The sequence below is a fragment of the Halopenitus malekzadehii genome (assembly GCF_900108505.1).
GTDB lineage: Archaea > Halobacteriota > Halobacteria > Halobacteriales > Haloferacaceae > Halopenitus > Halopenitus malekzadehii.
The window spans coordinates 1-42,037 of sequence record NZ_FNWU01000013.1 but is presented as its reverse complement, the minus strand read 5'-3'; the positions used below and the strand labels follow the sequence as shown (position 1 = coordinate 42,037).

41 protein-coding genes, 1 tRNA gene and 4 pseudogenes are annotated in these 42,037 nt (G+C 64.4%); 27 read left to right on the top strand and 19 right to left on the bottom strand.

The window, feature by feature from the left end; genetic code table 11:
• Positions 1 to 410: 410 nt before the first annotated feature.
• Positions 411 to 692 (bottom strand): annotated as a pseudogene (locus tag BLW38_RS13180) (SDR family oxidoreductase); the annotation flags it as partial.
• Between BLW38_RS13180 and BLW38_RS16550 the strand changes: the two are divergent.
• The 3 genes and pseudogenes from BLW38_RS16550 to BLW38_RS13170 all read left to right on the top strand — a co-directional run.
• Positions 681 to 931, top strand: a pseudogene (locus BLW38_RS16550) (transposase); the annotation flags it as partial. The pseudogenes BLW38_RS13180 and BLW38_RS16550 overlap by 12 nt on opposite strands.
• Positions 932 to 1,032: 101 nt before the next feature.
• Positions 1,033 to 1,275, top strand: a pseudogene (locus tag BLW38_RS13175) (AbrB/MazE/SpoVT family DNA-binding domain-containing protein); the annotation flags it as partial.
• A 66-nt stretch (positions 1,276 to 1,341) separates the two neighbouring features.
• Positions 1,342 to 1,776, top strand: coding sequence for a PIN domain-containing protein (locus tag BLW38_RS13170; RefSeq protein WP_092817677.1), 435 nt, complete (start codon positions 1,342 to 1,344; stop codon positions 1,774 to 1,776).
• A gap of 134 nt (positions 1,777 to 1,910) precedes the next feature.
• On the opposite strand, the gene BLW38_RS13165 is transcribed toward BLW38_RS13170, so the two are convergent.
• A complete protein-coding gene (locus tag BLW38_RS13165) occupies positions 1,911 to 2,768 on the bottom strand; it encodes a DUF7847 domain-containing protein (protein WP_092817676.1) in 858 nt (285 codons plus the stop codon).
• 153 nt (positions 2,769 to 2,921) lie between these two features.
• Here BLW38_RS13165 and BLW38_RS13160 point away from each other — a divergent pair, with 153 nt between their 5' ends.
• The 5 genes from BLW38_RS13160 to BLW38_RS13140 all read left to right on the top strand — a co-directional run bounded on the left by BLW38_RS13160 (position 2,922) and on the right by BLW38_RS13140 (position 6,086).
• Positions 2,922 to 3,962 (top strand): zinc-binding dehydrogenase, encoded by a 1,041-nt coding sequence (locus BLW38_RS13160; protein ID WP_092817675.1) that lies wholly within the window; start codon positions 2,922 to 2,924, stop codon positions 3,960 to 3,962.
• Entirely contained in the window at positions 3,952 to 4,389 is a 438-nt protein-coding gene (locus tag BLW38_RS13155; protein WP_245710223.1) for a hypothetical protein, read from the top strand. The genes BLW38_RS13160 and BLW38_RS13155 overlap by 11 nt, the downstream gene beginning before the upstream one ends.
• Positions 4,390 to 4,471: 82 nt before the next feature.
• Complete coding sequence (locus tag BLW38_RS13150) at positions 4,472 to 4,915, top strand: CopG family ribbon-helix-helix protein (protein WP_092817673.1); 444 nt, start codon at positions 4,472 to 4,474, stop codon at positions 4,913 to 4,915.
• 76 nt (positions 4,916 to 4,991) lie between these two features.
• Entirely contained in the window at positions 4,992 to 5,483 is a 492-nt protein-coding gene (locus BLW38_RS13145) for a TRAM domain-containing protein (protein ID WP_092817672.1), read from the top strand.
• Between the two features lie 78 nt (positions 5,484 to 5,561).
• A complete protein-coding gene (locus tag BLW38_RS13140) occupies positions 5,562 to 6,086 on the top strand; it encodes a Tfx family DNA-binding protein (protein ID WP_092817671.1) in 525 nt (174 codons plus the stop codon).
• A gap of 22 nt (positions 6,087 to 6,108) precedes the next feature.
• On the opposite strand, the gene BLW38_RS13135 is transcribed toward BLW38_RS13140, so the two are convergent.
• Complete coding sequence (locus tag BLW38_RS13135; protein ID WP_092817670.1) at positions 6,109 to 7,413, bottom strand: 5'-deoxyadenosine deaminase; 1,305 nt, start codon at positions 7,411 to 7,413, stop codon at positions 6,109 to 6,111.
• 94 nt (positions 7,414 to 7,507) lie between these two features.
• On the opposite strand from BLW38_RS13135, the gene BLW38_RS13130 reads away from it, so the two are divergent.
• Complete coding sequence (locus BLW38_RS13130; RefSeq protein ID WP_092817669.1) at positions 7,508 to 8,065, top strand: peptidylprolyl isomerase; 558 nt, start codon at positions 7,508 to 7,510, stop codon at positions 8,063 to 8,065.
• Between the two features lie 44 nt (positions 8,066 to 8,109).
• Here BLW38_RS13130 and BLW38_RS13125 read toward each other — a convergent pair.
• Positions 8,110 to 8,472: pseudogene (locus tag BLW38_RS13125) on the bottom strand (hypothetical protein); the annotation flags it as partial.
• A 253-nt stretch (positions 8,473 to 8,725) separates the two neighbouring features.
• On the opposite strand from BLW38_RS13125, the gene BLW38_RS13120 reads away from it, so the two are divergent.
• Positions 8,726 to 9,820, top strand: coding sequence for an IS630 family transposase (locus BLW38_RS13120; protein WP_092817668.1), 1,095 nt, complete (start codon positions 8,726 to 8,728; stop codon positions 9,818 to 9,820).
• A gap of 82 nt (positions 9,821 to 9,902) precedes the next feature.
• On the opposite strand, the gene BLW38_RS13115 is transcribed toward BLW38_RS13120, so the two are convergent.
• A complete protein-coding gene (locus BLW38_RS13115) occupies positions 9,903 to 10,352 on the bottom strand; it encodes a universal stress protein (protein ID WP_092817667.1) in 450 nt (149 codons plus the stop codon).
• Positions 10,353 to 10,515: 163 nt separating this feature from the next.
• On the opposite strand from BLW38_RS13115, the gene BLW38_RS13110 reads away from it, so the two are divergent.
• The gene (locus tag BLW38_RS13110) at positions 10,516 to 10,860 is read left to right on the top strand and encodes a DUF5802 family protein (RefSeq protein ID WP_092817666.1); all 345 of its coding nucleotides are present in this window, start codon (positions 10,516 to 10,518) and stop codon (positions 10,858 to 10,860) included.
• A 1-nt stretch (position 10,861) separates the two neighbouring features.
• Here BLW38_RS13110 and BLW38_RS13105 read toward each other — a convergent pair whose 3' ends face one another.
• A complete protein-coding gene (locus BLW38_RS13105) occupies positions 10,862 to 11,674 on the bottom strand; it encodes a DICT sensory domain-containing protein (RefSeq protein ID WP_092817680.1) in 813 nt (270 codons plus the stop codon).
• Positions 11,675 to 12,114: 440 nt separating this feature from the next.
• Between BLW38_RS13105 and BLW38_RS13100 the strand changes: the two genes are divergently transcribed.
• Both BLW38_RS13100 and BLW38_RS13095 read left to right on the top strand, forming a co-directional pair.
• The gene (locus BLW38_RS13100; protein ID WP_092817665.1) at positions 12,115 to 14,046 is read left to right on the top strand and encodes an aldehyde ferredoxin oxidoreductase family protein; all 1,932 of its coding nucleotides are present in this window, start codon (positions 12,115 to 12,117) and stop codon (positions 14,044 to 14,046) included.
• An 83-nt stretch (positions 14,047 to 14,129) separates the two neighbouring features.
• Complete coding sequence (locus BLW38_RS13095; RefSeq protein ID WP_092817664.1) at positions 14,130 to 14,492, top strand: hypothetical protein; 363 nt, start codon at positions 14,130 to 14,132, stop codon at positions 14,490 to 14,492.
• Between the two features lie 50 nt (positions 14,493 to 14,542).
• Here the strand turns inward: BLW38_RS13095 and BLW38_RS13090 are convergent, their stop codons facing one another.
• The 5 genes from BLW38_RS13090 to BLW38_RS13070 form a co-directional block, all read right to left on the bottom strand.
• Positions 14,543 to 15,403 carry a mechanosensitive ion channel family protein gene (locus BLW38_RS13090; protein WP_092817663.1) on the bottom strand — a complete coding sequence of 287 codons (861 nt, stop codon included), beginning with the start codon at positions 15,401 to 15,403 and terminating at the stop codon, positions 14,543 to 14,545.
• 107 nt (positions 15,404 to 15,510) lie between these two features.
• The gene (gene cofG / locus BLW38_RS13085; RefSeq protein WP_092817679.1) at positions 15,511 to 16,755 is read right to left on the bottom strand and encodes a 7,8-didemethyl-8-hydroxy-5-deazariboflavin synthase subunit CofG; all 1,245 of its coding nucleotides are present in this window, start codon (positions 16,753 to 16,755) and stop codon (positions 15,511 to 15,513) included.
• A gap of 102 nt (positions 16,756 to 16,857) precedes the next feature.
• Positions 16,858 to 17,526 (bottom strand): 2-phospho-L-lactate guanylyltransferase, encoded by a 669-nt coding sequence (cofC, locus tag BLW38_RS13080; RefSeq protein ID WP_092817662.1) that lies wholly within the window; start codon positions 17,524 to 17,526, stop codon positions 16,858 to 16,860.
• 23 nt (positions 17,527 to 17,549) lie between these two features.
• Entirely contained in the window at positions 17,550 to 18,728 is a 1,179-nt protein-coding gene (locus BLW38_RS13075; protein WP_177167507.1) for a tubulin/FtsZ family protein, read from the bottom strand.
• A gap of 329 nt (positions 18,729 to 19,057) precedes the next feature.
• Entirely contained in the window at positions 19,058 to 19,963 is a 906-nt protein-coding gene (locus BLW38_RS13070; RefSeq protein WP_092817660.1) for a complex I NDUFA9 subunit family protein, read from the bottom strand.
• Between the two features lie 146 nt (positions 19,964 to 20,109).
• On the opposite strand from BLW38_RS13070, the gene tmk reads away from it, so the two are divergent.
• Entirely contained in the window at positions 20,110 to 20,742 is a 633-nt protein-coding gene (gene tmk, locus BLW38_RS13065) for a dTMP kinase (RefSeq protein ID WP_092817659.1), read from the top strand.
• A gap of 75 nt (positions 20,743 to 20,817) precedes the next feature.
• Here tmk and BLW38_RS13060 read toward each other — a convergent pair whose 3' ends face one another.
• A complete protein-coding gene (locus tag BLW38_RS13060) occupies positions 20,818 to 21,135 on the bottom strand; it encodes a hypothetical protein (RefSeq protein ID WP_092817658.1) in 318 nt (105 codons plus the stop codon).
• Positions 21,136 to 21,210: 75 nt separating this feature from the next.
• Positions 21,211 to 21,444, bottom strand: coding sequence for an Lrp/AsnC ligand binding domain-containing protein (locus tag BLW38_RS13055; protein ID WP_092817657.1), 234 nt, complete (start codon positions 21,442 to 21,444; stop codon positions 21,211 to 21,213).
• A 124-nt stretch (positions 21,445 to 21,568) separates the two neighbouring features.
• On the opposite strand from BLW38_RS13055, the gene BLW38_RS13050 reads away from it, so the two are divergent.
• Both BLW38_RS13050 and BLW38_RS13045 read left to right on the top strand, forming a co-directional pair.
• Positions 21,569 to 22,264 carry a potassium channel family protein gene (locus BLW38_RS13050; protein WP_092817656.1) on the top strand — a complete coding sequence of 232 codons (696 nt, stop codon included), beginning with the start codon at positions 21,569 to 21,571 and terminating at the stop codon, positions 22,262 to 22,264.
• Positions 22,261 to 22,494, top strand: a complete 234-nt coding sequence (locus BLW38_RS13045; RefSeq protein ID WP_092817655.1) for an Lrp/AsnC family transcriptional regulator — start codon at positions 22,261 to 22,263, stop codon at positions 22,492 to 22,494. Before BLW38_RS13050 ends, BLW38_RS13045 begins: the two co-directional genes overlap by 4 nt.
• Before the next feature lie 235 nt (positions 22,495 to 22,729).
• Here BLW38_RS13045 and BLW38_RS13040 read toward each other — a convergent pair whose 3' ends face one another.
• The gene (locus BLW38_RS13040) at positions 22,730 to 23,233 is read right to left on the bottom strand and encodes a DUF5813 family protein (protein WP_092817654.1); all 504 of its coding nucleotides are present in this window, start codon (positions 23,231 to 23,233) and stop codon (positions 22,730 to 22,732) included.
• Positions 23,234 to 23,391: 158 nt separating this feature from the next.
• Between BLW38_RS13040 and BLW38_RS13035 the strand changes: the two genes are divergently transcribed.
• The gene (locus tag BLW38_RS13035) at positions 23,392 to 24,636 is read left to right on the top strand and encodes a carboxylate--amine ligase (protein ID WP_092817653.1); all 1,245 of its coding nucleotides are present in this window, start codon (positions 23,392 to 23,394) and stop codon (positions 24,634 to 24,636) included.
• Positions 24,637 to 24,664: 28 nt separating this feature from the next.
• On the opposite strand, the gene BLW38_RS13030 is transcribed toward BLW38_RS13035, so the two are convergent.
• The 3 genes from BLW38_RS13030 to BLW38_RS13020 form a co-directional block, all read right to left on the bottom strand.
• Entirely contained in the window at positions 24,665 to 24,955 is a 291-nt protein-coding gene (locus BLW38_RS13030) for a DUF5808 domain-containing protein (RefSeq protein ID WP_092817652.1), read from the bottom strand.
• 137 nt (positions 24,956 to 25,092) lie between these two features.
• The gene (locus BLW38_RS13025; protein ID WP_092817651.1) at positions 25,093 to 26,730 is read right to left on the bottom strand and encodes a bifunctional N(6)-L-threonylcarbamoyladenine synthase/serine/threonine protein kinase; all 1,638 of its coding nucleotides are present in this window, start codon (positions 26,728 to 26,730) and stop codon (positions 25,093 to 25,095) included.
• A gap of 21 nt (positions 26,731 to 26,751) precedes the next feature.
• A complete protein-coding gene (locus BLW38_RS13020; RefSeq protein ID WP_092817650.1) occupies positions 26,752 to 27,072 on the bottom strand; it encodes a 30S ribosomal protein S24e in 321 nt (106 codons plus the stop codon).
• A 147-nt stretch (positions 27,073 to 27,219) separates the two neighbouring features.
• Here BLW38_RS13020 and BLW38_RS13015 point away from each other — a divergent pair, with 147 nt between their 5' ends.
• The 10 genes from BLW38_RS13015 to BLW38_RS12970 all read left to right on the top strand — a co-directional run bounded on the left by BLW38_RS13015 (position 27,220) and on the right by BLW38_RS12970 (position 38,295).
• The gene (locus BLW38_RS13015; protein WP_092817649.1) at positions 27,220 to 27,720 is read left to right on the top strand and encodes a DUF367 family protein; all 501 of its coding nucleotides are present in this window, start codon (positions 27,220 to 27,222) and stop codon (positions 27,718 to 27,720) included.
• A 297-nt stretch (positions 27,721 to 28,017) separates the two neighbouring features.
• Entirely contained in the window at positions 28,018 to 30,501 is a 2,484-nt protein-coding gene (locus tag BLW38_RS13010; RefSeq protein ID WP_245710220.1) for a heavy metal translocating P-type ATPase, read from the top strand.
• 65 nt (positions 30,502 to 30,566) lie between these two features.
• Complete coding sequence (locus BLW38_RS13005; protein ID WP_092817647.1) at positions 30,567 to 30,866, top strand: hypothetical protein; 300 nt, start codon at positions 30,567 to 30,569, stop codon at positions 30,864 to 30,866.
• Positions 30,867 to 31,016: 150 nt separating this feature from the next.
• The gene (locus tag BLW38_RS13000; protein WP_092817646.1) at positions 31,017 to 31,199 is read left to right on the top strand and encodes a hypothetical protein; all 183 of its coding nucleotides are present in this window, start codon (positions 31,017 to 31,019) and stop codon (positions 31,197 to 31,199) included.
• A 26-nt stretch (positions 31,200 to 31,225) separates the two neighbouring features.
• A complete protein-coding gene (locus BLW38_RS12995; protein ID WP_092817645.1) occupies positions 31,226 to 32,470 on the top strand; it encodes an MBL fold metallo-hydrolase in 1,245 nt (414 codons plus the stop codon).
• 106 nt (positions 32,471 to 32,576) lie between these two features.
• Positions 32,577 to 33,248, top strand: a complete 672-nt coding sequence (locus BLW38_RS12990) for a DUF7119 family protein (RefSeq protein WP_092817644.1) — start codon at positions 32,577 to 32,579, stop codon at positions 33,246 to 33,248.
• A 128-nt stretch (positions 33,249 to 33,376) separates the two neighbouring features.
• Entirely contained in the window at positions 33,377 to 34,015 is a 639-nt protein-coding gene (locus tag BLW38_RS12985; RefSeq protein WP_092817643.1) for a DUF7114 family protein, read from the top strand.
• 145 nt (positions 34,016 to 34,160) lie between these two features.
• Positions 34,161 to 34,232, top strand: a tRNA-Thr gene (locus tag BLW38_RS12980).
• A gap of 244 nt (positions 34,233 to 34,476) precedes the next feature.
• The gene (locus BLW38_RS12975; protein WP_143040895.1) at positions 34,477 to 36,471 is read left to right on the top strand and encodes a DUF7845 domain-containing protein; all 1,995 of its coding nucleotides are present in this window, start codon (positions 34,477 to 34,479) and stop codon (positions 36,469 to 36,471) included.
• 579 nt (positions 36,472 to 37,050) lie between these two features.
• Positions 37,051 to 38,295 carry a PKD domain-containing protein gene (locus tag BLW38_RS12970; protein ID WP_092817641.1) on the top strand — a complete coding sequence of 415 codons (1,245 nt, stop codon included), beginning with the start codon at positions 37,051 to 37,053 and terminating at the stop codon, positions 38,293 to 38,295.
• A gap of 117 nt (positions 38,296 to 38,412) precedes the next feature.
• Here BLW38_RS12970 and BLW38_RS12965 read toward each other — a convergent pair whose 3' ends face one another.
• Together BLW38_RS12965 and BLW38_RS12960 are read right to left on the bottom strand one after the other, a co-directional pair.
• Complete coding sequence (locus BLW38_RS12965) at positions 38,413 to 41,385, bottom strand: DEAD/DEAH box helicase (protein WP_092817640.1); 2,973 nt, start codon at positions 41,383 to 41,385, stop codon at positions 38,413 to 38,415.
• 341 nt (positions 41,386 to 41,726) lie between these two features.
• On the bottom strand, positions 41,727 to 42,037 hold a 311-nt coding region (locus BLW38_RS12960; RefSeq protein WP_177167506.1), incomplete at its 5' end, for a transposase.

Genomic DNA, 42,037 nt, shown 5'->3' with positions numbered 1-42,037 from the left:
TTTCAGACGAACCCTCGTGGGGTTGAAGCCGAGCGATTGACTCCGGTACCCACACGTCTTACAGTTTCAGACGAACCCTCGTGGGGTTGAAGCCCTATTCGGCACCGTGAGGCTAAGTTCGGCACCCGTGTTTCAGACGAATCCTCGTGGGGTTGAAGATCCCGGCTGATGGAGGCCCGGATGCGTCGGGGTCGAGCTTCAGACGACTCCTCGTGGGGATGAGGCAGAGACCCCGAGAAAACGTCGATCGAGGTCCTCACGATCGCTACGATCGTGATGGTCGGCGGGTTCCAATCCGACTCGGTTTCCTGACCGTCTCGATCACGCTCTCGGGTCGCCTGCACCTCACGATGACGGAACCGTGATCACCGTACAACTCCCCCGTCAAACCCGCTGGTCGTCCACCGTCGCTACTGACTGAGGTAGCCGCCGTCGACGTCGAGGGCCTCGCCGGTGACGAAGGACGCCTCGTCGCTCCAGAGCCAGGTCACGGCGGTTGCGACTTCCTCGGGCCTGCCGAGTCGATTCATCGCGTGTCGGCCCTCGATCTGCTTGCGGACCTCGGGATCGCTCGTGATGCCGCCTTCCTCGAGCAGCGGCGTCTCGATGAACCAGGGGCAGACGGCGTTCACGCGCACGTCGACGTCGGCGGTCTCGAGGGCGGCAGTCTTCGTCAGCCCGAGGACGCCGACTTGGACCCCGGAAACCGCCAGAAACCGGACGGCCACTACTTCCCCAAGGAGATCGCCAAATGCGACGACCCTGGTGGGACGGAAGCGGCTCGTCCGCACACAAAGTGGTCGGACGACGCACCCACGTTTTCCACTCATAAGCGACACACATCGTTGAACGGTGTGTTGAGAACGGCGTGTGCCGCATCAACGTCGGCGACCTCATTGGAGTCCGCGAGGACGAGAACGGCCCCCAGCGGCCGCAGAATGAGTCTATGTCCACTCCCAGAAGGTCTCTCCCGTTACAGTGGTAGTGTGACGGCACACTAGACTTTTCACGGCTGGTCACCTACCGGAAAATATGAGCAGCGATCGAATCGACGCCGAAAGCAAGGTGTCCGGGAATCAGGCAAACATTCCCGCCCACATCCGGCGTGAACTCGAGATCGACGACGGCGACCAGCTCCGCTGGCACCTCGAAGAGGATGGAAGCGTTCGGGTGGAAATCATCCAACAGCAAACGGGCACATTCGCCGACTTCGACGGCTACGCCGGTGCGGAGACGACCGATGTGACGAGTGACCACGACGCCTGGGGCGTCGACGAGAGCCGACGGCACTCGTCTGCCAACCAGAGCGCTTCGCGTTCTGGTGACGTCGACGTCGAGTAGATGTCCCGCACACTCATCGATACGTCGGTCCTGTTTGCGGCCGCGTACAGGCGGGATAGTTCACACGACGCTGCACTCCCGGTGCTCCACGGCATCGACGATGGAACGCTACCGGAGGCAGTCGTTCTCGACTACGTACTCGCCGAGACGCTCAACGGCCTCACGACCCATACAGGGCATAGCTCAGCCGTCGATCTCCTCGATCGCCTCGAAGAGAACGCCCGCTTCCACATCGACTCACTCACCGCCGACGCCCTCACAACGGGGAAAGCTCTCTTCCGTCAATATGAATCCCTCTCGTTCGTCGATGCCTGCATCATCGCGTATATGCAGACCGAAGGGCTCGGCTACCTATATGCGTTCGATGATGACTTCGACGCAGCTGAGGACGTCTATCGACTCGACACCGCGACGAATCCCTACGACCCAAACTGACGCCGATGGAGGAGACGATGACGGTGAAAGGTCGGGTCCAGGATGGATGATGTTTCGGTTAACTGAGAGGTTGTCCGGCCGCAGCCGGGACGGACCGTCGCGTGCCATAGTCGCGCCGGAACGACCGACGCCCGCTAGAGGCGACTCCCCGGGGTCCCGGCCCCGGCGGTACCGCCGACACCGCCGGCGACGCCTCCGGAGATCGATCGGTAGAACGCCACCGAGTAGGCCGCGTAGAACGCCCCACCCACGGCGATCGTGCCCACGTAGACGACGGCGGCCACGACCAGCAGCGGCAGGGAGGCCTCCGGCAGGGGGAGCGCGCTCGGTCCGGGCGACAGGAGGAGCGAGGCGACGCTGCTCACGCCGCCGATGACGAGGCTGCCGGCGATCAGGACCGCCGTGTAGCCGAGGACGCCCAGGAGGTTCCGGCGGACGAGACCGACGCTTCGCTTGAAGCCCGCGATGATATCGGCGTCGTCGAGGACGATCGCGTGGGCGTAAAACTGGATCGCGAAGTTGACGATCAGGTACACGAGCACGAACAGGAGCCCGACGATCGCGACGATCGCCAGCGTCGCAAGCCCCAGTTCGGGGCTCCCCGACGCGATGCCGGCACCGCCGAAGAGGACCAAGACGAATCCGGCGACGAACGCGACGAACCCGAAGACGAGGTTGATCGCGAAGACGGCGAGGTACGCCACCAGCAGGCTGACGTAGTTCGCCTTCCCGGCGGCGATGAAGGCGTCGAGGCCGGTCCGGCCCGCGAGCGCCTCGTCGGCCATCGAGATGATCCCGCCCTGGAAGAAGGGCACGAAGAGGATCAGCAGCCCGGTGAGCCCGAGCGAGACGGCCGCCGCGACGAGCGGCTGCGACTGCTGGAGGGCGAACTGGGGAAGCTGGACGAGTCCATAGAGCCCGACCAGAACGATCAGGATCGGATTGCGTGTGAGGGCACCGACGGCTGGACGGAGGGAGCGGAGGGCAGCCATACTCGGGGCATCACCACGGTACCTCCTAAACCTTAGCATTTCGACAGGTGGTTCACGATCGAGGGGTGGTATGAGGATCGACGGGAAACGGTGGAGCGAAGCCGACCGTACTCCACACGAACCGTTTAGTCCCTGGTCGACGACACGACGGATATGCACGCGGTTCAGTTCGCCGATCACGGCGATCGTGACGTGATCGAGTACGCCGAGGTTCCGGACCCGGAGCCGGCACGCGATGAAGTCCTGGTCGACGTGAAGGCGGGCGCGCTCAACCATCTCGACGTGTGGACGCGCCGAGGGCTCCCGGGGATCGACCTCGAACTGCCCCACACGCCCGGCAGTGACGCGGCCGGGGTCGTCGAGGCTGTCGGCGCGGACGTCGACCGCTTCGGGCCGGGCGACCGCGTGGCGGTCGCGTCGGGCGTCTCCTGCGGAACCTGCGAGTTCTGTCGCGACGGCGACCCGACGCTGTGCCCGCAGTTTGCGATCATCGGCGAACACCGGCCGGGCGTCCACGCCGAGCTGGCGGCGGTCCCTGCCGAGAACCTCGTGCCGGTGCCCGCGGGCGTCGACTGGCCGACCGCGGCGGCGGCCCCGCTCGTGTTCGGAACCGCCTGGCGAATGCTGCACACGCGCGCAGACGTCACGGCGGGTGAGCGCGTGCTCGTCCTCGGCGCCTCCGGCGGCGTCGGGCACGCGGCGGTCCAGATCGCCGCCCACGCCGGCTGCGAGGTGTTCGCCACCGCCTCGACCGAGGCGAAGCGCCGCCACGCGGCCGACTGCGGCGCCGACCACACGATCGACTACGAGGCGACCGACTTCGCCGACCGCGTCCGGGATCTCACCGACGGACGGGGCGTCGACGTCGTCGTCGACCACGTCGGCGCGGCCACCTATCCCGACTCCCTCGCCTCGCTCGCGAAGGGGGGCCGGCTCGTCATCTGCGGCGCGACGACCGGGCCGAACCCCGACGCCGGGCTCAACCGGATCTTCTGGAACCAGCTGTCCGTGATCGGATCGACGATGGCGACGCCCGGGGAGCTCGACGACGTCCTCGAACTCGTCTGGGACGGCACCTTCGAGCCGCGGATCCGCGAGACCCTCCCGATGAGCGAGACCGCCGCGGCCCACCGGCTGCTCGAGGACCGTGAGGGCTTTGGCAAGGTAGCCGTAATTCCCGACAGTGAACGATGACCGCGCTGCCGGGGACGACCGCGGGATGACCGACGACGGCACCAGCCGTGACGATGCGAGCGCCGGTACCCGGAGCCCCGACGCCGACGATCGAACCGTCCGCATCGACGGCACGGGGGCGGTCACCGACGCCGACACGTCGGCAGCTGCCGGCAGCGCCGGAGACGCACACGACGAGCCGGAACCGGAGCCGGACGGATTCGGCCGCGCGGGCTGGGCGCTCACGATCGCGTTGATCACCTGTACCCTCCTCATTCCGGGCGTCATCTACCTCTATCCATACGTTCTCGGTCGCTTCGAGCTCACCTTCTTCGGGACCTACCTCGCGCTCCCGATGATCCCGGCGGTGCTGCTCGGCGCCATCGCCGTGTGGTCGATGACGGCGGCGACGCCCGACGACGCCGACGGCGTCGACGACGGCGAGTGAGTGAGCGAGTTCGTCAGCCGGCCACACGACACCCACCGCGTATCCACTAATCCTTAACAACTCGCGGCGCCGTCGGTAACATATGACCGTCGTCAGCGTGTCGATGCCCGAGGAGCTGCTCGATCGGATCGATTCCTTCTCCGAGGACCACGGCTACACCGGACGCAGCGAGGTGATACGGGAGGCTTCCCGGAACCTGCTGGGGGAGTTCGAGGACGTCCGCCTCGAGGATCGAGACCTGATGGCCGTCGTTACGGTGCTTTTCAACTACGAGACGACGAGCGTCGAGGAGCGGATGATGCGGCTGCGCCACGAACACGAACACCTCGTGGCCTCCAACTTCCACAGCCACGTCGGCGCCCACTACTGTATGGAGCTGTTCGTGCTCGAGGGCGATCTCGAGTCGATCTCGACGTTCGTCGGCAAGATCCGCGCCACGACGGACACGCTTTCGGTGGACTACAGCGTGATGCCGGTCGACGAGTTCGGACCGGCCACGGCCGACGCCGGCGCCGACGACGCCTGATCCGGGAGGCGATGGCGATTCGCCGCTGGGGGACCCAGTCGGAACCATAAAGAGCGAACGCCGGCTACAGGCGGCTATGGCGGACTGTCCACTCGCCGACGACTGCCCCAGTTTCGAAGAACGGATCCAGGGAATGGGGTGTCAACACTACGGCAACCGCGGGGGAGCCGAGTGGTGTCAACACTACGATATGCCCATTCACGAGCTGAAGCGTCAGCCCGTTCAGCCCGGCGAGGAGGTCGTCGTCGAGGTCGACGACATCCACGAGAGCGGAGCCGGCGTCGGGCGGACCGACGACGGCTTCATCATCCTCGTCGACGGCGTGCTCCCGCCGGCCCGCGCGAAGGTGCGTATCCACCGCGTCCAGTCGAACCACGCCACCGCCAAGGAGGTCGTCGAGCGGCTGCCGGACGATCCCGACGAGGCTGACGGCGATCCCGACGAGGCTGACGGCGATCCCGACGAGGCTGACGGCGGGTCGGTGGACGATGAGGAGGACGACCGATCGCGCAACCAGGATCCCGCCCGCGAACGTCTCGGCAGTCGCGAGAACTTCTGGGGCCGATAAGGCCGCTGCAGTCCCCATATGGGGGCGCCGGACAGTCCGTACTGTACCTTTTTCCGGGTCGCCCGCCTTCGGTGAGTCATGACTCGAGACGACGCCGGCGAGACGGCCGGCGAGACGCCCGCGGACGCCGGCGGGGACGAGGACCCCACAGCCGTCGACATCGATGCGCTGCTCGACCGCGTCGGGTTCGACGCCGACGACGGCGTGCTCACCCGCCGGCAGGCGGAGGTACTCGTGTTGCGCGAACGCGGCCTGAAGCAGTCGGCGATCGCGAACCTGCTCGGAACCTCCCGCGCGAACGTCTCGAGCGTCGAGGCAAGCGCCCGCGAGAACGTCGACAAGGCCCGCGAGACGATCGCCTTCATCGAGGCGCTGTCGGCGCCGGTCCGCGTGGAGATTCCCGCCGGTACCGACCTCTATGACGTCCCAGGACGGGTCTATGACGCCTGCGACGAGGCGGGCGTGAAGGTCAACCGTACCGCGCCGGAGCTGATGAAGGTCGTCAGCGACGCGGCCGGAGATGCGGTCCACGGACGGGAGGTCCGACGCCGGCTCTTCGTCACGGTGAGCGGCGACGGAACGGTTCGCGTTCGGCATCCCTGAGGCCCGGGATCGCGATCCCGTCTCACGCCGACGACACGACGCGCTCGGCGTGGCGACGTGCACGCTCCCGGATCGCGGCGGCGTCGACGTCTACGTGCTCGCCGTCGGCGTAGCGAACCTCGCCGTCGATCACCGTCAGCGTCACGTCGTCGCCGTGGGCCGCGTAGACCAGGTGTGAGACCGGATCGTGGACGGGCGTCGCCCGCGTGGGTTCGGTCGTGAGCCCGATCACGTCGGCGCGGTATCCCTCCCGGAGCGCGCCGATCCGGTCGAAGCCGGCCGCTCGAGCGCCGGCCTCGGTGGCCATCCGGAGGACGGTCGCGGCGGGCAGTCGCGTCGGGTCGTGTGCGTCCACCTTCCCGAGGAGGCTCGCCTGCCGCATCTCGGTGAACGGGTCGAGCGTGTTGTTGCACGGCGGGCCGTCGTTGCCGAGCGCCACCGTGATCCCCCGGTCGAGGTAGTCGGCGATCGGCGCCACCCCGCTTGCCAGCTTCATGTTCGAGGAGGGACAGTGCGTGACCACGGTGTCCGTCTCCGCGAGGACCTCGCGCTCGGTCTCGTCGGTGTGGACGCAGTGGGCGAGCGTGACGTCCGGCCCGGTCAGCCCCACCTCGTCGAGCCAGTGGACGTTCCGCATTCCGGTCGCGCGCTCGACCGCGGCGATCTCGTCGCGGTTCTCGCTGGCGTGCGTGTGGATCCGGACGTCGTGATATCGATCCGCGAGATCCCGGCAGCCCCGCAAGCACGCCTCGGTACACGAGAGGGCGAACCGCGGCGTGATCGCATACTGAAGCCGGCCATCGGCGGTGCCGTGGTACTCGCGGATCAACGACTCCGTCTCCGCAAGCGCCGTCTCCGTGTCCTGTTCGAGCCCGTCCGGCGAGTCGGTGTCCATCAGGACCTTCCCGAGCCGACCCCGGATCCCCAGCTCGCGAGCCGCCTCGAAGGCGGCCGCCGAGTGGTCGACCGTCAGGTGATCGAGGACCGTCGTCGTGCCGGACTCGATGCACTCGAGATACCCCAGCTCGGCGGCGGTCCGGGTGGCGTCCGCGTCCATCGTCGCCTCCATCGGCAGCACGTGGTCGAAGAGCCACTCGAGCAGCGCCGCGTCGTCGGCGATCCCCCGGCCGAGCGACTGGACCGAGTGGACGTGCGCCCCGACGAGCCCCGGGGCGACGACGTCGACCGTTCGCCGTTCGTCGTCGGGGTAGCGGTCGACGAGCGATGCGCGCTCCCCGACGGCGTCGATCCGCGATCCCGAGACCCGGACCGCGCCGTCCTCGATGACCGTTTCGGCGTCCACGACGACCGTTCCCGTGATCAACATCCCTCAATGAGCAGGGGGTCGCGGCTTAAGAAGGTGGGCGATCGCCACGTCCCGAATGGGCAGCGTTTTCCGGCCGCCGCGCCGATCGGAACGTATGACGGCCGACGACAATCCGACGGCGACGCTGCACACCACGCACGGCGACATCGAGGTCGAGCTCTTCGCGGAGCGGGCACCCCGAACGGTCGAGAACTTCATCGGCCTCGCGGAGGGCGCGAACGACTACGAGAACACCGAGATCGCCCCCGGGACCGGCGCGTGGGAGGACCCCGACTCCGGCGAGAAGCGCATCGATCCCCTCTACAGCGACGTCGAGTTCCACCGGATCATCGGCGACTTTATGATCCAGGGCGGGGACCCGACCGGCACCGGCCGCGGCGGCCCCGGCTACCAGTTCGACGACGAGTTCCACGACGAGCTCACACACGACGGCGCGGGGATCCTCTCGATGGCCAACTCCGGCCCGAACACGAACGGCTCGCAGTTCTTCATCACCCTGGACGCCCAGCCGCACCTCGACGGCAAACACGCGGTCTTCGGCGAGGTCGTCGACGGGATGGACGTCGTCGAGGAAGTCGGCTCGCTCCCGACCGACCGCCAGGACGCGCCGATGACCGACGCCGCGATCGAGTCGGTCACGATCGAGCGGTAGAACCCCTGGAGACAAGGTCCCACTGGAAGGGCCTACGCTGGCCGTCACGGAAGGGATTCAGTCACCGCAATGAGGGTTTCTTCGGACTGCCAGCGATACAACCGTCCGTCCCGGTCGAACAGCTCGAAGACGCCGTCTTGCATCCAGCCGAACGGATGCCCCTCGTCGTCGTACACTCGTTTGAGAACGTGGGTCTTGGAGAAATACTCGGTCGTCCCGACGAGCAACCCCTGTTCGACGAGGAAGTCGCTCGGCTCCCGTTCGGCAACGCCGACGAGGGATGTCACGATGTCCGCGATCAGACAGAACTTCTGGATACTGTTGTCCCACTCTCCACGGACATCGACCATTCGAAAGGCGTACGCATCCCGTCGACTGTTCAGACGGTCGACGACCAGGTTTAACTGGAATTAGGCGCTAAGTCCCCTTCCTCAAGGAGTCGTTCGAGAGAGCTTCGCTCTCTCGTGATCACGAAAATCGAAGATTTTCGGACGACAACGCAGAGAGCGAAGCGACTGAGTAGCGTTAACGAGAGCGAAGCTCTCGTTCGCACATCAGAACGCTCCGCGTTCTGAGTAGCGCAGTAGGAAGGGGATACAGCGTTGACGAGACGCTTAATGAGTACGAAAACTTTTGTTAGTTAAGCTTGATAGATGAGTAATGGAGCGCTCACGTCGAAAGGAGATTGAGCATCACTTGACTGAGGAAGAAATCGATGAACTGCTACGTGAGGCTGAAGACGATCACCACGTCCGCCGTCTTGGGTTTTTGAAGAATCTCTACAAGGGCGACTCAATTCCGGAGGCCGCCGACCGCGAAGGTCGGTCGGCCGCCACCGGTGGTCGCTGGGCGGATGCTTGGAACGAGGACGGCTTAGAAGGGCTGATGCCGAGTTTCGGGGGCGGCCGGCCCCCGAAACTCGACGAGGATGAGCAAGACGAGCTGGTGGAAATGCTTCGTGACGGCCAACCGTGGAAATCACAGGAGATTCAGCATCTTCTTCAGGAGGAATTTGGCGTTTCCTACAGCCCAAACTACCTCGGTACCTTCCTTCGGGAACTCGGTCTCTCGTACGCGAAACCACGACCAAAGCGTCCACATCGGCCAGAGAATCCTGATGAAATCCTCGAAGAGCGCGTCGACGACGCGCTCGACGAGGACGACCAGCCACACAACAAACGTGAGGGAGAAGAGGAAGAAGGGTGGATTGTTGAGGATAATATTTGCACTGATGGCGGTACCGTCCTCGGGTTTTTTGATGCATCGAAGCCACAGCCGTACGATAATTCGCGACGTGTTTGGTACGTTGACGACCCCCACATCGAACGGGAGTTAGTCAAGACACACGATTCTGCGGTCGGATTCTACGCCCTCAACGGTGAGAGTCTGGTAACGTTCACTGAAAACGAAGAGAAAGAGCAGATTTGCGGGGTATTAGAGAAGATCCGCGAGCAGAATCCCGGCAAGCGGATTCTGCTCGTCTTGGACAAGCACGGTTCACATAGATGTGAATACACGCGCAAGCGTGCGCATCAACTCGGGATTGACCTGATTTTCATTCCATCAAGCTCACCGCACCTGGACCCAATCGAGCAAGTTTGGAAGTATCTCAAATGGACGATGGCACCAATCGTCGTTGAGAGCGAAGCGGAATTCAAAGACCTCGTTCAGGAAACTTTCGAGAAAATAACGAAACGCGTCAGCTTCGCAAAGAAGTGGTGCGAACAGTTCCTTGACTTTCAAATGTTATCTTAATCATTAAGCGTTCTGGTGACGCCCTGAAGGGCGAGGCTTTCGCCTCGAATTTTCCGTAACGACGGACAGACCCGCCCGAACCCTACTCGACGGTCGTTTTGACGATACTGACGGGCGTGCTCGAGCGCCGGGCAACGCGTTCGGTCACCGACCCGAGCAGCCGTCGGTACTCGCCGGGCCGGTCCGTCGTTCCCATCACGGTGAGATCGATGTCCTCCTCGTCGATGTACCGGAGGATCTCCTCGTGGGGCTCGCCGTGGGTCACGGACGTGACGACGTTCTGGAGGCCCGCGTCCGCGGCGGCCTCGCGCACCCGATCGACGGCTTCCTCGCCGACGTCCTCAAGCGTCTGCTCGATGCCCTCGAACTCGTGGACGAACTCGTCTCCCGGGTAGGCGTTGATGACGCTTTCGTCGACGACGAAGAGGACGTGTAGCTCGGCGTCGTACCGGTTGGCCGCGTCGATCGCGTGGGTGGTCGCGCGGTCGACGCCCTCGCTTCCGTCAGTCGGCAGCAGGATCCGATCGTACATCAGTTTGCCGTTCGGCCGGAGACCGCTTAAAATGTCACCCCGGATCCACCGTCTGGGAACGGCCGGCGAACGTATCCCACCGATCCGGGCCGCCGTATTGCGGTCCGCAAAAACGTTTCCGACAAAGCTTATTAGCTATCGCGTGTGAGAATAACACGCACAGATGTTCGAACGCTTCTCAAGCGGCTACTACCTCGGAACGCTGTACGTCGAGCCCCACGACGGCGACCGCGCGCTCATCCAGCGCGCCGACCACGAGCGCGTCAACGAACAGCTGTATGCGATCGGTGAGGGGGTTGAACGTCTCGATGCCCCGCTCGTGATGAAACTCGACACCGGTCACATCCCGGTCGACGGCGATGAGTCGGTCCCCAGCGGCACCCTCGTCGTTCCCGACGAGATCGCGGACGAAACGCTGCCCTCCGAACGGAACGTGCTGCTTGCCGACGCCGACCGGGCCGCCGACCTGCTCCAGTTGGAGGGGTGGCAGCCGGACGCCGGGGTGTGAGTCACAGCGCGCGCTGGAGGTAGTCGTCGATCTCCGCGACCACGGTCGGCCGATAGGTCCAGAACCCGTCCCACACGTTCCGTTCGTCCTCGAGCGCGACGAGCGCCGCGTGGCCGGAGTCAGTCGTACCGGCCTCGTCCATCGTCTCCGGGCGTTCGGCGGCGTCGGCGTCGTCCGGGCGGAAGACGACGAACCAGGACCGCCGATATTCCTCGGAGGTTCCGCCGTGAACGGTGACGGGCAGTTGTGTGGGGGGGTCCCAGTCGTCGACGCCGTAGACGTGCACGTCGGTACCGGTTCGCCCGACCGTCTCGTAGACCGTCCGCGTCCCGGCCTCGTCGTCGAGCCGCGAGAGGTACTGAAACGACGACCGGAGGGTACCCGAGCCGGCCTCGGCCGCGCGCCGTTCGATGACCCGGGAGACCGTTATCAATAGCAGCTTCTCCTTGTTCGATTCCGGATAGCCACGGAGCCGAAACGGCACGTCGGTCAGTCCGGCCAGTACTGCCGGGAGTTCGACGTCCTCGAGTCCACGACTACCGGTTTTATACAGGTCCGAGTTGACGAGGAGGATCGTCGAGAGCAGCTCATCCACGGTCGAGCGCTCGATGATCTCCCCGTCCTCGACGAGCGCCACGACGTCCGACTCGGTCTCCTCGCCGAGCCGATCGAGCTCGTCGATCGCGACGGGCTGAGTGTCGAAGAGGTCATCGAGAAGCCGCCGTGCAGCGTCGGGTGCCGACCGGTTCACGATCACGAGCGAGCGTTCGGGCGGATCGAGCCGATCGATGAACGCACGCATCGAGCCGGTCATCACCGTATCACCGGGTGCCGCGTACATAAATGCTGTCTCGAGTCGCCTGCACTGATGGGCGGATCTCGAAAGACTGCGAGGGGATGGACGTGGACCCACGATTCGCGTTCCCGGCGCGTACGAAGCCGTTTACGTCGAAGCAGAGGTGATTTCGGCCGGATGGTCGGGTTCCGAGTCCGTCTCGAGCTCACACCACGACGGAGGATCGACCGTCCGCATCGATCCCGTTCCACCGATCGGTCCGGGTCGCTTCCTGCGACGATCCCCCATACCGGGGGACCCGACCCGCCGCGTCCACGTTCACGATCGACGCGACCGAAATCGCGACCTCCCGAGTCTTCGATCGCGGAGCGGTCCCGTCACCGATGTAATGTATATTGGTTACAACACTATGTGAACAGCTAACAGGTTAGCGACCGTATATAACGAACGAGACTTACATGACTGAATTCGGCGGCTACCGTGACCGCGTGGCACAGATCGACCTCTCGGAGGGGTCCGTCTCCTATGAGGGGATCGACGACGAGGACGCGAAGAAGTACATCGGCGCGCGCGGCCTGGGGGTAAAATACGTCTTCGAGAAGGGCGCCGACGTCGACCCGGACTCCCCGGAAAACCGGCTGGCGTTCATGACCGGGCCGCTCACCGGCACCCAGGCCGTGATGAGCGGCCGGATCGCGCTCGTGACGAAGTCCCCGTTGACGGGGACCGTTACCGACTCCCATCACGGCGGCTGGTCGGGCGCGCGGCTGAAGTGGGCCGGAATGGACGGCCTGCTGCTCGACGGAGCCAGCGACGAGCCCGTCTACCTCTACGTGGAGGACGGCGACGTCGAGGTCCGTGACGCCGACCATCTGTGGGGGAAGGGCGTCCACGAGACGATCGACACGATCGGCGAGGAGGTCGAGGGAACCGTCGGTCGAAACGTCTCCGTGATGGCGATCGGTCCTGGTGGCGAGAACGGCGTCCGGTACGCCTGCGTCGTCAACGAGGACGACCGCGCCTCCGGGCGCGGCGGCACCGGCTGCGTGATGGGCTCGAAGAACGTCAAGGCCGTTGTGATCAAATCCGGGACGAACATGCCGGCCCCGGCCGACCCAGATACCTTCAAGGAGGGCCACCAGCAGTCGATGCAGGTCATCCAGGAGTCCGACGTCACCGCACCCAACGAGGGCGGCCTCTCGATGTACGGGACGAACGTCCTGATGAACATCACCGAGGAGATGGACGGGCTCCCGACGAAGAACGGGAAATACACCTCGACGCGCAGCTACGAGGACGCCGAGGGCGTCGACATCGACGCCGAGCGCGTCTCCGGGGAGAACGTCCGGGAGAACATCCTCGTCGACGAACCGACCTGTCACTCCTGTCCGGTCGCCTGCAAGAAGGAGGTCGAGGTGCAGACGATGCACAAAGGCGAGGACATGAACGTCCGGATGGAGTCCTACGAGTACGAGTCGGCGTTCGCGCTCGGCCCGAACTCGGGCCACTCCGAGCGCGACGACATCGCCCTGATGATCGACCGGTGTAACGACGTCGGCATCGACACCATCGAGGTCGGCAACATGATGGCGATGGCCATGGAGATGTCCGAGCAGGGCAAACTCGAGGAGTACGGCGACCTCGAGTGGGGTGACTCCGAGGCGATGGTCGACCTCATCACCGACGTCGCCCACCGCGACAGCGACCTCGGCGACCTCCTCGCGGAGGGTGCAGAGCGTATCGCCGACGAGGTCGGCGCCCACGACAACAAGCTCTCGGTCAAGGGCCAGACGATCCCGGCCTACGACCCGCGCTGTATGAAGGGGATGGGCATCGCGTACGCGACCTCCAACCGCGGTGCGTGCCACCTCCGCGGTTACACGCCGGCCGCCGAGATCCTCGGCGTCCCGGAGAAGGTCGATCCCTACGAGTGGGAGGGCAAGGGCGAACTCACCGCCACCTTCCAGGACCTGCACGCGATCTCCGACTCCTTCGACATCTGCAAGTTCAACGCCTTCGCCGAGGGGATCGAGGAGTACGTGCTCCAGTACAACGGCATCACGGGCCGCGACGTCAGCGAGGACGACCTGTTCGCCGCCGGCGAGCGGGTCTACAACCTCGAGCGCTACTACAACAACCTCGCCGGCTTCGACGGCGACGACGACACGCTCCCCAACCGCTTCCTCGACGGCCACCCGGACGCGATCCCCGGGCAGGGCGCAAGCGAGGGCGAGCTGTGTGAGCTCGACGAGATGAAGGCGGAGTACTACGAGGTCCGCGGCTGGGTCGACGGCGTCGTCCCCGAGGAGAAACTCGAGGATCTCGACATCGAGGTCGGCCCCGGAACCGGCGTCACGAGCGGCGAGGGCACCGCGCCCGCCGACGACTGAGTCATCCGGCGGCCGCCGCGCCGGATCGTCCGGGAATCGGATACGGCCACACATTTTTTGCCGACATCGCCCGAAGAACCCGTATGAAGCCCCGGATTCCGGTTTCCGTCGGCGTCGCAACGACGACGGTCCTCGTCGTCGCGGGTGCCGTGACGGGATTGCTCGAGGCACGGATCGCCTTCTCGGTGCTGATCGGACTCCCGACCGGCATCCTCGCGGGCGCGATCGTCGCGACGGCGACGGCCCGGATCTACGGAACCCGTTCGCAGTCAGTCAGGGCGGCCCTCGAGGGAACCGCGGCGGTCGGCCCCACGTTCCTCGCGCTTGCCGGGGTCAGATACGCGATCGCGGCGACCCGCGGCGTCCTCTCAACGACGACGGCGATCGCGGTCGCGCTGCTGGTCGGGGTAGTGGTCGCGGTGCTCCGTGGACGGTCGAGCGAGTGAGCCGGCTGAACAACCGACTGCCCGCCGACGATCGAAACGATCCGCGAGCCTCAGTTCTCGGCGACGGTCTCGAGCACCTCGACGCTGCCGGTGAGCTCGCGGTGGACGTAGGGCATATCGATCCCGTCCTGGTCGAACCGTTCCTTGACGGCCTGGACGTACTCCGAGCGGACGCGCACGAAGTCGCCCCGGTCCGGATCCTCGATCCACCATCGCGACTGGAGACCGACCGCGGAGTCGCCCAGCTCGACGAGCCGGACGGAGACGCCGGGGTCGTCGAGGATCTCCTCGTGGGCTCGCGCCGCCTCGAGGATGATGTCGGTGGCGTGGTCGATGTCGTCGTCGTAGCCGATGCCGAAGACGAACCGCTGGCGCAGCGTCTCGTAGGCGACGGGATTCGTCACCGCCGTGTTGGCCAGATCGCCGTTCGGGACGGTGACACGCTCGTTGTCGAAGGTCCGGATTCGCGAGACGCGGAGGTCGATGTCCTCAACGCGCCCGCTGTTACCGTCCCACTCGATCCAGTCGCCGACCTCGAAGGGCTTGTCCTTCAGGATGAAGATCCCGGCGACGAAGTTGCCGAGGAGGTCCTGTGCGGCGAAGCCGACCGCCAGCGCGATCGCGCTGCCGAAGACGGCGAACGCCGAGAGGAACGCCCCGTAGCCCGCGACCGTCAACCCGATCGCCAGCCCGCCGATCCAGACGACGGCCTTCGCGACGCTCGTCGCGAGGCTCACGACCGCCCGGTCGAACGACCGCGCCTCGAGCACCCGCCGAACGCCCGGGACGATGACGAATCGCCCAACGATCAGGGCCACCAGGAACCCGACGACGAACGACGCGATCGAGACCCCGATCCTCGCGAGGTCGATCGACTCCACCACCGCATCGACTTGTAGCGTGACGGCCATCACGGCCCGGTTCGGGTGCCGGCGTCAAGAAAGTACGGCAGACGGGTTCCGACCGGAGACGGACGTCGGTCCCGCAGGACTGGACCTTCGGTTTTCGCGCCATCCGATCACGCCTCGAGTGGCGCGTTGCGGTCGGCAACCCGTCGGAATCGACGTCCGTGAACGTCGGCGGCTCGGATCCGATCGCGGATCCGGGGCGGGACCCACTCGGCGTCGGTTCCGTCCCCCGACCCGGTCGTGCCGTCCATCCCGGTCACGGTTCCGGCAGCTGCGCCGCTCGACGCCGTCACATCGCGGGCTCCCGCGGCGGACGGGTCGGGCGCCGGATCGACCCCGGTACGCCGAACGTCGTCGGGAAGGTACCGGTCGTGTGTCGGCAGCCGTTCGTGAAGCGTCATCCCGCCGGCGTCGGCGACCGCACGCAGTTCCTCGAGGCCCGGCCAGGCGTATTCCGGGTTGATGTAATCGTCCGTGACCGGCGAGACGCCGCCGAGGTCGTCGATCCCGCAGTCGACGAGTTCGGCGGCGGGCGTCAGGTTCGGCGGTACCTGCACGGAGACCGACTCCGGGAGCGCCGCCCGGGCCATCGCGACCACCCGACGCATCGTCTCGACGCTCGGGCGCTCGAAGTCCGACCGCTCGTTCGGGACGACGTTCTGGACGATCACCTCCTGGACGTGCCCGTACCGCTCGTGGAGCTCACGGATCGCCAGCAGGCTCTCGGCGCGGTCCCGCCAGTCCTCGCCGATCCCGACGAGGATCCCGGTGGTGAAGGGGACGCCCAACCGACCGGCCGCCCGGATCGTGTTGAGCCGCTGGCCGGGGGTCTTTCGCCGTCCGCCGGCGTGGGCGTCGACGTCGGCGGTCGTCTCGAGCATCACGCCCATCGAGGCGTTCACGTCCCGAACGGTCTCGAAGCCCGCTTCGGTGAGGTCGCCGGGATTCGAGTGAGGGAGCAGTCCCTCATCCAGGGCGATCGTACACGCCTCCCGGAGGTATTCGAGGATCGAGTCGTGGCCCCAGTCGTCGAGCTGGTCGTGGATGGCCGTGTATCGCTCGTCCGGAGCGTCGCCGAACGTGAACAGGGCCTCAGTACAGCCGGCATCGGCGCCGATCCGGCACTGCTCGCGCACCTCCTCGGGGGTTATCAGGCTCGCCTCGCCGGGAACGTCATAGTAGGTACAGTACGTACAGGTGTACCGACACGCGGTCGTCAACGGGAGGAAGACGTTTCGGGAGAACGTGAGTTCGGCAGCGGGATCGACGTCCGCGGGCGTGACCGTGAGCAGACGGTCGACCGCCTCGGGGTCGACGGTGATCTCGACGTCGTACTCGTCGGCCGCGGGGAACACGAGTCCCACTCGACGGTCGATCCACAAAACCCGATCGGTGTGTGCGGATCGGTCGTCAACGCTCAGTCCGGGCCATCGACGTCCGAGTCCCGGTGGTCGACCTCAGTCGTCAGTTCGTCGGCGGACGCCGGCGCGGGCCTCGGCCGCGCTTGACGGTTCGAATCCGGCGTCCACGAGCCAGCGTCGTGCTGCCCCGGTGCCGTGGAGGAGCACCTCGGTGAGGTCGCCCCGCTCGTCGACGTCCGAGGCGAGCCGGTGGGAGTCCAGCTCGGTCACCGTCGCGCCGACGTCGGCCGCGATCCGGCGGTGGTCCCGGAGCGAGACGCCGTGATAATCGACCCGAAAGGCCGGGTCACGGACGACGAGCGCGTTCGTTCCGCCGCCCCGTCCGGGGGCGATCACGACGTCGCCGTCGGCCACGAAGAGTCGACGGAGAGAGTCGGGCGTGGCGATCGCCAGATCGCTCATCACGACCGCGACCGCGTCATCGGTGGTGTTGGAGACCGCATCGGCGAGCACCGCGTTGACTGCCGGGCTCAGATCGCGGTCGTCGACACGGACCGCGACGTCCGTCGCGACCTCGGCTCCGACCCTCGTCGTGAGATCGATCGGACGGTCGGCGAGGACGGTCGGGGATCCACCCGCAGACTGGACCGCCGTGAGCACGTCACCAAGCATCGCATCCGCAAACGCGCGCCGCTCCTCGATCGTGAACGTGCCCGATAGCCGGGTCTTCGGGCGGTGGGCGGCGAACGGAACGAAAACGTCCATCGGAAACCCGGCGGGCCCCCGACTCAGAACAGCGACTCGAGTTCGTCCTCGTCGTCGTCGACGAGTTCTTCGAGGTTCTCATCGCTCTCCTCGCGGATCTCCTCGAGGTTGTCCTGGGCCTCGATGGCGACCTGCTGGAGCTCCTTGATCCGGGGAACGTTCGTGACGCCGGCCAGGAGGATCACGGAGGCCACGAATCCGGATCCGCGGTAGGGGTAGTCCCCGCCACGGACCTCCATCGATCCGGTCTGCTCCTCGAGCCACTTGCGGCCGCGCTCGATCCCCTTCCGGTTGAGGTACTCCGGAGGCCCCGCGAGCACGAGCAGGGCGCGTTCGGACCCCTCGATCTCACACGGGAGCGTCAGACGACCCAGCGCCGCCTTGCGGACCAGGCTGGTGATGCGGTTGGTGGTGTGGGCGGTGTCGAGCTCGTCGGTCTCCTCGCCGTTTCGAAGCCGCGACAACAGCCCGCCCGAGGACGTCTCCTCGACCTCCTCCTCGGCGTAGCCGACCGTCGAGACGCCGCCGCCGGAAAGGGTGTTGATGATCTCCGAGGAGTCGACGACGCTCTCGGCGACCTCCTGGCCCTCCTGAACCTCGCCCGCGCCAAAGAGGATCCCGAACCGGCGAACGATCTCGTCGTTGATCTGCTCGTAGCCGCCCTGCACCGACTCGCCCGTCTTCCGCCAGGCGTCGTTGTCGAACACGAGCAGATTGTCGACCTCGCGGACGAACGTCTGGAACGACCGGGCCGCGTTCAGGGTGTAGATGCCGCCCTCGTCGCTACCGGGCAGGATGCCGAGCCCGTAGACCGGCTCCGTGTAGATACGCTTGAGGTGTTTCGCGAGCACGGGCGCGCCGCCCGACCCGGTTCCGCCGCCGAGCCCGGCGACGACGAGGAACGCGTCGACCTCGTGAACCGGGATCGAGTCGATCGCGCCCTGGACCTCGTCGATGTCCTCCTCGGCGATCTCCGCGCCGAGTTCGTTGTCCGCGCCGACGCCGTGCCCTTTGACGCGCGACTGCCCGATCAGCACGCGCTGGCTCTCGGAGATGTGTTCGAGCCCCATCAGATCGGCTTTGGCCGTGTTCACCGCCGCGGCCGCCCGCACGATCTCCGAGTCGGTCCGTTTGTCGTACTCAAGGAACTTGTCGACGACTTTTCCCCCCGCCTGTCCGAAGCCGATCATTGCCAGTTTCATGGAATCCCCAGTCCGTCTTTGCAAAAACCACAGACGGATAGCAAATATAAGCCTTGTGATGGGGTGGATCCAGAAGACGCCGAAAAACACCCGAAAAACGGCCTATTGCGGCGTGATACGCGGAATATCGGATCGGAGAACTGCAGGTCGTCGATCGACGTCTCTCCCGGGATCGCGGACACTGATCCGTGTTCTCAGAGGAAGTATCGTCGCCAAGCGTATGTGTGGCGGTCCATCGCGGGACTCGATCAGCTGGAACGAGCGGTTTGGGGGAGGAGTCAGCGAACGCGTGGAGTGGACTCCGGACGAACGGATATGGCCGAGTTTCCTCAGACCCCGAGATACACCTCGAAGGTCGTGAGGTCCTCGACGGACACGTCGAACGCGTCGACGTCGTTATCGTCGGTCGTGTTATCGAACGTCAACGACCGGTATTGGTCGGGCCCCATCGGGAAGCCGGGGACGACGCTCAATCCCGTCAAGCCGACTCGCGCCAGCGCCATCGGCAGGGAGACGATCGTGATCGATCGACCTTCGGCGTCGTAGACCATCTCGGTGATCTCGCGCAGAGTGAGCTTCTCCGGCCCGGCGAGCTCGTAGGTTTCGCCGGCGTGTCCGTCCGCCGTGACGGCGTCGGCCAGCATCGGCACCAGATCGGCGACGTGGATCGGCTGGAACCGCGTCTTTCGACCGCCGCCGGGCAGCGGATACACCGGCAGTCCGGGGGCGAACCAGGACTTCAACCGCTTCGTGAAGCCGACGAACTCGCCGCCGTCGCCGAAGACGACCGATGGACGGACGATCGTCGCCTCGATGTCCGCCGCCTCGACGAGCCGTTCGGCGGCACCCTTTGCGCGGATGTAGTGGGTCTCGCCGTCGGGGTCCGCACCCAGCGCGCTCAACTGGAGGTACCGGTCGACGTCGCCCGCAACCGCCGCTTCCACGAGGTTCTTCGTTCCGCCACGATGGATCTCGTCGTGGCGTTCGTTGCCGCCGGAGGGCTCAAACAGCGGCGAGAGCGCGACGAGGTTGACGACGGCGTCGTGCCCCTCGACCGTCCCGGCGATCGAATCGGCCGCCGTCACGTCGCCGACGGCGGTCTCGATCGCGTCCTCGCCGTCGAACTCGTCCGACGGCGACCGCGAGAGCGCGGTCACCATATGACCCCGATCCGCCAGTTCACGACACAGGTACGTCCCGATGAACCCGGTTCCGCCGGCGACGAGGATCTCCATAGCCATCCCTTGGGGGAGAATCCACCTAAAACTACCGCGGGTCGGGTGACGGCGTTCCGGCCGAAGCGTGGACCGGAGTCCCGACCGGGTTGTGCCGCGGGAACGTCTCCGCCATCGTTAATTGGAACGGTCACCCCAGCGAAGGTATGCTCCTCACGCTCGAGGGCCTGGACGGGAGCGGGAAGACCACCGTCTGGGAGGCCCTCCGCGCGTCGTATCCCGACGCGGTGTTCACTCGGGAACCGACCGACAGCTGGTACGGCGACGCCGTCTACCGATCGATCGCCGACGATGACGCGGACCCGCTGGCCGAACTGTTCCTGTATACCGCCGACCACGCGAACCACCTCTCGAGCACGATCGAACCCGCGCTCGAGGCGGGCGAGCTGGTCGTCTCGGACCGCTACTGTGACTCGCGATACGCGTATCAAGCCGCGACGCTCGCCGACTCCCGCCTCGATCGACCGCTCGAGTACGTCCGGGACATCCATCGACCGTTCACGCGCGAACCGGACGTCACCGTCTACCTCGACCTCGATCCGGAAACCGCGACCGAACGGTCGGGATCGACGAACAAGTTCGAACAGCGCGAGTACCTCGAGCGCGTCAGCGACAACTACGAACGGCTGATCGAGGCGGAGCCGGACCGGTTCGTCCGCGTCGACGCGACCCGGCCGCCCGCGGCGGTTCTCACGCGCGTGGAGTCGATCATCGACGACCTCACCGACGATCGAGGCGTCGAGCCCACCGAGGACAGAGACATCGACGACCGCCGGTGACGTGGCAGCGATGCGGCCTCGGAGCCGGAGTGACGAAGCGTTATGTGACGTCCCGACGAACCACGACCTCCGTCCTCAGGCGGAATCCGGGAGTTCGTACTCGTCGGGGGGGACGACGTACAGGACGTCGATCGCGACCCCGAGCGCGGTGGGGAGGAGGATCATCACCGTGAACACGGCCGCCGGCGTGCCGAGGTCGATCCCGATCCCGAACGGCCCCGAGACCACGAGCGTCGAGATCCACAACGCGACGGGGACGAGAAAGGCCACGTAGATCGCGGTTCCCCACGTGGTGTCGAGACGGATCCGGAGAAATCGGGTCATCACCGCCGCGATGAGGGTGTGAAGGCCCAACACCACGAGGAACAGGAAGACGTCGAGGATCGTGGCCATACACGGCGTACGTGGGCCGCGCTTTTTCCTCTATCGGCTTCGGCGTTACGTGTCACGCCACGAACAGCACGTCGGTCACTCGTCGATCGCCACGTAGGTCTTCGTGTCGAGGACGGCGTCCAACGCCTGAATGGCGGTGGTGGTCGTCGAGAGCACCTGATAGACCTCCGGAACCTCGAAGACGACCATCACGTCCCAGTCGCCGGCGATGACGTGGGCGGTCTCGACGCCGTCCATCTCGCGGATCGATTCGATGAGCTCCGGCGACGTTCCGACGTCGGTCTCGACCGCCACGTATGCCCGAACCATACGTGAACGTATACCACACGATCGCAAAAACCTTCGTACGGTCCACACACAGGATCGATCCGGCGGCGAAAGCGGACCGCAATCCGCCAACAGGGTTATTTCCCGGCCGGTCGTACGCCAGTATATGAGGGTAGTTAACATTGGTTATGGGCGCGTCGGCGGCCGGACGGCCCGCGTCCTGGCCGAGGAGGGGCACACGGTGACAGTGATCGAAGCCGACCCCGACACGGCACGCCGGGCCCGCAACGCGGGGTTCGAGGTCGTGGAGGGTGACGGATCCCACGAGGACGTGCTGGAGTCCGCCGGCATTGCCGACGCCGATGCCCTCGGCGCGCTGACCGGCGATCTCAACACGAACTTCGCCGCGTGTATGATCGCGAACCACTACGACTGCCGGACGGTGATGCGCATCGATGAGGACTACCGCGAGGACATCTACCGGAAGTACGCCGACGAGGTCGATGAGGTCGTCTATCCGGAACGGCTCGGAGCGATCGCCGCCAAGAACGCGCTGCTGGGGGGCAACATTCAGGCGATCGCCGACATCGCCCAGCACTTACAGGTCCTGCTCGTGACGGTCTCACCGGAATCACCGATGCGCGGGTACACGCTCTCGGAGGTCACCCTCCCCGGCGAGGCACGGATCCTCGCGTTCGGCAAGGGGGATGCACAACTCGGCATTCCCCTCCCCGATGACTCGCTCGAGGCCGGTGACCGCGTCGCGATCCTCGCGGACCACTCGGTCCTCGATGACGTCCGGCAGCTGCTCGTCGGAGAGACGGACCCGCCCGCTCGGGCGATGGCGGGGGGTGACCGATGAGCGTCACTGCCTACGTGATGGTGAAGGCGAACACCGGTGAGGCCGACCGGCTCAAAGCCGATCTGGCGGCGCTTGACGGCGTCGAGACCGTCAGCATCGTCGCCGGCGACGTCGACTTCATCGTCACGGTCGTTACCGAGACGCCGGCCGACGTCAAGGACGTCGCCGCGACCGCGATCCAGGACCTCGACGGCGTCGAGCGCACGCAAACCTACGTCGCGATGGAGTGATCCGGATCCACGGTTGTCCCGAGTGAGCGTATCGGATCGATGGACTGGCTGAGAACGAATTCCTCCCCGTCCGAACCCTTTTGGCACGGTACGACCCAGCCGCCCCGTGACCTGAGGCTCACCCCGGTACGGGTCAGACGGGTGTGCGGCACCCCGGCCGGGATCGGAATCCGCCGCCTGCTCGCCACACTGGGCCGCGATCCGAAGGATCGGACCGTAGACCTACCCTCGTCGGTCAGGCTCCGCCGTTCCCCTGCTGGCGGGCCTTCGATCGGATGCTCCTCACCGGTTCGGTATAGTCATATCCGGGGATGATCCCCTGCACGTAGGTCCCTTCCACGAAGTCGACGAACGCGGCGGCGTCCGCGACGCCGCGGGCTGTGTTCGCGTCCGTCAGCGACACCTCGACGACGATCTCCGACCCCGAACGCCGCACTGACGGGTCGAGGTCTCGGGACCGCTTGGTGACTCCCGAAACGTCCTCAACGCGCAGTTCGAAGGTTTCGAACCACCCGTCTTCCACGACGTCGGCGACGTGTTCGTCGGTCACCGCCGACAGGGTAGGAAGCGTAATCGTGACCGTAAAACTCGTCGCCTCGGTCGCCGAGCTCGTTGGCCGATCGACCGTCACACGTCCGTCGAACGCCGTCGTCGTATAGTCCCACGTCGACCCGTCGATCCGCTCGAAGGATCCGTCGGTTTCGAAGGCACGTTGGACCGACGTCGAAGCCTCGCTCATACGGAGTAATGGGGCTGTATCGCCAAAAGTTCGTTGTGTCGTTCCGATCGGGATCGGTCTCACGGCCTCACGACCGCCCACGTACCGGTCCCGTCGCCGACGGTGGCAGCAGCCGCCGGTTATGACGAGCTTTTTGGGCGGCGTCCCCACTGGCCGGTATGGCCGAGGAGTTCCTCTCGACGTCGGCGCTTCGCGATGCCCTCGCGGACGCCACCTTCGATCGTCCGCCAGCGATCGTGAGCAACGCGCATATCACCGGATTGAGCGTGGCACGCGCGCTGGATGCACACGGCGTTCCAGTGATCGCACTCGACCGAAACGGGGACGGCGTCGCGCCGCCGTCGAAAGCGGTCGATTTTGCCGGCACCGTCACGTACCCGCTCGAGGATTTCGCGGGGTTCCAGGCCGATATCGAGGCGATCGTCGACGCCGTGGGCCGGGAGGTTGTTCCCTTCGGGTGTATGGACGAGTGGGCCCACGCATACGCCCGTATCGACGTCGACGGCGTTCGCCTCCCCTTTGCGGACGCGGACGTCGTCGACTCGGTGCTGGACAAATCCGAGCTGTACGCCACCTGCGAGCGGCTCGACGTCCCGTATCCGGAGACATACCGCCTTTCCGACACCTCGATCGACGAGGCGATCGACGCCCTGGGGTTCCCGCTCGTCGTCAAGCCCGCGCTGAAACGGGAGTTCGAGGAGGCGTTCGGGACCAACGTGATCGAGGTCGCCGACCGCGAGGAGTTCGCCGACGTCGTCGCCGCCGCCGACGACGAGGGTATCGAGGTAATGGCGCAAAAGCGTGTCGACGTCGCCCCGGGCGAGGACCGGTCGCTTGCCTCGTACGTGCCGCCGGCGGGCGTCGAGGAGGCGATCGGCGTCGTGGGGAACGCCCGCGTCCGGTACCCCCAGCAGTTCGGGACGTCCTGTCTCGTCGAGCGCGTCGATCACCCCGAGATCGAGGACCGGGCCCTCGGCGTGCTCGAGGAGACGGGATACTACGGCATCAGCGAGTCGGAGTTCGTCTACGACGCCGACCGGGAGGAATACCTCCTGCTCGACGTCAACACTCGTCCCTGGAAGTGGATCGGGATGCCCGTCGCCGCCGGCGTGAACCTCCCGATGGCCGCCTACGCCGCGGTGACCGATGCGACCTATGACGCCGACACGCCGCGTGATTCGCGGTGGGTGTACCTCCGCGATTACCTCTCGCTGCTCGGCAGCGAGGACGCCTTCTGGGACGTTCTCTCGACGGACGACTGGTCGGCGTTGCTGTCCGGATCCTTCGAGACGACGGCGGACACCGGCCTCACGACCGGCGTCTACCGGCCTACCGACCCCGATCCGGCCGCGAAGCTCATCGAGACGGAGTTCACGGATCGGGAGTACTACTGCGCCTGTTGAGAAGTGCTCGAGAACCGCGGGGTCCGCGTCAGTCGTCTTCGACGATGACTTCGACCGGGCCGTCATCGTCGGCGGTGGCCTCCTCCTCGTCGCTCGCATCGGCCGACTGCTTGCCCTGCCAGTAGAGGCCGGCCGCGACCGCGAGGACGACCCACGATCGCCAGCTCGCAAGGTTCAGGGTGTAGCCGATGCCGAACGGCTTCTCCACGATCATTCCCTTGCCGGGCTGCCAGTAGGACGAGAGAAGTCGGCCGAGGCTCGGTCGCTCGAAGTTGTACGGGATACCCAGGAGTTCCCCGGAGGACGGTTTGTCTGCCATACGCAGGAATAGGCGGACCGACGGCTAAACCGTTTTGGCTCGTGTCGGGATCGATTCGCGATGGTGTCTCGACTCGCGGTGGATCACCGATACCGGCCGCACTCCCATGTCGGCCGCACTCCGATACCGACCGCGACTCACCGATACCGGCCGCGGCCCTCGATCGTGCGGAGCCGATCGAGGACGTCGGCGTCGCCGACCGCGGCGTATCCGGATTCGGCGGCCGCAACGAACGGATCGGGATCAGTCATCGTTCCCTGGATCGACTGCGCGAGGATATGGATGTCCATCGCGTGGTCCTCCACGTGGCCCGTGTGGTAGCCGAGCCCGAAGTCGATGAGCAGCGGCGAGTCGCCCCCGACACGAACGTTCCGCGTCGTCGGATCGCCGTGGACGATCCCGGCACGATGCAGGCGCGCGAGGTGAGCACCGACCTCGCGAACGCGGTCCGGGGTGATCTCGTCGGCCAGGTCGGTGGTCCCGACGTGCTGGAGGATCAGGGTCGCGTTCGGGACGTCGACGTCGTGAACGAGCGGCGTCGGCACGCCGGCACGCCGCGCCTCGTGGAGGAGGCGCGCCTCGAGAGTGGTTCGCGTCCGCCGAAGGGTCGCATCGAGGGCCGGATGCCGGTAGTCCTTCGGGACTCGCCGCTTTCGGACCCGGTCGTCGGCGACGGTCTCGACCGTCGCTTCCGCCCCACGGCGGTCGATCGGCGTCAGTCCGGCGGTCGCTCCCGTGTTCGATTCCGCGTTCGTCGGTGTGTCGGTCGGCCCGGGGGACGGAGCGGGGGTTCCACGCCACGTCACCGGAACCTGATCGGGCCGGTAATTCGGGTCGATCGCCGACTCGGCGATCGGGACGGTGTCGCCCGCCGCCAGCATCCGCGCGCCGAGAACGGCGATCATCCCGGCGTTGTCCCGCAGGAACCGCGGCTCCGGGGCGTAGAAGTCGACGCCGCGTTGTGCACACATCGTCACCAACATCTCCCGGAGCCGGTCGTTCTGTCCGACGCCGCCGCCGAGCACGAGCTGGTCGTTGCCGGTCAGCGACAGCGCGCGTTCGGACACCTCGGTGAGCATCGCGAACACGTGCTCCTGCAGGGAGAAGCAGACGTCCTCGACGGGAACGCCCTCGTCGTAGCGGTCCTTGGCGGCCGACATGATCCCCGAAAACGAGAAGTCCATCCCCTTGACGACGTACGGGAGGTCGACGTACTCGCCGTCGGCGGCAGCCCGCTCGACCTTCGGACCGCCGGGGTGTGACCACCCGACGTGTCGCGTGAACTTGTCGATCGCGTTGCCGACGCCCGTGTCCATCGTCTCGCCGAGCACGCGATAGCGACCGTCGTGGTACCCGAGGAGATGTGCGTTGGCGCCGGAGGCGTTCAGACAGATCGGGTCCTCGAACCCCGACCGGTGACGGCCGATCTCGAGGTGAGCGACCATATGGTTGACGCCCACGAGCGGAACGGAAAGCGACCCCGCGACGGCCCGAGCGGCGGTGCCGACGGTGCGTAAACACGGTCCCAGCCCGGGACCGCGTGAGAACGCGACCGCGTCGATCCCGCCCGGATCGGCATCGTCCTCGGCGTGGGCGAGGGCGGTGTCAATGACCTCGGGGAGCGCCTCGGACATGTGCTCGGCGGCCTCACGCGGGTGAATACCGCCGCTGTCCGGTTCGTACGCGTTCGACTCGATGAACACCTCGTCGGTCTCGGTGTCGTGGATCGCGGCGCTTGCACACCACGCAGTTCCTTCGATCCCGAGAACGCGCATTCAGAATGGTCGGCGTCGCGATCAGGCTTCCTCGGCGTCCGCCTCGGCCTCGTCGTCGGCGTCGACGCCGATCTTGTTGCGTTCGAGCATATACTCCTGTTCGACCTCACGGGCATCATCCGGGGTGTCGTAGGCCTTCGCGTAGCCGATCGTCTTGCGCATTCCGAACTTCGTGTCGAGTTCGTGGATGACGACCTCGTCGGAGCCCTTATCCAGGGTCGCGGCGAGGGAGTCACGAACCGAGAGGCGGGACGGCGTGGCCTCCTCGTGGGTGATCTCGAAGCGGATGTCGGTGCGGTGCAACATAGGGTTCTCTTCCTCGGAGACGATGTCGATGTCCATGGTCAGTTACCACTACCTCCCCGCGAAAGAACTAAAAGGATTTCGAAGCCGACGTTTCCGCCGCTGTGCGCCGTCTGCCGTGTGTGGCGCCGGCAGACGGGCATCGAAAGGCGGTCGGTTTTTGCCGGCCGGGTGCCAACCCAGCCCGTGGACGTACACGTTCGCTACGAGGGGGATGACGACCCTGAAAAATGCACGGCGCGGAAGCTTGCCCGCTTCGATCTGGTGTCCCTTCACCGGTCGGACCGGGCGACGCCGCCCGGCGTCGTGTTGAACCCGCACGCGGAGCGGGCGCTGTCCCCGGCCGACGCCGCGATCGCCCGGGAAAACGGGCTCGTCGCGTTGGACTGCTCGTGGGAATCGGCCGGGGAAAAGCGGTTCTCGCTGGACGGAGACCACCGTGCACTCCCGTATCTCGTCGCCGCCAACCCCGTGAACTTCGGTCGTCCGATGCAACTTACGACCGTCGAAGCCCTCGCCGCGGCGCTCGTGATCTTCGGTGAGAAACCCCACGCCGAACGCCTCCTCGCGAAGTTCACGTGGGGAGAAACGTTCCTCGAGTTGAACGAGGAACCGCTCGACAGGTATGCGGCGTGTGCCGACTCCGCCGAAGTCGTCGAGATCCAGGGCGAGTACCTGGATCGCTGACCGGACGATCATCCTCGTCCCCGTCTCCGCCTCCATTCCCTGCTCTACGACGTCGGTATCAGTGCCAGATTATTATTATAATGGCACACATTTATTAAATATGGCCAACTCACCGGGGTGTATTGGCAGTTGGATTAATAACTCTCGGGACGGTACGGTCGGATAATGACCGACGATGCGCCCCGTTGTGACGGGGATTGTGATGCCGGCCACGATCACGGTCCGCCGGGTGAGTCGGACCCGGCGGCAGACTCGGGCCCGGCGGCAGACCCGGACCCAACTGCGGGATCTGGAAGGATGTCCGACGAGGAGGTCCATCAGGTCCGACTCTCGGTTCCGGATATGGACTGTGCATCGTGCGCGAACAAGGTCCAGCAGGCGTTGACGATCGACGGCGTCGTCGACGCTGATACCCGTCCCACGATGGGGGTCGTCTCCGTGGGCTACGATCCGTCGATCGCGACCGAGGACGACGTCGTAGCCGCGATCGAGTCCGCGGGATACGACGTGGAGACCGATGCCGAGGCGAAAAAGGAAACCGGAACGGGCGGGGAGCCGCCGCTGTACCGCACCCCACGGGCGATTCGGACCGGTATCGGTGGCATCCTATTGGCGATCGGCCTGATCGTTGAGTGGGGGCTTCCGGGGCTGGATCCCACCTTCGCAAGCGTCGGCCCGTGGACGATCACGGGATCGTGGATCGCGTACGTCCTCGCGGTCGCGGCCGCTGGTCCGCCGATCCTCCGGGCGGGGTACTACTCGGCACGGGCCCTGAGTCTCGACATCGACCTGTTGATGTCGGCCGGAATGCTCGGCGCACTGGCGATCGACGCCCCCTTCGAAGCGGCGACGCTGGCGGTGTTGTTCTCGACGGCGGAGCTGCTCGAACGCTTCTCGGTCGACCGGGCGCGAAACTCCATCGAGGAGCTGATGGAGCTCTCGCCGGACACGGCGACGGTGCTCCGCGACGATGACGACACCGGAACGCAACGGGAACGGACCGTCCCCGCAGAATCGGTCACCGTCGGCGAACGGGTGATTGTTCGACCGGGCGAGAAGGTGCCGCTTGACGGAGTCGTCCGTGAGGGAACCTCCGCGATCGACGAGTCGCCGATCACCGGCGAATCGGTCCCGGCCGGTAAGGAGCCCGGCGACGAGGTGTACGCCGGCTCGATCAACGAGGAGGGCTACCTCGAGATCGAGGTTACCGCGACGGCTGAGGACTCGACGATCGCGACGGTGGTCGATCTCGTCGAGGCGGCAAGCGCCGAGGAGACGGCGGCCGAACGATTCGTCGACCGGTTCGCCGGCGTCTACACCCCGATCGTCGTCGGGCTCGCGGTCGCGACGGTCGTCATCGGATCGCTCGTTGGTGGCGGGACGCTCGAGGTGTGGTTCGTGCGCGGACTGGCGCTGCTCGTCATCGCCTGTCCGTGTGCGTTCGTCATCTCGACGCCGGTCAGCGTCGTCTCGGGGGTGACCGCCGCCGCGCGAAACGGCGTCCTGATCAAGGGCGGCGAGCACCTCGAGGCGGCCGGCGACGTCGACGCCGTCGCGCTGGACAAGACGGGAACGCTCACCACGGGCGACCTCGGCGTCACCGACGTGATCCCGATCGAACACGAGTCGGCTGCCGACGTGCTCGCGTGTGCGGCGCGCCTCGAACGGCGGAGCGAGCACCCGATCGGACGAGCGATCGTGGATCGAGCCGCGGCGGAGGGTCGAGCCGCGACCGAGGACGGCGACGACGCGGTCGACGCCGTCTCCGACTTCGAATCCATCACCGGCGAGGGGGTTCGCGCGGAGATCGACGGGGAGACACACTACGTCGGAAAACCGGAGCTTTTCGCCGGTCTCGGGTTCGACCTCGAACACGCCCACGTCGGCGGACGGGACCGAAGCCGATCCGACGGCGGCGAGATCCGTACTGGCGAAACGGCCACCGGTGAGATCTCGACCGGCGATACCCTCTCGGAGGCGGTCTCCGACGGAGCGATCGACGAGGATCTCACGGCGTGTGACCACGGGGTCGCCGTCGATCTCGTCAACGAGACGATCCCGCGGCTGCAGGGTGAGGGGAAGACGGTCGTCATCGTCGGAACGGAGACGCGGCTCGAGGGGGTCATCGCGGTTGCGGACACGGTGCGTCCCGAGGCCGCGTGGACGGTCGATCGGCTTCACGACCTCGGGATCGACCGCGTCGTGATGCTCACTGGCGACAACGAACGCACTGCGCGGGCGATCGGTGAGCGTGTCGGCATCGGCGAGGTGCGCGCGGACCTCCTCCCGGACCGGAAGGCCGAGGCGGTGCGAGAGCTCCGCGCGGAAACCGACGGGGGCGTGGTGATGCTGGGGGACGGCATCAACGACGCACCCGCTCTGGCCGCCGCCACGGTCGGCGTCGCGATGGGGGCCGCCGGCACCGACGCGGCGCTCGAGACGGCTGACGCCGCGCTGATGGGAGACGATCTCACGCGGCTCCCCTACCTGATCGACCTCTCGGCGCGTGCGGCGTCGGTCATCCGCACGAACATCGCGGCCTCGCTGGGCGTGAAGACGCTGTTGGCGCTGGGCGCGCCGTTCGGGTACGTGACGATCGCGATGGCCGTCCTCGTCGGGGATATGGGAATGAGCCTCGGCGTGACGGGGAACGCCCTGCGGCTCGGGCGCGTCGAACCGGCTGAACCCGACGGAACGAACGAATTGGACGGAGCAGGCGGATCGAGCGAACCGAACGAATTGGACGGAGCAGGCGGATCGAGCGAACCGAACGAACGGTGACGAGGCCGGCCGCGAACCCATAAGTGACCTTCACACTAATATGGGTGCGGGTTCTACTAACAGGTATGGACGCGAGCCGTCTCGAAACCGCCCTGGCCGAGGAGTTCGGTGGCAGCGCCGCCGAGCGGCGCGTCGTCGCCCGACAGGCCCGCGATCTCTCGGATTCCGGGAAGCCCAAGCGGGATCGTGGCCACGCGCTCACGGTGCCCGACGTCCTGCGACACCTCTCGGACGCGCCGGAGGGTTGGAGCCTCGTCGAGCGGTGGAACTGGTGGCTGGGCGCGCTTGAGACCGCATACGGCGGCTACAACGGGTTTACCGTTCGCGTCGTCGCCGACGACGACGAGCTCGACGTCGACCAGTGAGGACGGGGCGTACGGCGGTGTCAGCGAGGAACGGCGAGGCGGTTGACGGTCAGGCGAGGAATGGCGAGGCGATCGTCTCGTCTCCACACTTTCAGTTTCACTTCGGGGTGTTGGCTCGGATATACCCCGTGTCGCGTCGGATCGCCGTGTATGAGTTCGCGAACGCGATCGACATTCGTCGGAACGACCCGCGTCGACGTCACCGACTGCGCGGCCACGCGCATCCCCGACCGGATCACGGCCAACGCGGTGGCTGACGCCGAGGTGTATCTCGAACGTCGCGGCGGTCGAACCTACCTCGTCACCGAGACGCCGCGGATCGACGCCCACTAGCGTCCCGGTCGCGTATCCCACCGACGATGGACGTCCAGTTCCTCGGCGGTGCCCGTGAGGTCGGCCGGAGCGCGGTCCTGATCGATGACCGCCTCCTGATCGACTACGGGATGCAGGCCGGAACGCCCCCGCAGTTCCCGGTGGGGGACGTCGATCCGGACGCGGTCGTGGCGAGCCACGGACACCTCGATCACGTCGGAGCGATACCCGCGCTGGTGAGCGGCGACGCGCGACCGCCGATCCACTGGACGCCGCCGACGCGGGAGCTGGCGCTCACGCTCGCACGAGATACCCTCAAACTTCACGGCGGCACGTTTCGGTGTCCGTTCACGGAGATCGACGTCGAGCGGGTCACGCAGGCCTCACGAACCCACGGGTACCGGGAGCCGTTCGAGGCCGCGGGGTACGAGATCACGTTGTATAACGCGGGTCACATCCCCGGCAGCGCGCACGTCCTCGTCGATGACGGCGAGACGCGGCTCCTGTATACCGGGGACTTCCACACCGACGACCAGCGACTCGTCGCGGGGACGACCGCGCGCCCCGACGCCGACGTCGTGATCTGTGAGAGCACCTACAGCGACGTGACGCACGCAAACCGTGCCGACGTCGAGGAGCGGTTCGTCCGGAGCGTCGAGACGACGCTCTGGGAGGGAGGAACGGTCGTCGTCCCGGCGTTCGCGATCGGCCGGACGCAGGAGCTGCTGCTCGTCTGTGCGGCACACGACCTCCCCTGTTACGTCGACGGGATGGGAAAGGGGGTGACCGAGATGCTGCGACACCACCCCGCGTTCGTCCGCGACGCCGAGGCGCTTCGGCGGGCGACGTCGCACGCCCGGTTCGTCACCGGTCGTGATGGGCAGCGCACGCGCATCACCGACCAGCGGGCCGCGATCGTGACCACCAGCGGAATGCTGTCCGGCGGCCCCGCGATGACGTACATCCCCGAGATCCGGTCGAACCCGGTGAACAAGATCACGATGACCGGCTACCAAGTCGAGGGGACGCCGGGCCGGGAGCTCCTCGAAACCGGCAGCGCCGAGATCGACGGCCGGATGATGCCCGTCAGTGCGCAGCTCGAACGGTACGACTTCTCCGCGCACGCCGACCGGGAGGGACTCCGGTCGTTTCTCGAGCCGTACGTCGAGTCGGGATCGCGGATTCTCGTCGTCCACGGGGACCGGTGTCGAGCGTTCGCGGATGCGCTCTCGACGGCGAGCGGGGACGCGAGTGCGCCCGCCGTCGGTGAGACGATTCAGTTCGGCTCGTGAGTCGGCCGGCGGCGCATCGGTCGGCGGCGTCGACGCGGCGTCACCGACGAGCACAGAGTTTGCCAACGTGCGAGAGTATTTTGGGTGCGGCCGTTCAGGTATCGGTATGAGTGACGAGCCAGGTTCGGACCGCCGCTCCCCGGTCGGGGAGCCGGTCGTCCGGGCCGACCCCGAGATAACCGGCGACCGGGCCGCGGAGGCGATCGACTTCGATCCCGACGATCCCGACAGCGTCGCGGAGGCAGCGACGGTCGTCCACCGGTTCGCGACCGGCGACGTCGGCGGCGACGACCACGTGCTGATGTTGCGTGGAGCAGCCGCCTGCGCGGCGCTCGTCCGTGGAACCGGGTCGTATAAACACGCAGCCGAGCGGGCCGGCGACGGGGTCTCGGTCTCGTTCATTCGGAAGTGGGCCCGCGTCCACGACCTGCCGCAGGCGATCCGCCGTCACGTGGCTCGCGGACACATCCCACCGACCGCAGCGAAACACATCGCGCGCGTCGGCGGCCGGGACCGGTATCTGCTCGCATGGGGGGCCATCGACGGCGGCCTCACCGTTCGCGACGTGCGGGCGATCGCTTCGGCCGTCAACGACGGCACGCCGATCGAGGCGGCACTTCGTGAACACGACATCGTCCCCGGTCGGATCACGCTCGACCTCCCGATCGACGCCTACGTCGCGCTTCGGCGCGAGGCATCGATGCGGAACGAGGGTCCCGGGTCGATCGTCGGCACGGCGCTCGAGGCCACCGATCGGGACGACACCCGGGACGCCTGATCGAGGCAACGACGAACCACGAACGCGTCACGGATCGGGCGTTCGATGGTGCCCCGTTCCGAACTCGGACCGGCCGACTCGGGGCGGTTTCCAAAGGTCTTTGCCCGTTGCGATCCTTACGACAGTCGATGGATGACGCCGTGCGGGCTCGTGAGGCCGCACGCGAGGCGCTTGCGGACGTAGAGCCGACGCGCCTCCGTGCGGTCCTCGACGAGAGACTGGTCGATGCCGCCGTGACGCCGGGGGTTCTCGCGATCGTGACCGCGCGGGCGCTATCGCCCGACGTCGCAGCCGACCACGTCGAGGAGCGCGCCGCCGGCGTCCAGCTGATCTACGAGGGGCTTCGACTCACCAGACAGCTCTCCCACGAGGAGCCCTGGGTCACTGCCGCGGACGGTGCGGACATCGACGCCGACCTCGACGTGCTCGCCGCCGACGTGCTCGTCTCGCGTGGGTTCTCGCTGCTCTCGCGGACCGAGGCCGCGACCGCGGCCGTCGAGGTCGTCCGCGCGTTCGGCCGAGACCAGACGCTCCGGGAGCTCCCCGACGCCGACACGCTTGCCCTGGACCGGAACCTCGAGGAGGACGTCTTCGAGCTCGCCGTCGTCGCCGGCACGACCGCCGTCGGCGGCGACCCGCCGACCGACCTGCTCGCGTACGCCCGTGAGCTTGCCGCCGACTACGACGGCGGCTTCCCGCCCGCCGGCCAGGCCCTCTCCGACGGGACCGCCGACCGGATCGCGACCCTCTCCGAGGAACGCGTCTGACGGCAACGACGTCGTGATCGATGAGGCGATCGAAACGCCACCTGATCGACGAGGCGATCCGACCGCCGTGTGAGGGTGTCGCGGTGCCCGAACGGATCGAAACCCCTAAAGACGAATCCGCTCAACCGACGTATGCGCATCGAGCGCCTGGGTAGCTTAGCGGTAAAGCGCGTCCTTGGTAAGGACGAGACCCCGGGTTCAAATCCCGGCCTAGGCTTAAGCCGTTTCCTTCAATCTCCCCTGTTAAAGGGGGCGTTACGTCCAATAATAGTATTCTCAACCCCCATAAAATGGGGTGTCGCGCGAGCCGCAACTCGGCTCCGCGCGTCAGCGATCGCGAAGGACGGTGGTCGCAGTGAGCGACGCGGGCGAGTTCTTCGACCAGCTCGAGGAAGCTGACGCAGTCACGACCGACGGGGCGGATTCCGTCCAGTCGGCAATCGAGCAATCGGAAGTCGATCGTGCTCAACCACGCCGAGAAACCAACTCCAGCTCCTCGTCTCGACGACCGCGTCGCTCCCTCGCTCCGGAATACGTTGCTCGCTGTCGGTTCTGCCGGTGTAAATTCACGGCGGCGTCGCTCGCGCGGTATCACGAAGGGCGCTGTGACGCCGAGCCGGTCTCACAGTGCCGCTACTGCGAGGCAGAGCACACTCCGGATGATGACCCGGAACGGCACCTCGACGCCTGTGAGGCATACCAGAGCACCCTGCAACAGGAACACGACCAGGGCGAGACGGACGACACAGTGGAGGAAGCGGAGGACGAGTCGTTTGGCACGGCTGTTCATCGACCCACAGCCTCACGAATTCCACGCGTATCTCAAATGGGACTGTTCCTCCCTCAAAAACCCGTTACGGTCGTACTTCGGGCTTCGGTCGCTCCAGGGAGAACATAATTTCGAGGATCACGGGCGATTGCGAACGTCGATGGAGCTCGGCGACGACACGTGGGCCGTCGAATTCGGATTCAAGGGATCCGGGATTGCGCCCCGTGACAGGCCGGATTTCCAGCTGGACGAGGTGAGGGAGTATCTCATCTACGTGTATCCGGATGCGTACTCGTCGTGGGCGGATGCGAAAGACGAGGCGCGTCAGCGGGCGTACTTCCGTATCTCTCCTCGGTGGCCAGACATCGACACCAAAGACGGGTTGAACCCGATGTCGAACCCGTACGACATCGAAGGGTACGACGTCGAGGTGGAAGGGTCCTACTGGGAGTTCAAGCAGTATCCGGAGGTCCTCCAACGGGCACTCGACACACTCGCTGACCGCCAGGGCTTTCGATTCAATAGCCCCACGTACATCCATCCGGAGGATTTCAACCCTCGAACCATCCATTCCTCATCAAACATCGTCGATGGGGAGTACTACGTGCGTGTCAAAATCGGAGAGACAGACGTGGCAATCGCCTACGATGGCACGCTTCATCGGATCTCGCTACTGCTGTCCGGTGACCGGCAAGGGTATGCGAAGACGGTCCGCGACGACCGGGAGTGTCCGGGATACTACCATACGGCCACGATCGACGCTCGACGTGCGGGTGAACTCATCGGGTCCCACGAACTCCCGAAGGAATTCAAGCACTACTATATGCGGAACCCCGACGCGGTCAAAGGAACCAAGCTTGAACACCCGAAGATCGGGGTCTCGTTCCAGAATTCGATCCACGACGAGACGCTGTACTGGGACGACCTGGACAAGCTGGAGACCGAGTTGGATGAAGCACTGCTGAACGTCCTGGAGTGGTCGGACATCCCGACGCGGCCGGATGACCACTACTTCGTCGAGGACGACTACTTCACCGTCACGGGGTCTCGACGCTGGCGGAAACTGCTCCCGGAGCGTCTCCCCCGCATTGAGTCCAAGCAGGACGACCAAATCTTTGCGACCGCGAGCCAGATGAACGCGACCGATGCGGAGCTCGTCGATACACTGTTGACCGACGGTGGAACCACGTCGCCCGCGGATTTGGCGGACTCCATCGGCGTGCATCTCGATACGGTCTACCGGGCTCTCAAGCGTCTCAGGCCACTCGTCGACCACACCTATGGGGAAGTCCAACTCGGATCGAAGTACATTGCGCAGGAACTGACGGGCTATATCGACCAGGTCTCCGAGAGCATCCAACGCGGGTGGGAGAACGCCCTCGATGGACTCACGCGAGCGGAGTCGTTCGGAGACGAGAAAGACCCGTGGAGCCGGTGGCTCGACCGATATGGCGGGACGATAACCGCGACGGAGGGAGCTGATCCGGACGAGCTCGAGGTCGGGTTCCAACCGGAAAGCATCGAAGACGCACGCGAACTCCTCCGCCAGGGTGCAAGACGATGGGCGGAGGTGACCGGAAATCCGCTGCGTCAATTCGGATTCGAGTTTGCGCCGGTAGTCACGTGCGTCGACGGCACCTGTTACGCGCCAAAGCGCTTCGCTGACGCGCTCGGAACCCCCAGCTAGCACGTCGACTCCTGAGAGGCATCACTATCCATCCGGCCGTTTATCGGCGCTTTTTGCTTCTTCTTTGGTCCGATTCGGAGTTCATCGGTGACCGATCGACTGTGAACACAGCTGCAACGGAGAAGGTTAGTTGCAATTTCGGCGGGGGGCACCGAATTCCCCCTTAGAGGTGTGGCTAAGGAGCCACGGAAAGAAACCACTGCCTCGCTTCGCTCGGCAGATTCCAGCAGAAACAGGGGTTGTCGGCGCGCCTGACTCGGCGCGCCTTGTCGCCAGGCTACACTTTTGCGGACGTATTTGATTAGCCGCAAATGTTGATTTCCAACAGGGGGATATACGAGACTTATTTGTTCACCTACGGTGGCGACGGGTTGAATCGTTCAGCACAGGGAATACACATCTCGTGGCCAGTCTTGATCTTCCTGTAACTTGTTACAAGAAGTGTATCAAATACAGAAGATGGAACATGTATTGGATCTGTTGAAATCCTCTACCAGTGAATCCACTACTCATCTCCGGTCAATACAGGGGATCAATTTAACAAACAGTTTTATTAATACCCATTAATCTTATGAAACTATGTCCGATCGAGATCCAATTTCGAATGATATCGAGAAGAATATGGCTAAAATGGGCTTCACCCGTCGAGACGTAGTGAAAACGGCTGCCATAGGTGGGACCATTGGGACTGTAGGTGTAGCACCCGTTGCTGCCGATAACCATATTGTACGGGCTGACGATCTCATAGCACATTGGCCCTTTGAAGATGGATTTAACGATGTCGCTGGTGGGCATAATGCTGAATCAGCTGATGGCGACCCGCAACTAAGTTCGTTCAACGGCCGGGATAGTGTTTATTTCGATGGTGATGATGCGTTAAGAATAAGCCGTGGAGGGAATGAGGAATTAAATCTTATGGCTTCCAATCGTGGGCCAGTTAGCTTTTCATTTTGGTTCTATCCTGAGGAGTCCGATAACGGGACGATATATATTCATGAGACAGGGATGAACATCCGGACGATTGAAACTGAATCGGATAATGAAGTGGGCATTGAATTCAATGTGCGCGATAACCCGTCTTGGGCCGATGGCCAAGAGGCCTACTCTATGTCGGAAACACCTAAGATATCTCTAAATCAGTGGCACTATATCGGTGTCATTGCTGATTCTACCAATTTTGTCAGGATGTACATCGATGGTAATTCGGTATATTCTGACAATAATATGCAAGGTAAAAATGATCATTACTCATCATTCTGGGTAGATATAACTATCGGTAATTGGTACGGCGGAAATCCAGAAGAGTGGGGTACTGGAACTGGTGCCCTAAATGGGAAAGTATCCGATTTCCGAATCTATGAAGGCGAATTATCAAGTAGTGAGATTAGCCAGATCTACCAGAACACATCACAGGATCAGGAAGATTCCGATCAAATACAAGATGCCAGCGGGGAGATCGTCGCTACCATCGAGTACACACCATCGACTCCAGAAGTTGGAGAAAGAGTTGCATTCGATGCGAGTAGTTCGGAAACACCGAATGGCGAGATTGTGAACTATTCATGGGATTTCGGGGACGGAAACACTGCCTCTGGAGAAACAGCCACTCATACGTTTGAGGAATCCGGCGGATACACTGTCGAATTATCTGTTGTTGATGACGAGGGACAAATAGCTACTACTACCGAATCACTCAATATTGCCGACAATCAGAGTTCAATTTCAACCCCCGGATTTGGGATCACCAGCACAATTGCAAGTCTCGGTGGGGCGGGATACATAATAAAACGGTGGTTCTCAGGGGAAAAGAAAAATAATATGTGAAAATTCAATTCTATTGTTGGATATGCACGCTCATTCTGCCGGTTGATTCACCGAATCACGGATGGAACAAGTCCCTGTGGATGGACTTGTGGCACTTGAAAGAAGCATACAGCGGACCTACGGCTGTTTTCGGTGTATGCCATCTTCCGGCAGAACAAAGGAAGCGGTTATGAGGTCGGGCTCTTCGGGAGTGACGTGCTGCTCCTCGTCGAGACGCTCTAATTCGGCCTTTTGGTCACGCCGGAGTATCTCTAGTTGGCGTTTCGCGTTTCCGATCGGTGCCGACATATCCCCTCCCTGCTCATCACGCGCCTCGTACGCCTCGAGTCGCTCTTCCCACCGGCTTATCTCCTCCTCGAAGTGTCGTTCCGCGTGTTGGCGTTTGATTTCGGTCTCGCGTTCACGCTCGGTTCGCGCCTCCTGTGCGAAGGATTCGACCTGATTCCACGCTTCCATCTCCGCCTGCTGGTGAAGGTCCTCAGCCATCGACGCGAGCCGATCGAGGTCTTCACTCCCCGTTGCTTCCGCGGGCGGCAGCGTATCGGTGATTTCCGGTGCGGACGTGGTGACCGTTCCGTCCGTTGTAACGTATAGGGTAACGAGCTTCTCAGTCACCACATCTCCGGAGCCGGAGACGTAGCCTAGCCGGTAGGTGAAACGGATCCCGGGAGCGTTTTCATCGGTCGTCGTTTTGGCAGCGATTCGCCCATCCACGCGGTCGGAGTCGAGACAGAAATCGATGAGTGATTGGACGAGGGGATGGTCAAGCGCGATGAAGTCGACATCGTCCTGGTCCATCGCGACCTCCTTCGTGAACGTCGCCGTCGGGTATCGTTGCTTGACCTGCTCGCCGGAGAGCACGTTGGGAACGTCCAGCTGGTAGACATCGCCGCCGGAGCGTGCCGGCCCGGGACGGACGCCTTTGATGTCCCCATCGAAGGCATCGAAGAACTCGCGAACGAGCACCTCGATGTCGTCCTCGCTTACCTCGCCGTGTTGACTGCGCTCGATAACGTCGAGAATCTCCTTGTCTTCCTCGGACAGGTCGAAGCGGTCACGGATGAGGAACTGCTCTTCGACCGTCTCAAGCGCCTGCTTGCGCTCTTCGATCGTCGACTCGATGTTCGCGACGACTTCGTCCGTGGGCGTGTCGTTCGCGATGGCGGCCATAATCGTCTCGTCGAGGTCGACGTCCTCGAGGATGCGGCCCATCACGTCGGAGCGCATCCCGAGGTCCGACTCGATCTGGTCGGTCTTTTCGAGCAGCAGCGTGAGGATCTCGCTTTCGCGGGTGTCCTTGAAGAAGAGATTGCGAATCTCGACGGTGTGTTCCTGCCCGTATCGGTGGAGTCGACCCATTCGTTGGTCGATGCGGATCGGGTTCCAGGGGAGGTCGTAGTTCACCATAATGTGGGCGAACTGGAGGTTGAGTCCCTCCTGTGCCGCATCGGTTGCGAGCATAATGTTGGCCTCCTCCTCGAACTTCTCCATCTCGCGGCGGCGACGGTCCTGGTTGAGGTCGCCGTACACCTGCGCGATGTCGTGCTCGGGGAAGATCTCGTCGCGAAGGTATTCGAGGGTGTCCGTGTACTCGGTAAAGATGAGTATCTTCTCGTCCGGATCCTCGCGCAGGATTCGGCTGACGAACTGCGTGAGGAGCTGCGCCTTCGAGTCGGTTTCAATGGCCTTGGCTTGCTGCCAGAGCTGCTTGACGCGGTTGAGCTCCGCCCGGACCTGGGTCGGGTTCTGCGTAATCGTGACCGTTTCGAGGGCTTCCTCGATGCGGTTCCGTTCGGCGTCGGTCATCGTTTCGGGCTCGGTACTGTAGCGAGGGATGAGGTCCTGTACGTCGTCGGGGAGGTCGCCACCGATGCTATCGTTCTGAATGGCACGCATCCGATTTTCGAGCGACTTCCGAATCGCGTAGATGCTGGAGACGAGCCGCTTCTGGTAGATGACCATCGTGAAGCCGGCGGCCTGGTTCTCCTCCTGGCGGGCGAGGTTGTAGTACTCGCGAATGTACTCGGTGACGTCGTCGTACAGCTTGCGCTCGGCTGGGGACATCTCGACGCCGAGAGCCTCGATGTTCTTCTCGGGGAACATACGGGTCCCGTCTGTCTCGTACATGTCGTCCTTCAGCCGGCGGATCATCAGGTCGTCGAGGGCCTCGGGTTCAATCTGTGACTCGTGGCCGAAGCGGTATGGGTCGAGCAGGCTGATGAGGAAGTAGAACTGGTCGGACTTGCCCTTGTGTGGGGTCCCGGTTAGCAGCAGCAGCGCGTCTGAGTTGTTTGCGACGGCCTCGCCGACACGGTAGCGCTGGGTTCGTTCCATCGAGTCGTCGCTCGACCGTCTGGCGGTCAGGTGGTGGGCCTCGTCGAATACGGCGACGTCCCACTCGGGTTCGAGATTGTCGAGCGCATCGATAGGTGAGACAGCGTCTGAGCCCGTCTCGCCGGTGGACTGCTTGGCGAAGTCCACGGAGGTGATGATGAAATCCTCCTGTGCCCAAACGTTCTGGTTCGGATGCGACTGGCGTTTCGACCGCACGGTCTCGCGGTCGTAGATGACGAAGTTCTGGTCGAACTTCTCGCGCATTTCTTCCTGCCACTGGACCGTGAGCGGAGCGGGCGCGACGATGAGGACACGGTCGGCGCGACCTCGAGCAATGAGCTCCTCGATGACGATGCCGGCCTCGATGGTCTTTCCGAGCCCGACCTCGTCACCGATAAGATAGCGGTGGTCGTACGAATTGAGGATCTCGTAGGCGGCTTGGACCTGATATGGTTCGATCTCGATGCGGTTGTTCGTCAACGAGAGGAACCGGTCGTAGCGATACGCGAGGTCAAGGCGGGTTGCTCGTTCTCGGAGATCGTGGTGGATCGGGTCGTCGATCTGCTTGGCTGCAAGTCGGTCGACGATGGAGTCAATTTTTTCGACATGCGATAAGCCGCTCGGAAGCTTGCGGAGTTGACCTTCTGTAGTGTATACATGGAGCAGATTGCTCCCATTCAGGCGGTCTTCGATCTTTGTGATCTCACCCCGTCCACCAGCGAATTTAACTTGGTCACCGACTGCGTAATCAGTCATCAAATGGTGTATCTTGAACTAATTGTTTTTCTTTAGCTTCTAAATCGTACAATTCACATGCTCTCTGTTCAATTACTTTTTCGTTTTCGTTGATTTTCTCGTCAAGTTTCTCTGCACGCTCGCGTCTATTGATAAATCTCTCAAGCCCATCACTAACGTCGCTAAGTTGTGGTAGAGTTAATGCTTCAAGTCGCTCAAGGAGAGAAGTTGATTGAGTTGCATTTGTGCGGAAGTGAGCGAATCCATCGTCTTCCCCCGCAGCATAAGGGATAAATGCCTCCAGAAGCGCTTCTTTTTCATCATCTAAACCGACAAATTCCAGTGCTGGGATATAGTAGACGTTAGAAATAGTTGCTCACTTTTGGGATAGAAATTTGGTCAAGAGCGGTATCGATTGCCGTTGTAAGTTCGTCGAGTGAATCGAAGAACCGGTTGCTGAGAGCTGCTTGGAGCTGTCTCCAACACTCTTCGACAGGGTTCAACTCCGGCGAATATGACGGGAGCGTCACAAACGCGAGGTCGTCACGGGCCGCGAGGTCCGTGACGGCCGATGCCTGAAAATACGGTGCGCCATCGAGTACGACGATCAGATCCTCTTCAAATTCGTCACATAGTGCTAAAATGAAATGTTTTGCGTGATCGGCGGTGATGT

Bases quoted from the DNA above. Each gene is read 5' to 3' on its own strand.
- BLW38_RS12970 (WP_092817641.1), top strand. From the start codon at position 37,051: ATGTCCGATCGAGATCCAATTTCGAATGATATCGAGAAGAATATGGCT.
- BLW38_RS13010 (WP_245710220.1), top strand. From the start codon at position 28,018: ATGTCCGACGAGGAGGTCCATCAGGTCCGACTCTCGGTTCCGGATATG.
- BLW38_RS13070 (WP_092817660.1), bottom strand. From the start codon at position 19,963: ATGGAGATCCTCGTCGCCGGCGGAACCGGGTTCATCGGGACGTACCTG.
- BLW38_RS12995 (WP_092817645.1), top strand. From the start codon at position 31,226: ATGGACGTCCAGTTCCTCGGCGGTGCCCGTGAGGTCGGCCGGAGCGCG.
- BLW38_RS13110 (WP_092817666.1), top strand. From the start codon at position 10,516: ATGTTCGAACGCTTCTCAAGCGGCTACTACCTCGGAACGCTGTACGTC.
- BLW38_RS12985 (WP_092817643.1), top strand. From the start codon at position 33,377: ATGGATGACGCCGTGCGGGCTCGTGAGGCCGCACGCGAGGCGCTTGCG.
- BLW38_RS13005 (WP_092817647.1), top strand. From the start codon at position 30,567: ATGGACGCGAGCCGTCTCGAAACCGCCCTGGCCGAGGAGTTCGGTGGC.
- BLW38_RS13135 (WP_092817670.1), bottom strand. From the start codon at position 7,413: ATGTTGATCACGGGAACGGTCGTCGTGGACGCCGAAACGGTCATCGAG.
- BLW38_RS13075 (WP_177167507.1), bottom strand. From the start codon at position 18,728: ATGAAACTGGCAATGATCGGCTTCGGACAGGCGGGGGGAAAAGTCGTC.
- BLW38_RS13000 (WP_092817646.1), top strand. From the start codon at position 31,017: ATGAGTTCGCGAACGCGATCGACATTCGTCGGAACGACCCGCGTCGAC.
- BLW38_RS13165 (WP_092817676.1), bottom strand. From the start codon at position 2,768: ATGGCTGCCCTCCGCTCCCTCCGTCCAGCCGTCGGTGCCCTCACACGC.
- BLW38_RS13095 (WP_092817664.1), top strand. From the start codon at position 14,130: ATGAAGCCCCGGATTCCGGTTTCCGTCGGCGTCGCAACGACGACGGTC.
- BLW38_RS13100 (WP_092817665.1), top strand. From the start codon at position 12,115: ATGACTGAATTCGGCGGCTACCGTGACCGCGTGGCACAGATCGACCTC.
- BLW38_RS13045 (WP_092817655.1), top strand. From the start codon at position 22,261: ATGAGCGTCACTGCCTACGTGATGGTGAAGGCGAACACCGGTGAGGCC.
- BLW38_RS13020 (WP_092817650.1), bottom strand. From the start codon at position 27,072: ATGGACATCGACATCGTCTCCGAGGAAGAGAACCCTATGTTGCACCGC.
- BLW38_RS13025 (WP_092817651.1), bottom strand. From the start codon at position 26,730: ATGCGCGTTCTCGGGATCGAAGGAACTGCGTGGTGTGCAAGCGCCGCG.
- BLW38_RS13040 (WP_092817654.1), bottom strand. From the start codon at position 23,233: ATGAGCGAGGCTTCGACGTCGGTCCAACGTGCCTTCGAAACCGACGGA.
- BLW38_RS12990 (WP_092817644.1), top strand. From the start codon at position 32,577: ATGAGTGACGAGCCAGGTTCGGACCGCCGCTCCCCGGTCGGGGAGCCG.
- BLW38_RS13050 (WP_092817656.1), top strand. From the start codon at position 21,569: ATGAGGGTAGTTAACATTGGTTATGGGCGCGTCGGCGGCCGGACGGCC.
- cofC (WP_092817662.1), bottom strand. From the start codon at position 17,526: ATGGACGTTTTCGTTCCGTTCGCCGCCCACCGCCCGAAGACCCGGCTA.
- BLW38_RS13035 (WP_092817653.1), top strand. From the start codon at position 23,392: ATGGCCGAGGAGTTCCTCTCGACGTCGGCGCTTCGCGATGCCCTCGCG.
- BLW38_RS13140 (WP_092817671.1), top strand. From the start codon at position 5,562: ATGACTCGAGACGACGCCGGCGAGACGGCCGGCGAGACGCCCGCGGAC.
- BLW38_RS13150 (WP_092817673.1), top strand. From the start codon at position 4,472: ATGACCGTCGTCAGCGTGTCGATGCCCGAGGAGCTGCTCGATCGGATC.
- tmk (WP_092817659.1), top strand. From the start codon at position 20,110: ATGCTCCTCACGCTCGAGGGCCTGGACGGGAGCGGGAAGACCACCGTC.
- BLW38_RS13060 (WP_092817658.1), bottom strand. From the start codon at position 21,135: ATGGCCACGATCCTCGACGTCTTCCTGTTCCTCGTGGTGTTGGGCCTT.
- BLW38_RS13130 (WP_092817669.1), top strand. From the start codon at position 7,508: ATGACGGCCGACGACAATCCGACGGCGACGCTGCACACCACGCACGGC.
- BLW38_RS12965 (WP_092817640.1), bottom strand. From the start codon at position 41,385: ATGACTGATTACGCAGTCGGTGACCAAGTTAAATTCGCTGGTGGACGG.
- BLW38_RS13055 (WP_092817657.1), bottom strand. From the start codon at position 21,444: ATGGTTCGGGCATACGTGGCGGTCGAGACCGACGTCGGAACGTCGCCG.
- BLW38_RS13115 (WP_092817667.1), bottom strand. From the start codon at position 10,352: ATGTACGATCGGATCCTGCTGCCGACTGACGGAAGCGAGGGCGTCGAC.
- BLW38_RS13120 (WP_092817668.1), top strand. From the start codon at position 8,726: ATGGAGCGCTCACGTCGAAAGGAGATTGAGCATCACTTGACTGAGGAA.
- BLW38_RS13170 (WP_092817677.1), top strand. From the start codon at position 1,342: ATGTCCCGCACACTCATCGATACGTCGGTCCTGTTTGCGGCCGCGTAC.
- BLW38_RS13030 (WP_092817652.1), bottom strand. From the start codon at position 24,955: ATGGCAGACAAACCGTCCTCCGGGGAACTCCTGGGTATCCCGTACAAC.
- BLW38_RS13145 (WP_092817672.1), top strand. From the start codon at position 4,992: ATGGCGGACTGTCCACTCGCCGACGACTGCCCCAGTTTCGAAGAACGG.
- BLW38_RS13160 (WP_092817675.1), top strand. From the start codon at position 2,922: ATGCACGCGGTTCAGTTCGCCGATCACGGCGATCGTGACGTGATCGAG.
- BLW38_RS13090 (WP_092817663.1), bottom strand. From the start codon at position 15,403: ATGGCCGTCACGCTACAAGTCGATGCGGTGGTGGAGTCGATCGACCTC.
- BLW38_RS13105 (WP_092817680.1), bottom strand. From the start codon at position 11,674: ATGACCGGCTCGATGCGTGCGTTCATCGATCGGCTCGATCCGCCCGAA.